This is a genomic window from Sphingomonas sp. BE138, from assembly GCF_031456125.1.
GTDB lineage: Bacteria > Pseudomonadota > Alphaproteobacteria > Sphingomonadales > Sphingomonadaceae > Sphingomonas.
The window spans coordinates 1-57,671 of record NZ_JAVDUC010000017.1 but is presented as its reverse complement, the minus strand read 5'-3'; the positions used below and the strand labels follow the sequence as shown (position 1 = coordinate 57,671).

Below are 57,671 nucleotides of genomic sequence, written 5' to 3'. Positions count from 1 at the left end.
GAACGAGCAGTTCCAGAACTTCGTCCGCGAGGTCACCCAGATCGCGCTCGCGACCGGCGGCGACGTCGATGCGATCAAGGGCGCCGCGATGCCGTCGGGCACGACCGTCGAGGAAGCGCTGACCAACAACATCGCGACGATCGGCGAGAACCAGTCGATCCGCCGTGCCCGGCAACTGAGCGTCGAGCAGGGAGCGGTCGTCGCCTATGTCCACAACCAGCAGGCGCCGGGCCTGGGCAAGATCGGCGTGCTGGTCGCGCTGGAATCCGCGGCGTCGGACGAGGCGTTGCAGGGGCTGGGCAAGCAACTGGCGATGCACATCGCCGCCGCCTTCCCGAAGGCGCTGAACGAGGGTGACCTGGACGAGGCCGAGATCGAGCGCGAGCGCGCGATCGCGACCGAGAAGGCGGCCGAATCGGGCAAGCCGGCCGATATCATCGCCAAGATGGTCGAGGGTTCGATCGCCAAGTACCGCAAGGAGCACGCGCTGGTCAGCCAGCTGTTCGTCATGGACGGCAAGACCAAGATCAGCGACGTCGTCGCCAAGGCCGGCAAGGACGCCGGTGCCGAGATCGTGCTGAAGGACTATGTCCGCTTCCAGCTCGGCGAAGGCATCGAGAAGGAAGTGTCGGACTTCGCCGCCGAGGTCGCCGCCGCATCGGGCGTGCCGCAGGGCTGATCCTGCCGGCCGCCTGTCGGTGACGTGCAACCGCCGCTCCGGCACGCGCCGGGGCGGCGGTTCGCTTATGGGCGCACCCCGCTTGCCAGCGTGTGTCAACCCATTGCCAGCCGCGCACCCGCCGCTTAGGGTCCGCGCCGCTTAGCCTCCCCACAACAACGGAAATCGTGTGACCGAGCCTCGCTACAAACGCATTCTGCTGAAGCTGTCGGGCGAGGTCCTGATGGGCCAGGGCGGCCTTGCGATCGACACCGCGGTGACCGCGCGCGTCGCCGAGGAGATCGCGGACGTGCGCGCGCAGGGATACGAGCTGTGCGTCGTCGTGGGCGGTGGCAATATCTTCCGCGGCATTTCCGGTGCGGCCAACGGCATGGAGCGTGCGACCGCCGATTACATGGGGATGCTGGCGACCGTGATGAACGCGCTGGCGGTGCAGAATGCGCTGGAAACGATCGGCGTCGACACGCGCGTGCAGTCCGCGATCCCGATGCAGTCGGTGTGCGAGCCGTTCATCCGGCGCCGTGCCGAGCGGCATCTGGAGAAGGGCCGGGTGGTGATCTTCGCCGCGGGCGTCGGCTCGCCGTTCTTCACCACCGACAGTGGCGCGGCGCTGCGCGCGGCGGAGATGAATTGCGACGCCCTGTTCAAGGGCACCTCCGTCGATGGCGTGTACGACGCCGATCCGAAGAAAGTGGCCGGCGCGACGCGTTATGAGACAGTCAGTTATGACATGGTGCTGGCGCAGAACCTGAAGGTCATGGATGCCAGCGCCGTGGCGCTGTGCCGTGATTCGGACATTCCGATCGTCGTGTTCAACATCCGCGAGCACGGCAATTTCGCCGCCGTGCTGGCGGGTAAGGGCGTCTCGACGGTCGTGCAGAAGCAAGTGGAGACTATCGATGCCCGCGTATGACAAGGCCGATCTCGAGCGCCGGATGAACGGCGCGGTCGAATCGCTGAAGGGCGATCTGGCCGGGCTGCGCACCGGTCGCGCGTCGACCTCGCTGCTCGATCCGGTGACGGTCGAGGTGTACGGCGCGCACATGCCGCTGAACCAGGTCGCGACCGTATCGGCGCCCGAACCGCGGATGCTGTCGGTGCAGGTATGGGACAAGTCGAACGTCGGACCGGTCGAGAAAGCGATCCGTTCGGCGGGGCTCGGCCTCAACCCGATCAACGACGGCCAAACGCTGCGGCTCCCGATCCCCGACCTCACCGAGGAGCGCCGCAAGGAACTCGCCAAGCTGGCCGGGCAATATTCTGAGAAGGCGAAGGTGGCGGTGCGCAACGTGCGTCGCGACGGCATGGACGCGCTGAAGACCGATGAGAAGAAGGGCGTCTTCTCCGAGGACGAGCGCAAGCGCCACGAGACCGAGGTGCAGAAGCTGACCGACGCGACGATCGCCGACATCGACACGGTATCCGCCGCGAAGGAAAAGGAAATCCTCAACAAGTGACGTCGGTCACGTCCCGGAGCATAGGCTGATGGCGACCGCGGCGATCCCGCAGGCCGCCCCCGTCGTCCTGCCGCGCCATGTGGCGATCATCATGGACGGGAACGGGCGCTGGGCGGCGGCGCGGCGGCTGCCGCGTGCGATGGGGCACCGCGCCGGCGTGGAGTCGGTGCGCGCGGTGACGCGTGCGGCGCGGACGCTGGGGATCGAGGCGCTGACGCTCTACGCCTTTTCCTCGGAGAACTGGCGTCGCCCGGCCGAGGAGATCGGCGGGTTGATGAAGCTGCTGAAGCTGTTCATCCGCAACGATCTGGCCGAGCTGGTGCGCGAAGGCGTGCAGTTGCGGGTGCTGGGCGATTACCGGCGCTTTCCCGCCGACGTGGTCGAGCTGATCGACGACGCGCTGGCGCAGACCGGGGGCAATCGCGGGCCGATTCTGGCGATCGCCTTGAACTACGGGGCGCAATCGGAACTCGTGGAGGCGGCGCGGGCGCTGGCGGCGCGGGCGGCGACGGGGGCGCTTGATCCGGCGGCGATCGATGCCGACGCGATCGAGGCACAGCTGGAGACGCGCGAGCTGCCGCCGCTCGACCTGCTGATCCGCACTTCCGGCGAGCAACGGCTGTCGAATTTTCTATTGTGGCAAGCGGCTTACGCCGAATTGCTGTTCGTCGATACGCTCTGGCCGGACTTCGGTGCCGACGATCTGGCGGCGGCGGTCGAGGCGTTTGCGCGGCGGCAGCGCCGCTACGGCGGGTTGTGACGCGGCCCGCATGAGCGACGACGTTCCGCTTCCGCCCACCCCCGATGCCAAGCTGCGCACGCCGTCGAACCTGCGACTGCGGATGATCGCCAGCGTCGGGATGATCGCAGTCGCCTCCATTGCGTTGATTTTGGGCGATATCGCCTTCTGGCTGCTGGCCGTCGTCATTGCATTGTTCATGATGGCGGAATGGTCCGACCTGCATCATGTCGACGCCAAGACCAAGCGGCTGGCGCAAATGGCGCTGAGCGTGCCGCTGGCGACGATGGCGCCGGCATGGCTGGTGATCGAACCGCACGACTTCTTCACGCTCGGGTTGATCGGCGGTGCCGCGTTCTTCGTCGTAATAACGACCAAGGTACCGCAACTGGCGCTCGGGGTGGTGTATTGCGGCGTCCCGGTGCTCGCTTTGGTCGTGTTGCGGCGGCACGACGACAACGGCCTGCTCTATGCCTTCTGGACGATGGCGCTGGTGTGGGCGTGCGACATCGGCGCGTTCTTCGCCGGGCGGTCGATCGGCGGGCCGAAGCTGGCGCCGCGGCTGTCGCCCAACAAGACCTGGGCAGGGCTGATCGGCGGGACGATCGCGGCGCTGGTGCTGGGGCTGGCGCTGCACGGTGCGGCGGGGCTGCCGCTACCGCTGGCGCTGTGTTCGCCGGTGCTGGCGATCATGTCGCAGCTGGGCGATCTCTACGAAAGCTGGCTGAAGCGGCGCGCGGGAGTGAAGGACTCGGGCAATATCCTGCCCGGCCACGGCGGCGTGCTCGACCGGCTCGACGGGCTGGTGCCGGTCGCGCCGGTCGCGGCGGTGCTGGTGCTGGCGCTCCCGAGCCTCTGGGCATGAAGACCGTCAATATTCTGGGGGCGACCGGCTCGGTCGGCACCTCGACGCTCGACCTGGTGGAGCGCGCGCCGGAGGCGTTCCGCGTCCGCGCGTTGACGGCCAATTGCGACGTTACGGGCCTGGCCGCGGCGGCGATCCGCACCCGGGCCGAACTGGCGGTGGTCGCGGACGAGGGGTGCCTGCCCGACCTGCGCGCGGCGCTGTCGGGGAGCGGCATCGAAGCGGCCGGCGGCGCGCAGGCGGTGTGCGACGCGGCGGCGAACGGCGCCGACTGGACGATGGGGGCGATCGTCGGGTGCGCAGGGTTGCGCCCGACGCTGGCGGCGATCGAGCGCGGCGGGACGGTGGTGCTCGCCAACAAGGAGCCGCTGGTTTCCGCGGGCGCGATCATCACCGCCGCCGCGGAGCGGCACGGCGCCACGCTGCTGCCCGCCGACAGCGAGCATAATGCGATCTTCCAATGTCTGGACCCTGCGCAGGTCGAGCGCGTGCGGCGGATCATCCTGACCGCGAGCGGCGGGCCGTTCCGCACGTGGACGGTGCGGGAGATGGCGACCGTGACCCCGGCGCAGGCAGTGGCGCATCCGAACTGGTCGATGGGCGCCAAGATCTCGGTCGACAGCGCGACGATGATGAACAAGGGGCTGGAACTGATCGAGGCGGCGGCGCTGTTCCCGATCGCGCCCGACCGGATCGAGATCGTGATCCATCCGCAGTCGGTGATCCACAGCCTGGTCGATTATGTCGACGGATCGATGCTGGCGCAGCTGGGGCCGAGCGACATGCGCGTACCGATCGCGCATTGTCTGGCGTGGCCGGACCGGATCGCGACGCCGATGACGCCGCTCGACCTCGTGGCGCTCGGGCGGCTCGACTTCGAGGCGCCGGACGAGGAGCGGTTCCGCTCGCTGGCGCTCGCACGCGCGGCGGTCGACGTGGGCGGGGCGCGGCCGGCGATCCTGAACGCGGCGAACGAAGTCGCGGTCGCGGCCTTCCTGCGCGGCGCGATCGGCTTTCTTGAAATCGCCGCAATCGTCGACGATACCCTGCAACGCTACGACCCGGCCGCGCCGGAGACGCTCGACGCGGTGCTCCACGTCGATGCGCAAGCGCGACGATTGGCGGGCGAGCGCGTGAAGGATGGCGTGGCTTGATCCAGACCCCCGGACTATTGCTGACGGTCCTCGCCTTCGTCCTGGTGATCGGTCCGCTCGTGTTCATCCATGAGATGGGGCATTACCTCGCCGGGCGCTGGTTCGGGGTGAAGGCGGAGGCGTTCTCGATCGGGTTCGGGCGCGAGGTCGCCGGGTGGACCGACAAACGCGGTACGCGCTGGAAGCTCGCCTGGCTGCCGTTGGGCGGATACGTCAAGTTCGCCGGCGACATGAACCCGGCGAGCCAGCCGACCGCCGACTGGCTGGCGCTGCCCGCCGAGGAGCGGCAGCAGACGTTCCAGGCAAAGCCGGTGTGGCAGCGTGCGATCATCGTCGCGGCGGGGCCGTTCGTGAACTTCGTTCTGGCGATCCTGATCCTCGCCGGCTTCGCGCTGGCCTATGGCGACGCGCGCACCCCGAGCGTGGTGGGGCAGGCGATCCCCGGCACCGCAGCGGCGGCGGCGGGGCTGCGCACGGGCGACCGCGTCACCGCGCTGGACGGTCGCGCGGTCGATACGTTCGAGGACATGGTCCGGTTCGTGAAGATCCGCGCCGGTGCGCGCGTGCGGGTCGATTATATCCGCGCCGACGCGCCGGCGAGCGTGACGACGGTGATCGGCACGCAGGAACAGCGCGACCGGTTCGGCAACAGCTACAAGGTCGGGCTGCTCGGCATCGCCCCGCCGGCACCGGTAATCGCACCGGTCGGCGTGCTGGAGGCGCCGGTCGTCGCGGTGCGGCGCACCGGGCAGATCGTGCAGATGATGGTCGAGACGATCGGGCAGATCATTTCCGGCCGGCGATCGGTCAAGGAACTCGGCGGGCCGCTGTCGATCGCGAAGGTTTCCGGCGAGCAGATCACGCTGGGGCCGGACGCGTTCGTTTTCCTGATCGCGCTCGTGTCGATCAATCTGGGGTTCATCAACCTGCTGCCAGTGCCGATGCTGGATGGCGGGCATTTGCTCTTCTATGCGATCGAGGCGGTGCGGCGTCGTCCGGTGGCGCCGGAAGCGGTGGAATGGGCCTATCGCGGCGGGCTGGTGGCGGTGCTCGCGCTGATGTTGCTGGTGACGTTCAACGATCTCGGCAACTTCGGGTTGTGGCGGCACCTGGCCGGGTTGATCGGGTGAGCAAGGTGGGGCAGGGCGGCGCATGTGTCGCCGGCCGTGACCGGGCCGATCGGCCTTTGACGGACGGCGTTTACTCTCGGGTGGGATTGCAGTGACGGTGTTGAACACTTCGACTTCGCGGGCGCGTGCCTCGGCGACCTTGCTGGGCTGCACCATGCTGGCCGGTGTGCCGCTGGTCGCGAGCGCCCAGACGGCGCCGGCCGCGCGACCCGCCCCGCGTTCCGCGACCACTGCGCCCGCGCAGACCACGGCGCCCACCGCGCCGACACCGACGATCGCACAGCCCGCGGCGCGCACGATCACCTCGCTGCGCGTCGAGGGGACGCAGCGGATCGAGCCGGAGACGGCGCTGAGCTATACCAAGCTGCGCCAGGGCGATCCGTACACCAACGAGACGCTGGATCAGGCGATCAAGGACCTGTACGCCAGCGACCTGTTCGCCGACGTGCAGATCGACGGCGCGTCGACCGGCAACATCGTGATCCGCGTCCGCGAGAACCCGATCATCAACCGCGTGATCTTCGAGGGCAACAAGCGCCTGAAGGAAGACAAGATCGGCAAGGAGGTCCGCCTGAAGCCGCGGCAGATCTTCACGCGCTCGGCGGTGCGCGCCGACGTGGCGCGGATCATCGAGCTGTACCGCCGCCAGGGCCGTTTCGCCGCGACCGTGCAGCCGAAGATGGTCAGCCTGGACCAGAACCGCGTCGACGTGATCTTCGAGGTGAGCGAGGGGCCGAAGTCGAAGGTCCGCCAGATCAACATCATCGGCAACAAGGTGTTCGACGCCGGCAAGCTGCGCGCGCAGATGGCGACGAAGGAAGCGCGCTTCTATCGCCTGCTGTCGTCGGGGACGTCGTACGACCAGGACCGGCTGGCCTACGACCAGCAGAAGCTGCGGCAATTCTACCTGACGGAGGGCTATGCCGACTTCCGCGTGACCTCGGCGGTGGCCGAGCTGACGCCGGACCGCAAGGACTTCATCATCACCTACGTGGTCGAGGAGGGCCCGCGCTACAAGTTCGGCGACGTGACGGTCGACAGCGACATCCGCGACTTCGACGGCAAGAAGCTGGCCGCCGGGCTGCCGATCAAGAAGGGCGACTGGTACAACGCCAAGCTGGTCGAGGACACGGTCGACAATCTGAGCGAGACGGCCGGGCTGTTCGGCTATGCGTTCAGCGACGTGTCGCCGGAATTCCAGCGCGACCGCGACGCGTTGACCATGTCGATCAACTTCCACATCGGCCAGGCGCAGCGCACCTATGTCGAGCGGGTCGACATCACCGGCAACACGCAGACGCAGGACAAGGTGATCCGGCGCGAGGTGCGGCTGGGCGAGGGCGATGCGTTCAACAGCTTCCAGGTGAAGCGCTCGCAGGACCGCATCAACTCGCTGGGCTTCTTCCAGGACAAGTTCGAGATCAAGCAGACGCCCGGATCGGCCGCCGACCGCGTCGTGCTGGAGGCGAACGTCGAGGAGCGATCGACCGGGCAGCTCCAGCTGTCGGCAGGTTTCTCGAGCCTCGAGCGGTTCATCATCCAGGCGAACATCACGCAGAACAACTTCCGCGGCAAGGGCCAGACGCTGAGCGCGGGCGTGAACTATTCGACCTATTCCAAGTCGTTGCAGCTCGGCTTTACCGAGCCGTATATCTTCGACAAAAACATCGCGTTGGGCGTCGACCTGTTCCGGCGCGACTATAACGCGTTCAACTTCATCGGCACCAACCGCAACACGACCTACAGCCAGGTGTCGACCGGCTTCCAGATCCGCACCGGCGTGCCGCTGACCGAATATTGGCAGCTGGCCGGGCGCTACCAGTTCTCGTACGACGAGGTCGGGCTGGACGAGAACAGCTTCTACACCAACGGGCGCTGCGATCCGTTGAAAGCCGGGCGCTATCTCTGCGACTCGCTCGGCAATCGCCTGACCTCGGCGGTCGGTTACTCGCTGATCTTCGACAGCCTCAACAGCCGCCTGCGCCCGACCGCGGGGCAGCGGTTTGTGTTCAGCCAGGACTTCGCCGGGCTGGGCGGCGACGTGAAGTACATCCGCAGCAAGATCGACTTTTCGAAGTTCGTGAACATCGGCGGCGGGTTCATCGGCTCCTTCGTCGGCGAGGGCGGCTATATCAAGTCGCTGGAGAAGTCGCGGGTCGAGGGCGTCGACCGGATCCGCATCAACGACCGCTTCTATCTGGGCGAACCGCAGTTCCGCGGGTTCGACATCCGCGGCGTCGGTCCGCGCGTGCAGCGGCGTTACTACACGACCGACGGCACGACCGGCCAGCAGGTGCTGATCACCGATCGCGACCAGCTGGTCGACGACGCCTTGGGCGGCACCGCTTATTATCTCGGCCGGTTCGAGGTGGAGATCCCGCTGGGCTCGGGCGCGCGCGAGCTGGGGCTGCGACCGTCGATCTATGCGCAGTTCGGGAGCCTGTTCAACATCACCCGGCCGCTGCCGACCGCGACCTTCCCGACCACCACCGATGCCGCGGGCAATAGGGTGGTGCTGCCGCTGCCGGTCCAGGACACCGCGGGCAATCCGCTGTATACCTATGTCAACGCCGCCGGTGCGCTGGTGCCGACGACGTGCGCGGCGGGCATCCCCAACGGCAACGGTGGCTGTAACGGCATCGTGCCCAACTCGCCGCAGATCGCGTCGCAGCCGTTCGAGGAGCGCTTCCTCGGCAATTCGGCGCGGCCGCGCGTGTCGGTGGGCGTCGGCGTCAACTGGAATTCGCCGTTCGGCCCGCTGCGCATCGACCTCGCCAAGGCGCTGGTGTCGCAGCCCGGCGACGATCGCAAGCTCATCACCTTCAACGTAGGGACTCAGTTCTGATGACCAACTTCAAGCACCTCCTGCTCGCCGCGGCGCTGGCCGCGCCGGGCGCGTTCGTCGCCACGACCGCCACCGCGCAGGTCGCAGGGATCGCGGTCGCCGATCCGGAAGCGGCGGTCGCCAATTCGAAGGCGTGGGCCGCCGCGCGCGGGCAGATCCAGACGACCTACAAGGCGCAGATCGACCAGGCGAACACGCGTCGCCAGGCGATCACCTCCGAGCTGCAGCCGCTGGTCGCCGCCTACCAGAAGGCCGCCGCCGCGCCGGGCGCGACCGAGGCCTCGCTGCGTACCCAGGCGCAGGCGATCCAGACCCGCGAGCAGAGCGCCAACGCCGAGCTGCAGCGCCTGACCGCGCCGGCCAGCCGTGCGCAGGCCTATGCGCTGGAGCAGATCTCCGCCAAGCTGCCTGACGCGGTGAACGCGGCGGTGCGTGCCAAGAACGTCAGCCTGCTGTTGCGCCCGAACGCGGCGCTGTTCGCGCAGCCGACCACCGACATCACCTCGGCGATCACCGCCGAGCTCGACCGCGTCGTGCCGACCGTCGGGATCACCCCGCCGGCCAACTGGCAGCCGGGTCAGCAGGGTGAGGCCGCGGCGGCCACTCCGGCAGCCGCTCCCGCCGCCACCCGCGCGCCCACCGGCCGGTGAGCGAGTCGCCCTTGAGCGACGGGGGCGCTGACGCGACGGGCGGGCCGATCGGCCCGCTCGATATCGCGGCGGTGATGGCGGCGTTGCCGCATCGCTATCCGATGCTGCTGGTCGACCGGGTCGAGGAGATCGTGCGCGATCGCTCGATCCGCGCGATCAAGGCGGTGACGATCAACGAAGGCTTCTTCCAGGGGCATTTCCCCGGTCGGCCGATCATGCCCGGCGTGCTGATCGTCGAGGCGCTGGCGCAGGCCGCGGGCGTGCTGGCGGTCGAGAGCCTGGGGCTGCGCGGATCGGGCAAGCTCGTCTATTTCATGGCGATCGAGGGCGCGAAGTTCCGCAAGCCGGTGGAGCCGGGCGTGCTGCTGTCGCTGGAGGTCGAGTTCGTTCAGAAGCGTTCGTCGGTGTGCAAGTTCGCCGGCGTCGCCAAGATCGACGGGCAGGTCGCCGCCGAGGCCAATTTCACCGCAATGATCGCCGACCCGCCCAAGGCGGCGTAACGCACGATCCGCTTTGACTTCGGCGCGCGTTTGCCGTACGCGCGCGCCTTCCTTTCAGGCTGGTCGGAACCAGCCGCACCCGGAGCATTCGACCATGAAGAAAGACACGCACCCCGACTATCACATGATCAAGGTCCAGATGACCGACGGCACCGTGTACGAGACCCGCTCCACCTGGGGCAAGGAAGGCGACACGATGACGCTGGAAATCGACCCGCTGGCGCACCCGGCGTGGACCGGCGGCCGTGGTCAGGTGCTGGATGCCGGCGGCCAGGTCGCACGCTTCAACAAGCGTTTTGGCGGCGGGCTGACGCTGCGCAAGTAAGCGCGGATCGTCCTTAACGCTTGATTAGGCATGGCGGCGTAGGATCGCCGCCATGTTCGCAGCCGAATACGCCCCCGCCGCTCGACCCTTCCGCCGCAGCAAACGTGCCAAGGTCGAGCTCGACGCCCCCACCGAACAGAGCGGGATGGCGCGCACCCTGTGCAAGGTGGTCGACCTGTCGATCCACGGTTGCCGGCTTCTCACCTTCTCGCACATCGACCGTGACCAGCCGATCTGGCTGAACCTGCCGGGTCTAGGCATGATCGCGGCGATGGTGGTGTGGGCCGACGACCTCGTCGCCGGCTGCGTCTTCCACGCGCCGCTGTCGAGCGACGCCTTCAACGCTTTGGTCAGCCGTCATGGGTTGCTGCACTGACCGGCGACGGGGGAGGTAGCGCCAGGGGTCGGGCGGAGGCTTAACCGACATTGTCACGCCGAGTTCGTCGAAGCATAGGCCGGAACACGCCCCGTGCGATCGCCTGTCGAAGCTGCCGCTCACGACGCCCTTTAACGCGCCGAGGGCGTATGGAATATCGCTACTCGACGCGTTCGGCAGCCGTCGGTGTCTCCAGCTGTGGCACGAGCAGGTGGACCAGCAGCAGCGCGACCAGATAGGCGCTGCCCGCCCACAGGAACACGGGCACGTAGCTGCCGACCGTCTCCAGCACCTGTCCGACGTAGCGCGCCATAATCATCCCGCCGATCGCGCCGGCCGCGCCGCCGATCCCCATGACCGACGCGATCGAGGTGCGCGGGAAGGTGTCCGAGACCATCGTATAGAGGTTTGACGACCAGCCCTGATGCGCGGCAGCGGCAAGGCCGATGATCGCGACTGCCGAGACCAGGCTGGACACGCTGCTGGCGAAGACGATCGGCGTGACCAGGACCGCGGAGGCGAGCAGCGCCAGCTTGCGCCCGACGTTGACGCTGTAGCCGCGCTTGATCAGCGCCGACGACAGCCAGCCGCCGCCGATGCTGCCGATGTCGGCGAGCAGATAGACCGCGATCAGCGGTGGGCCGAACGTCCTGAGGTCAAGCCCGTGACGCTTGGCGAAGAAGTCGGGCAGCCAGAAGAGGAAGAGGTACCAGACCGGGTCGGTGAGGAACTTGGCGGCGACGAACGCCCAGGTGGCGCGGCGGCGGAACAGCTGCGCCCAGGCGATCGGCGCGGTCCCGGCGTCATTGTCCTGATCGGCGGTGATATACGCGAGTTCCTGCGCGCCGACGCGCTTGTGGCGGGCGGGCGCGCGGTAGAAGGCGAGCCATGCCGCAAGCCAGAGAAAGCCGAGCAGGCCGGTGATGAGGAACGCCGCCTGCCAGCCGTAGCTGAGCGCGATCAACGGCACGACGATCGGCGTCGCGATCGCGCCAACGTTCGCGCCGGCGTTGAGGATGCCGGCGGCGAGCGCGCGTTCCTTCTTCGGGAACCATTCGGCGACGGACTTGATCGCGGCGGGGAAGTTCGCCGCCTCGCCCAGGCCAAGCGCGAAGCGTGCCATCGCGAAGCCGCCCGGGCTGCGCACCAGGGCGTGGGCCATCGCGGCGAGGCTCCACAAGGTGATCGCCGCGGCGTAGCCGAGCTTCGAGCCGACCTTGTCGATGATCGGCCCACAGGCGAGCAGCCCGATCGCATAGGCGGCCTGGAACCAGAAGACGATCATCCCGTAGTCGACCTCGGACCAGCCGAGATCGGCCTGCAGCGTGGGCTTCAGGATGCCGATCACCTGCCGGTCGATGTAGTTGATCGTCGTCGCGAAGAACAGCAGCGCGCAGATCACCCAGCGGATGTTGCCGCCCGGCCGGGTAGCGGTGGATGCGTCGCGCACGTCAGAACTGGAAGTTGACGGCGAGTGCATAGGTGCGGCCGAAATAGGCGGTGTAGAGCGGATCCTGCCGCACGGTATCCACGGTCAGGCGGTTGGTTTCGTTCGTGATGTTCGTAACCTCCGCGATCAGCTTGATGTTATCGGTCAGCGCATAGGATGCCGAGGCGTCGACGAAGATCGAGCTGGCGTTCGAGGTCGAATCCGCATCGACCGAGCCGCTGGGCACCGCGGTCAGGAACGACGCGCGGTAGTTGACGGTCGAGCGGATGCTGAAGCGATTGTCCTCGTAGTAGAGCGTGCCGCTGGCGGTCTCCGGCGACAGGCCGACCAGCGGTGCGGTGCGCGAGAGTGTCGGCGAAATGATATAGTTGATGTCCGAGCGGACGCGCGTGAAGTTGGCGAGCGCGCCGAAGTTGCTGAGCGCGCCGGGCAGGAAGCGGAACGGCAGCTGGACGTTCACCTCGAACCCGCGCAGCGGCCCCCCGGGGGTGTTGTTGCTGCGCTGGACGGTGAACAGGTCGCTCGGGCTGAGCTGCGTGCCGGTGAGCAGGCTGAGCGGCAGGCCGATGTCCTGGAAGGCGACCTGCTGGCTGGTGGTCTGGATATAGGTCTCGATGTTTTTATAGAAGTACGCCAGCGAGATCAGCGAACCCGGCGCGAAATACCATTCGAGCGCCGCGTCGAAGGTGTTGGCGCGGATCGGGTCGAGGAACGGGTTGCTGAACGAGGCGGTCTGGATCACCAGATTCGCGGAACCCGCGGGGATCAGCTGGCCGTAGGAGGGGCGGGACATGACCCGCGACGCGGAGAAGCGCGCGATCAGGTCCGGGGTGATGTCGAGCGCGAGGTTCACCGACGGCAGCCAGTCGTCGTAGGAGCGGCTGACCTCGGAAATGACGAACCGCGACGAATAGGTCGAGCCGGCCGGCGCCGCGGTCGTGATCGGGCCATAGGTGTCGAGCCGGGTGTGGACGTAGCGGACACCAGCATCGCCGCGCAGCGCGAACGGCAGCGTGTTTTCGGTGTTGAACTTCACCATCAGGTAGCCGGACGAGTATTTTTCGTCCACGCCGCCATAGGTGCCGCGGGCGCATTCGATGCTGCAATAGGCGTAGCTGTCGAGCCCGACCGCGGAGCGGAACCGGCCGGGATCGACCGTCACGAAATCCTGCAACTGGCCGCCCAGGTTCTTGCCCACGCCCTTGGTGACGGTAGTGAAGCTGCTGAGCGATACCCCGGTCGGCAACGCCAGCGGGGTGGTGGTGCCCAGCTGCCGCTCGCGCGCGACATATTCGTTGGTGCGATACTGCCCGCCGGCCTGCACGGTGAACCCGGGTGCTGCCTCCCACTCGCCGTTCAGCTCGGCGGTCTTGCTGGTGATCGTGTTGCGGCGGATGAAGTTCGACAATTGGCCGCGCTGATCGGCGGTGGCGAGCGGTGGGCCGTATTGGAAAAGCGCCGGATCGGTGATGTCGATGCCGTAGCCGATCTTGGGAATGTCCGGATTGTCGCGGAAGTCGATCGACCAGTCGCGGGTGTCGTTCGAATCGATCGCTACCTGAAGCCGGTTCACGTCGAGTTGCGAGCGGTTGATCCCGACGAGACCGTAGAACCGGAGCGTGTCGGAGAAGCGATGGTCGATGTTGAGATTGGCCTGCTTGAACTCGGAGGTGAAGCGCTCGTCCTGCATTTCCGAGCGCAGGTCTACGCCGTCGAACAGGCCGTGGATCAGCGAGCCGTTGTCGTCGACCTCGATCTCTCGCACCGAGGTCAGCGGCTGGCCGTTGTTCGAAATCGCGCGCCCGAACGACCGCGCATCGAACATCGTGTCGAGGCGATTGACCTTGAAACGCGAGTACAGGCCGTCGATCGAGATGTCGGTGCGGTCGTCGGGCTTCCACTGCACGGTCAGCGAGCCGGCGAGCCGTTGCTGGTCCTGACTGCTCTTCACCGGGCGCGGCAGACGCGGCAGGAAGACGCCGCCGCCGGGCCGTCCGTTCGCGCCGACGCGGCTCATGATATAGTCATACGCCGCCGCGGTGCCGGTGCGCGGGTTGTTGGTGCTGCAATTGTTGGCGTCGGCGCCGATCGCGGTGCCGTTGGGCTGCCGATAGCCGATCGCCGGGCTGTTCACCGCCACGCCGCGGTAGGTGTAACCGACCGGCGTGCAGAAGGGCAGGATCAGCGAACGGTTGGGTCCGCTCCCGATCAGCGGGTCGGTCGCCACGCGCGGGACGCTGGCCGGCGCTTCCTGCCCGTAGACATAGGTCGGCACGACATCGACCGCCGAATAGGCATATTCGTCGATGTGGCGGCGCGAATAGGCGATGCTGCCGAGGATGCCGAAGGTATCGCCGAACTTCTTGGAGACGAGCGCGGACAGGCGTGGGTCGACGTCCTTCCGGATGTCGTTGTAGATGCCGCGCGTGGTACCGGAAAAGACGAAGTCCTTGTCGCTCTTCTGGTCGAACGGGCGCGGCGCGCGCAGGTCGACGGTGGCGCCAAGCGAGCCTTCCTCTACGTCCGCCGACAAGGTCTTGCGCACCGACAGCGCAGAAAAGATCTCGGTCGGGAAGGTCACGAAGTCGAACGAGCGGCCGGTGGCGACGCCGCCGCGGATGTCGGTGCCGCTGACCTGCGACACGCCTTCCATGCCGTTGATACGGACGCGGGTGAATTGCGCGCCGAGGCCGCGGACGGAAATGTTGCGACCTTCGCCGCCGTCGCCGCGCGACAGGGCCACGCCGGGAATGCGTTGCATCGACTCGGCGAGATTCGAATCGGGGAACTTGCCGATGTCCTCGGCGACGATGCTGTCGACCGCGGCGGTTTCGCTGCGTTTCTGGTTGAGCGCGCTGTTCAGCGCGGCGCGGAAGCCGGTGACGACGATATCGGCGACCTGTCCGTCGTCGATCTGCTGATCGGCCGCGGCGGCGGCCGCCGGAGGTGCCTGGGCCGTGGGGCGCTCGGGCACGGTCTGCGCGGTGAGCGGCGTAGCGGCGGCGAGGCTCGCCAGGCTGATGGAGACGTAAAGGTGACGCTTGTAGCGATGCTGGCTGGTCAAATACCCTCTCCCTGACGGCCGCCGCGCTGCATTATGCCCGTCCCGTCGCCTCTGCGGCGATCAGGCGGATGCGCATCCGACCTTGTTGTCAGGTAGCATTGTCAGTCCATGGTGACAACGCCTGTGGTAACGATCTCAGACGGCGCGGCGGGCGAGCGCGTGGCGGCGCTGCGTCGCCTCGGCGCGTGCACGTTCCACCGCCTCGGTCTCGGTGACGTCGAGCAGATGGTCGATCACGCGCGAGAGGTGGTCGCGCATCGCGGTGCGCGCGTCGACCGGCGAGCGCGCCTCGAGCGCGGCGAGGATGCGTCCGTGTTCGGCCATGCGGCTTTCGACCCCCAGGCTGCCGGCCTTGGTCAGCACCTCGCGCGCCAATGGCGACCGGAACCGCATGTCCCAGAAATCGGTGACGGCCGCGATGATGACCGCATTGCCGGTCGCCTCGGCAATCGCGATGTGGAAGCGGCGGTCGGCATCCTCGGCGGCGGCGACGTCGTTCTGCTGCATCTGCGCCAGCAGGCTGCGGAGTTCGGCCAGTTGCGCCGAGTCGATCTCGGTGGCGGCGACGGCGGCAACTTCGCCTTCCAGCAGTCGTCGCGCCTCGGTGATCTCGAACGCGCCGATGTCGAGTTCGCGGCCGGCATCGACCGCGCCGGTCGCGAGCACGAACACGCCCGAGCCTTTGCGAGCCTCGACAATGCCCTGCATTTCCAGCGCGATCATCGCCTCGCGCACGGTCGGGCGACTGACCTTGAACCGCTCGGTCAAGTCGCGTTCCGCGGGCAGGCGCGCGCCGACCGGATAGAGGCCGGCGCCAATGTCGGCCATGATCGCGTCCACGATCCCGCGGTACAACTTGCCGCCACTTTCTGTCTTGCGCATCCGCCGTCTCTATTCGTCAGCGCGCCCCCGCCCTACGCGGCGATTGGAAAGGGACGGTAGCCGAAGCATCGCGCCGCGCCAAGAATGTCTGACATCTCTATTGCAAGTGGTCCGGCCGCGACATAGGCTCCGCGACAGGAGAGGTGCAGCAGCACTGACATAACGACGATAATCGGGGCGGGGCGCGTGATGGCACAGCGAAATCGGGCGGCATGGGCGTTGGCGGCGGCGTCGCTAGCGATGATCGGCATCGCGACCATGCCGGCACCGGCGCCCGCCGCAAACGAGCAAAGCGGGCCGTGGCGCGACGTGACGCCGCGCGCGGGTCTCGCCGGCTGGCACAAGGTCGGCGGGAACGCGACCTACGCGATCGAGGGCGGCGAGCTGGTCGGGCGCGCCGAGCCGGGCAAGACGAACAGCTGGCTGGTGTCCGACGCGCAAGTGGGTGATTTCATCGTCGAATTCGATGCGAAGACCGACCCGCTGCTCAATTCGGGCATGATGATCCGCGGGCAGAGCCGCCCGGATTACCGCAACGGCGTGGTGTTCGGGTATCAGGCGGAGATCGACCCGACCAGGCGCGCGTGGAGCGGCGGCTTGTACGACGAACAGCGTCGGCAGTGGCTCTACACGCTCGGGCGCAACGAGGCGGCACGGCGCACCTTCAGGTCGGGCGACTGGAACCACTATCGCGTCGAGGCGATCGGCAATCGGCTGCGCACGTGGATCAACGGCGTCCCGGCGGCCGACGTGGCCGACGACATGGACGCGCGCGGCTTCATCGCTTTCCAGGTCCATGCCATTCCCGATGCCGATGCGGCGCGCCATCCCGAAGTGCGCTTCCGTAACGTGCGGATGATCACCGATCGTCCGGCGCGCTTCGCGCTGCCGGAAACCGGGATCGCGCAGCAGGGCTGGCTGTCGAACCGGCTGTCGAGCGGTGAGCGGCAGGCGGGGTGGAAGCTGCTGTGGGACGGGCGCACCAGCGCCGGCTGGACGAGCGCGAAGGGTGCGGCGTTCCCGGCGAAGGGCTGGGGGATGCGCGAGGGGCTTTTGACGGTCGAGGGGACCGACGGCGCCGAATCCGCCAACGGCGGCGACATCGTGACGACGCGCGATTACAAGAATTTCGAACTGTCGGTCGACTTCCGGCTGACCGAAGGTGCGAACAGCGGGATCAAATATTTCGTGGATCCGCAGCTGTCGAAGGGCGCCGGGTCGGCGATCGGGCCGGAATATCAGCTGCTCGACGATGCGCGCCATCCCGACGCCAAGCGGGGGCGCGACGGCAACCGCACGCTCGGCTCCCTCTACGACCTGATCGCGGCGCGCAACCTGTCCGACCCGGACAGCCCGGGCAAGCGCATCAACCCGCCGGGCGAGTGGAACCGCGCGGTGATCGTGTCGCGCGGCCGGCATGTCGAGCATTGGCTGAACGGCTTCAAGGTGGTCGAATACGAGCGCGGCTCGCCCGCGTTCCGCGCGCTGGTGGCGCAGAGCAAGTTCGCTCAATGGCCGACCTTCGGCGAGCGCGAGCGCGGGCCGATCCTGCTCCAGGATCACGGCAATCGCGTCGATTTCCGCTCGATCAAGATTCGTGAATTCTGACAAGGGGGCTGCACCGATGATCGACCGTCGTACGATGATGACCGGCGCGGGCGCCGCGCTGGGGGTCGCGATCAGCGCGCGCAGCTATGCGCAGATCAAGGGGGCCAACGACCGGCTGCGCGTCGCGGTGGTCGGCGTCAACGGGCGCGGGCAGGCGCATCTGAGCGCCTTCAGCAAGCAGCCGAACGTCGCGATCACGCACATCGCCGACGTCGATTCGGATGTGCTCGCCAAGCGTGCCGGCGAGTTCGCGGCGAGAGGCAACGCGCCGGTGAAGACCGAGCGCGACTATCGCCGGCTGTTCGACAACAAGGCCGTCGACATCGTGACCGTGGCGACGCCGGATCACTGGCACGCCAAGCTGGGCGTCGATGCGCTGGATGCCGGCAAGCATTGCTATCTCGAAAAGCCGATCGGCATCGCCCCTGCCGAGGGTGAGGCGTTGATCGCCGCGCAGAAACGCACCCGCCGCCAGTTGCAGGTCGGCAACCAGCAGCGGTCGAGCCCGGAGACGCAGCAACTGCTCGCACTGGTTCGCGCCGGCGAACTGGGCGACGTGTACGAAGCGCAGACATGGTATGCGAACAACCGCAAGTCGATCGGGAACGGGACGGAGATCGCGCCGCCGCCGAACCTCGACTGGGACATGTGGCAGGGACCGCGTCCGCGGGGCAATTACCGGTCCAATCTGGTCCACTATAACTGGCACTGGTTCTGGAAGTACGGCACCGGCGAGATCTGCAACAATGCGATGCACGAGCTGGACGTCGCGCGCTGGCTGATGGGACTGACCTATCCGAAGACGGTGTCGGCGCGCGGCGCGCGGCATTTCTACAAGGGCGACGACTGGGAAATGTACGACTCGCTCGCGCTCAATCTCGAATATGAGGGCGATCGTGCGATCCGCTGGAACGGGCAGAGTTGCAACGGGCAGCTGACCTACGGCCGCGGGCGCGGGGTGCTGCTGCTCGGGACCAAGGGTTCGGCGGTGGTCGATCGCAACGGGTTCGAGCTATACGATCTGGCCGGCAAGCCGATCCGCGAGGTGAAGGCGGCGGCAACGTCGGAGACGACCGGCACGGTCGGCGAGGGCGTGCTGGACGTGTATCATGCGCGCAACTTCGTCGACGTGATCCGTGGGCAGGCCTCGGCGCTCGCGTCACCGATCGCAGAGGGACATGTCAGCACGACGCTGTGCCACCTGGGCAACATGGCCTATCGGACGAACAGCGTGCTCACCGTCGATCCTGCGACCGGCAAGCCTGCCAGCGCCGAGGCGATGAAGCTGTGGTCGGTTGCGTATCAGCCCGGCTGGGAGGTGCGCGCCTGACGCACGCGGCGGCCCTGATGCGGCAAGCGGCGCCGGTACGCGAGGCGAGCGGGATCGAACGGTTCGCGGCGATGGGGACGCGCGTCGAACTGCATCGCTTCGGCCCCGGCGACGCCGATGCTCTGAGGCTGGCGCGGCGCGCGATCGAGGCGGTCGACGATGCGCTGACGATCCATCGTCCCTCCGCCGCGACCGCGCTGAACGAGGCGCTGCGCGCGGGCGGGACGGCGAGCGTCGATGATCCGATCCTGTTCGACGCGCTCACGGCGATCGACGCCGCACAGGCGGCGACCGAAGGGTTGTTCGATCCGGCGGCGCAGGTCGGGCGGGCGGGCGCGGGCTGGCGCGCGTTGCGATTTGACACACGTGCCGCGACGATCGCGAGCGACGCGCCCGTCGCGCTCGACTTCGGCGGGTTCGGGAAGGGCTATGCGCTGGACCGTGCGACGGCGGCCCTGCGTGACGCGGGTGTCGTGTGTGCGCTGCTGTCCGCCGGCGAAAGCTCGATCGCTGTCGTGGGCGAGCATCCGCTGGGTGGTGCCTGGCCGTTCGCGGTGCCGCATCCGTGTACGGCGGATCGCACGCTGATCGAGGTCGAACTGGTCGACGAGGCGCTGTCGATCTCCGCGACGGTCGGTGCAGGCGCCCTGGCGCTCGACCGCGCGGCGAGCGTCCGGCCGGGTGATGGCACGGCGGTGATCGCGCCGCGCACGGCGGTGGTGGTGGACCGCAGCGGCGCCACGGCGGAGATGCTCAGTACCGCGCTGATCGTGGCCGACGCCGGACAGGCGCGGCGGTTGCAGATAGGTGGGCGACGCATGCTGTTCGAGCTTGCGGACGGCGCACTCCACAGGATGGCATGGTGATGACGGACAGCGAATTCGATCTGTCGCGGCGCTCGTTTCTGGACCGCGTGCTGATGGCGACCGCCGGCAGCGTGATGGCGACGGCGACGCCGTGGGTTGCGCTTGCCGCGGGAGCGCAGACCGCCGGGGCGGGGCGCGTCCGGCTGGGGGTGATCGGTACGGGCGACCGCGGGCGCGCACTGCTCCAGAACATCGCCAAGACACGCAACTGCGTGGTGGCGGCGATATGCGACAGCTATGCGCCCAATCTCGTCAAGGCGCGCGAGTGGGTGGCGACCGGCACGCCCGAGTTCGCCGACCATCGCGCGATGCTGGATGCGCGCGGGCTGGACGCGGTGGTGATCGCGACGCCGCTGAACATGCATGCGCGCCATACGCTCGACGCGCTCGACGCCGGGCTGCACGTGTGGTGCGAGAAGGCGATGGCGCGGACGATCGCCGATTGCGGTGCGATGGTGAAGGCGTCGCAGGATCGCGGCAAGGTGCTACAGATCGGGCACCAGCGCATGTTCCATCCGACCTATCTCAACGCGCTGCGGCGCGTGAAGGCGGGCGAGATCGGCCCGGTAACGCAGATCCGCGCGAGCTGGCACCGCAACAACAGCTGGCGGCGCAAGGTGCCGGCGGACAGCACCGACCGGCGAGTCAACTGGCGGCTGTATCGCGAAAGCTCGGCGGGGCTGATGACCGAACTGGCGACGCACCAGCTACAGGTCGGCAACTGGTTCCTTGATGCGGCACCGACGCGCGTGATCGGATCGGGCAGTATCTGCTATTGGAAGGACGGGCGCGAGGTCTATGACCATGTCGCGCTGATCTACGAATATGCCGGCGGGCGGAAGCTGATCTACACCTCGCTGCTCAACAATGCGCGATACGGCTGCGAGGAGCAGATCCAGGGGAGCAAGGGCACGATCGAGCCGGAGCTGGGGCGCATCTACCAGGAAGTGCCGCCGCGGGCGCTGTCGCTGCAACGGATGCAGGCCGATGTGGAGCGCGGGCACAAGCGCACGATTCCGATCGGCGGGGCGACATGGTTCCCCGAGCTGCCGGTCACCACACCCGGCGAGTCGCTCGGCTGGAGCGAGTTCGACGAGACGATGCTGCAGTTCGAGGGCTTCGGCGAGGCGGTGCGCAGCGGCAAACCCCTGCCGGGATTGTTGCGACAGGCATATCTGGCCAGCGTGGCCTCGTTGCTGGGCGAACAGGCGATGGACAGCGGGCAGGCGATGAACTGGCCGACGTCGCTGGTGACCATCTGAAGGGGGGAGCAGACCGTGACCGAATCCAATCGCCGTGCGATCCTGGGGCTGGGGCTGACGGCCGGGCTGGTCGGACTGGCCGGCGACGCGCTGGCGCAATCCGCGACCCGCGGGGATGCGCCGACCGAAGGTGCGGTCGCCAAGCCGGCGCCGGAGGCCAAGTACCGGGTGCCGTTCGCGGTGATCGGGATGGACCACAATCACATCTACGGCATCACCGACGCGATGATCCGCGGCGGCGGGGTGCTGACCAGCTTCTACTCGGCGGATCCCAAGCAGGTCGCGGCGTTTCAGAAGCGCTATCCTGGCGCAAGGCTGGCGCGGGGCGAGGACGAGATCCTGAACGATCGCGCGATCAAGCTGGTGTGCAGTGCCGCGATCCCCAGCCTGCGCGCACCGCTCGGCATCCGCGTGATGCGCGCCGGCAAGGACTATCTGAGCGACAAGGCGGCGGTCACGACCTTGCAGCAGCTGGCCGAGGTGCGGCGCGCGATCAAGGAGACCGGGCGCAAGTACGGGATCATGTATTCGGAGCGGCTGGAAGTGCCCGCGGCGGTGATGGCCGGGCAGCTGGTGCATGACGGTGCGATCGGGCGCGTGATCCAGACCGTCAACCTCGCACCGCACCGTTTGTCGGCGGCCAACCGCCCCGACTGGTTCTGGGACCCCGCGCGCAACGGCGGCATCCTGACCGACGTCGGCAGCCATCAGGCCGACCAGTTCGTCTACCTGACCGGCAGCAAGCGCGCGCAGGTCGTGGCCGCGCAGACCGGCAATTTCGCGCATCCCGAGCACCCCGAGTTCGAGGATTTCGGCGACATGATGCTGCACGGCGACGGCGGTGCAGGCTATGTCCGCGTCGACTGGTTCACGCCCGACGGCCTGCCGACCTGGGGTGACGGGCGGCTCTTCATCCTGGGAACGGAGGGCTATATCGAACTGCGCAAATACGTCGATGTCGCCGGCCGGCCGGGAGGCAACCACCTGTTCATCGCCGACCGCAAGGGCACCCGCTATCTCGACTGTTCCAAGGTGCCGCTGCCGTTCGGACCGCAGTTCATCGCCGACCTGGTCGAGGGGACGTCGGTGGCGCAGGATCAGGACGGCGCCCTCCTCGCCGCCGAACTGGTCCTGACTGCCGAAGCGAAGGCGGCGCGCGCCACTCCCAGCTGAAGGTCCGCGCGGCCGAACCGACGGCATCGGGTTCCGGCGGAGGCGCGGGGATATGATCCAGAGCAGGATCGTTCTTTGCCGACAGCGACCTGTGTCGCATGTCCGGCAAAGGAACCGTCGTCCTGTCTACTCCGTCGCCCCGCCAGCCTTTCGCATGCAATATCGTATCGGTTGACCGTGCATGAGCGGTCTTCTCGACGCGTTGCGTGAGAAGCTGACCGTCAACACGCCGGCCGGAATGCGCAGCGACGGCTATCTCGCACTCGAGGATTACGGCGCGCTGGGCGACGGTCGCTCGGTGGCGCTGTCGGGGGCGGACGGGTCGATCGACTGGTGGTGCGTGCCCAATCTCGACTCGCCGCCGCTGTTCGACCGACTGCTCGATCCGGAGGAGGGCGGGCGCTTCGTCGTCGCGCCGGCCGATCCGTTCCGGGTCGAACGCCGCTATCTGCCCGAGAGCAACGTGCTGGAGACGATCTTCATCACCGCGGACGGTCGGGCGCGGATGACCGAGTCGATGAACAGCGGCACCGCCGGACGGCTGCCATGGGCGGAACTGGCGCGGCGAATCGACGGCGTCGACGGCACGGTGCGCTTCCATGTCGAGATGCGGCCTGGGCGGCGGGCGAACGGCGCGAGTCCGTATCAGTCCACCATCGGTCGCCATGCGGTCTTCCATGTCGGGTCGGTGCTCGGGCTGCTGCTCCACAGCGATGGCGTGACGGTCGAGCGCACCGATGCGGCGGTGACCGGCGCGTTTGCCGTTGCCGCGGGCGGACGCGAGGTGGTGGCGATCGTGGCGGGCGAGGATGAGCCGCTGGTGGTGCCGACGATCGCGGCGATCGACGAGCGGATCGACACGTCGGACGCGGAGTGGCGCGACTGGTCCCGGTGCGTCCAGCATGACGGCGCACACCGCCCGGCGTTCATCCGCAGCGTGTTGGCGCTCAAGCTGCTGCTGTTCTCGCCCTCCGGCGCGATCGCGGCGGCGGCGACCACGTCGCTGCCCGAGGGCGTCGGGGGGAAGAAGAATTACGACTATCGCTATGCCTGGGTGCGCGACGCGGGGTACACGATCAAGGCGTTCCTCGCCGCGGGCGCGCAGGCCGAGGCCAAGGCGGCGTTCAACTGGCTGCTGAAGCGGCTGGCCGAACATGGCGCAGCGGTGTGCTACACGCTGGACGGCGAGCGGGTGCCGGGGCTGCGCGAGATCGAGGTGCCCGGCTATCGCCGCTCGGCACCGGTCGTGGTCGGCAATGTCGCGACCGGCCAGCATCAGCACGGCATCTACGGCGATATCTTCGAGACCGCGTCGCGCTTCGTGGAGTGTGGCAACATCCTCGACGCGTCCAGCGCGGAGTTGCTGTCGCATCTGGCCGACCAGTGCGCCGATGCGTGGCGCAAGAAGGATGCCGGCATCTGGGAACTGGAAGAGCCGCAGCATTACACGATGTCGAAGATCAGCTGCTGGCAGGCGCTGGCGCGCGCGGTGGAACTGGCGGACGAGGGACAGTTGCCGACGACGTGTCGCGACCGCTGGGCGCGCGAGCGCGACCGGATCGAGGCATGGATCGGCGAGCATTGCTGGTCGGAGCGGCGGCAGGCCTATGTCTTCTATCCCGGTTGCGAGCGGCTCGACGCCTCGTTGGCGCTGGCGGTGCGTTTCCGCTTCGACGGGCGTGACCGGCTGGAGAAGACGCTGGATGCGATCGACGCCGAACTGGGACGCGGCCCGTATCATTATCGCTATAGCGGGGTCGAGGCGGAGGAAGGGTGCTTCCTGGCGTGCAGCTATTGGATGTTCGAGGCGCGCGCCTTGCTGGGTCAGCGGGACCGTGCGGCGCATGCCCTCGCCGCGCTTGGTTCGGCCCTGGATCGCGGGGTCGGGATCATGGCGGAGATGGCCGATCCCCGCACCGGCGCGTTCCTGGGCAATCTGCCGCAGGGCCTTTCGCACTTGGCACATGTCATGGCGATCGATGTGCTCGACCGGGAGGACGATTGCTGACGGCGCCTCAGTCCGCGATGCCGGCGAGATCGCGCGCGGCGCTTTGCAGCAATTCCTCGATCGTCGGATGATACCACGGCTGATCGGCGAAGTCGGCGACGGCGATCCCGCGATCGATGCCGAGCGCGACGAGATGGCCGAGATGCTCGCCGCCGGTCACGACGATCGTGGCGCCGATCAGCTTGCCGTCGGCATCGCCGTATAGCCGTACCAGGCCGGCATCCTCGCCGTCGATCGTTGCGCGGCCGTTGTCGGCGACTTGCGCGGTGCCGATCCGTACATCGTCGGGAAGTGCGTCGAAGGACGCGCCGACCTGCACCAGATTGGGTTCGGTGAAGGTGACGCTGAACGCCGGCAATCGCCGGGCGGACTCGCCGCCCGCAGCCACGTCGCCCGCGATGCGGCCGCCGCGGGCTGCCTCGTGGAGGACCGGCCGCCAGTCATTGGCGTCGCCGGCGACGAAGACGCGACTGTCGCCACAGCGTCGCGTGGTCTCCTCGAACAGCGGCACGCCCTTGTCGTCGAGCGCGATGCCGGCGGCGGGCAGGTTCAGCGCGTCCAGGGCGGGTTTGCGGCCGGTCGCCGCGAGGATCAACTCGACGGCGAGCTGTCCGCCATCCCACGTGATCGTCGCCCTGCCGTCGTCCAGTCTCGCCGTCGCCTCGACGCCGAGGCGGAGCGATACCTCGGCCCCGAGCGCGCCGACGACAGCGGCGTTGCTCTCCGGGTCGATCAGGCCGCCAATCGTCTCGCCGGGGTCGAAGACGGTGACCTCCACCCCCAGCCGCGCAAAGGCCTGCGCCAGTTCCAGCCCGATCGGACCCGCCCCGAACACCGCCATGGAGCGCGGCAGATGGTCGAGTTCGAAGATCGTCTCGTGCGTATGGACGAGCGTCCGGACATCCGACAGCGCGTCGGGCACGACCGGGATCGCGCCGGTTGCGATGACGATGCCGCGCGTCGCCACGATCCGCTGCCCGTCGACCGCGATCGTATCGGGACCGTCAAAGCGGGCGGTGCCGTGGATGACGCGATCCGCAGGGATGGCGCGATACTCCTCCAGGACGGATCCGACGAAGCGGTCGCGCTCACGCCGGACCCTGTCCCACATAGCCGCGGCGTCGATGTTCACCGCGCCGGTGTCGATCCCGAAACGGGCGGCGTGGCGGGCCTGATGCGCGGTCCGACCTGCCGCGATCAGCAACTTGGAGGGCATGCAGCCGATACGGGTGCAGGTCGAACCGCCCGCACCGCGCTCGACGATCAGCGTGTCGGCACCGCGCGCCGTCGCGGCCTTATATGCCTTCAACCCGGCGGTACCCGCGCCGATCACCACCACATCGCAACGCCGGTCGGCCACGTTCGCTCCCCCGCGGACCCCGTGTCCGATCTATCCTGCATCAAGCGATTGAAAGCGGGCGCGGTTCCGGCCGGGATCATGGTTTGGCGGCAGCGGCGCGGTCGATGTCCGCGCCCCACGGATCACCCCCGACGACGGTGGTACCGGCGGCGGTGAAGTCCGCCAGCGTGTCGTTCGCGCGAGTATAGCGCGGCCAGCGGGGCAGTCCTGCGCCGTTAGGGTCGCCGGTCTTCACGAAGTTGGCGAGATAGCCGCTCATCGCCCGCCCGGTCGCATTGTCGCGTGCGGTGGTCTCTGCTCCGTATTTGATCGCCTGGTTGTCGAAGAAATACGGGATGTCGGTGGCATGGCCGGCGCCCGGCTTGCCGATCGAAGATGCGACGTAGGAGAAGCGATACTCCCACACCGGCACGCCCTTGTCGGACAGCATCGCCGCGACCTGTCGCGCGCCGCCGACCATGTAGCCGGTCTTGCCGCCAATGTCGGCATCGGTCGCACCGACCAGCATCGGCACGCGCGCGAAGCGATCGCCGTCGTAGGCCTGCCGGATGTCGACCACGACCTTTCCGTCGGTGAACGGGCCGGAGAAGGTCGGCGCATCGCCGCCGCCGCGGAACATCTGCGCCAGGTTCAGCCCGTCGACCACCTCCGCGGCGGGAAGCGCGCGCAGCTTCGCCAGCGCATCTGGCGCGGTCGGATCGATGCCCTTCGTGCGCGCAAAGTTCGCGCCGATCGCCTCGACCTGCGGCAACGTGCGCGCGGGGGTGCCGCCACCATCGCCGCCCGACATTGCGAAGGCCCTGACGAACAGGCCGCGCGCCGCGGGCGAGGTGACGAGGTGATGGACCGACATGCCGCCCGCGCTCTCGCCGACGATCGTGACGTTCGCGGGATCGCCCCCGAAAGCCGCGATGTTGCGCCGGACCCATTGCAGCGCCGCGATCTGGTCCATCGTGCCGTAATTGCCGAGCCGGCCACCATCGGCATTCTCGCGCGTCAGCTGCGGGAGCGCAAAGGTGCCGAAGCGGCCGAGCCGGTAGTTAAAGCTGACGAACATCAACCCCTTGCGGGCCATGTTCGCACCGGCATAGGTCGGCGGCGACGCCCCGCCGTTCACGAAGCCGCCGCCGTAGATCCACACCAGGACCGGCAGCTTGCGCTTCGCGTCAGCGGGTTTCCAGACGTTGGCGTAGAGGCAATCCTCTGCGGGCGTGGTGCCGAGCGGAGCGGCGTCGCTGGGGAACGGCTCCTGCATGCAATCCGCGGCATAGCGGGTGGCGTCGCGGACGCCCTGCCACGCCGCTGCCGGCTGCGGCGCGCGCCAGCGAAGCGGGCCGACCGGGGCGGCGGCGAAGGGCACGCCCTTCCAGCTCGCGACCCCGTCCGTCACCGACCCACGCACCGAACCGGTGTCGATCCGCACCACCTCCGCGTCGCGTTGAGCCGCCGCCGGCGTCGCGGCCAGTAGCGGCGCGACGATTGCCATGGTGATGATCCGGTGCATCCTGCTATCCCTTTTTCTTTTGCAGGAGGAAGTTACGCGTCGGCGGCGCGAGGTCCAGCCCCCTCGTCGTCGCTGTCGGTCGATGCGGGTTTGGCGGCGCTCCACAAGATCAGATAGCCGAGCAGTCCCGACAGCAGCGATGCCGCCAGGATCGCGAGCGCCGCCACCTCTGTCCCTTCGCCGCCGGCGAAGGCGAGCTCGGCGATGAACAGCGAGATGGTGAAGCCGATTCCCGCCACACCGCCTACCCCCAGGATCATTCGCCAGGTCACCCCGTCCGGCAGCGTCGCGGCGCCGAATGCGGTCGATAGTCGCGCGGCGGCGAAGAAGCCCACGGGCTTGCCCACCACCAGCCCCGCGACGATCCCGAGCGCGAGCGGCGCGTGCAGCGCTTCGGTGATCAGCGCGCCGGACAGATGAATGCGGACGTTCGACAGCGCGAACAGCGGCAATACGAGATACGACACCCACGGCGTCAGGATGCGGACCAGCCGCTCGGCCGGCTCGTCGGTCGCCGCGGCCATTTCGTGGATGTAGCCGAGCTGGCTTTGCGCCTCCTCGCGCCCGCGTGCCGCCTGGCTTTCGTCCTCCGCCTCGCTCGCGGCCTCGTGCGCGGCGCGGAGCCGCTCGACCGGTTGCTGCACACGCTCGACGAACCGCTTCTCCGACAAGCGCGAGGTGGTCGGCAGCAGCAGCCCGATCGCCACGCCGGCGATCGTCGGATGCACGCCCGAGCCGAGCACGCCGACCCAGATCGCGCAGCCGAGCAGCACATAGGCAATAGACGACACCCAGCCGAGCCGCAGCAGCAGCACGATGCCGGCATAGGCGGCCGCAGCCACCAGCAGCCACGTCCAGTCAAGCGCGGCGGTATAGGCGATCGCGATGACCAGCAGTCCGAAGACGTCATCGATCGCGGCGAAGGCGAGGAGCACGGCGCGCACCGCCGGGGGCAGGCGCGTCGTGAACATCGCGACGATCGCCAGGCTGAACGCGGTGTCCATCGCCGCGACCACGCCCCAGCCGTGGGCGGTAGGGGTGCCGTGGTTGAAGGCGACGTAGATCGCGATCGGCACCACCAGCCCGCCGATCGCGCCCGCCAGCGGGAGGACGGCGGTGCGCAGCGTCGACAGCGAACCCTTGCTGAACTCGCGCTTCACCTCGGTGCCGATAATGAGGAAAAACAACGGCATCAGCGCGTCGTTCACCCACTCCGCCAGCGGCCGGGCGATCGCGAGGCTGCCGTAGCTGAAGCGCAGCTCCGTATCCCACAGCCGTTCGTAGCCGTGGCCGAGCGGCGAATTGACCAGCAGCAGCGCCACCATCGCGGCAATAAACAGTGGTCCGCCAGACACTTCCGCGATGGCGAAGAAGGGAGCGGCGCGTTGGAGGACGCGGGCGGCCCGCGAATGATGCGCGCGGGCGGCGACCTGCCCGGAAAGGCGCGGCGTTAGCGCCATGAAGATCCTCGAAAAGTCGTGAGGCTCCTATACGGCCGGCACCCCCGAACCGTTCCGGATCAGCCCGCCGGTTCGCGCAGGACGGGATAGCGCCGGTGACCGAAATCGTCCGTCCGGGCGCGTTCCAACAGCCAAAATAACCGCGTGTTTCCATCCGCGGCGAACGCCGGGTCGCTGCGCAGCCGTTTTTCGAACGCCGATTTCACCGCGGGGTCGCTTTCGAGGATCTTATCGCCGAGCGCCGCCAGGACGAAGGCGTCGGTGCCGGACGCCGTGTGAAGCATTTCAGGGAAGAAGCCCCAGGCCAGGAACGAGTCCTGGCTTTCGGGCTCGAGCAGCGCGGCGGCGAGCAGCCCGGCGGGCTGGTCGGCGGGCACGCGCACCATGCCCGCGGGAAGCGTCCGCTCGACGGACTGGTGGCGGAAGGTGGCGGCGATCGGGTAGCGACCCTCCAGCGGCGGCGACTGCCTGGCGTCGACCAACTCGACCTCATCGAGCGTCAGCGTGCGCGGCGCCGACAGCGTGTCGTAGCGGATGCCGTGGAGCCGCAGGCGATCCAGCACCTCGGCCTGCGCGGCGGGCACCCACCAGGCGGCGGGCAGCGTCACCGTCTCGGTCGCGCGCTGGCCGATGATCGGCATCCGGAAGGTGATCGGGCGACCGGTCCAGCGCTGCTCCAGCCGGCCCGAGGCGGGCGAGCGGTAGGTGTCGAAGGCGACGCCCCTGAATTGCTCGATCCAGCCGATCGGCTGTTCCTGCGGCGTCCAGCGCGTGAGCAGGGTGCGCGGGCGGCTGGCGCGGTCCTGCGCCTTGGCGGCGGCGATCCGGCCCGCATCGGCGGCGGCGACCGTCAGCGCGGCCTCCAGCAGGACATAGGTGCCGAGCACGCGCTGCCGATACGGCTTGAGCATGTGATTCTCGACCAGTACCGTCGGGATGCCGACGAAATCGCCATAGCCGGTCGAGTAGCGCGGACCTTCGGGGCTGTAGCGGATGCCCTTGTCGGGCCGGCGCGTGTCGATCGGGGAGGGGTAGATGATCGGCATGTGCCCCGCCTTCGTCAACGCGGCGTGCACCGCCGGGCCGAAGCGCCCCTCCAGCCAGCCGGCGGTGGCGCGGTGCCGCGCATAGGTGCCCCAGCCGGCATAGGTGAAGGTGACGTCATACTGCATGTCGAAGCCCTCGCTGACGTGGCAGTCGACGTAGAGGATCGGGTCGAGCGCGCGCAGCAGCGCGATCATCGCACGCGTCTCCGGCGCGTCGGCCTTGGCATAATCGCGGTTGAGGTCGATGTCGCGCGCATTGGCCTCGCGGCCCTTTTCGGCGGGGCCGCGCAGATGGACGAAGTTCCATTCGCTCAGCCGTTCGTGGCCGTCGATGTTGTAGACCGGCACGAAGACCAGATCGACATGGTCGAGCAGGTCGTCGCGGCCGCGCAGCGCGATGTCGCGCAGCAGCATCAGCCCGGCGTCCTTGCCGTCGATCTCGCCCGAATGGATGCCGGCCTGCACCAGCACCACCGGCTTGCCCGCGCGCCCCTTGTGCGCGCGCACCAGCAGCATGTCGCGTCCTTCGCCGGTCGTGCCGAAGCGCTGGAGCGCGATCAGCGGCGAGGCGGCGTCGAGCCGTTCGAGCCAAGCGCGCACTGCGGCATAGCGCGGGGTGGTGCGGAAGCCGGCGGCCTCGGCGGGGGTGATCCACGGATCGCCGGGCGCGGCGACCAGCCGCTCGCTGGCGCCCGTCCACGGCAGCGGCGGGGGAAGGTGGGACTGCGCGGTCGCCGGCGCGGCAAGGAACGACAGCGCCGCGGCAGCGCGGCGGAGGGAGAAGGTCACGGCGGTAGCTCGCGTAGCGGGGCGGGGCGCCCCTGGATGACGACCCTGGTAGGCGATGATATGTTGTATCTCAAGTGGGTAAGGCAAGCTGGGTCTATGCTTCATTGATCGGAAGATGACCGTTCGCGGGCCCAGTGTGCCCAGACCCGATGACACACCCGTTTCGATGTTCGTGGGTCCGCTGACCAAGACCCTCCTTTCCCGAACGCCGTGTTCAGCGGTCGATTTTGGGAAACTGCATTCGGGAACAGGTTTCGGGGAATCTTCCGCGACGGGGCGTTGCTGACGCGACCGGCGATCCCCTTGCCTCTTTGCGGGTTCATTTCTGGGAAGATAGCGCCATGCCTGCGCCAGGAATGAAGCGGGGCAGATCGTCCTTGCGACCCGACTTTGATCCGTCCACCTTGTTCCAGACGGCATTGGGGGGAAGGTCATGAAGTCTGTTGCAGGCGTGCTACTGTGCGTCGCTATCGCATCGGTTTCGACGTCGGTTCCGGTTCGAGCACAAGAGGCCGACCCGGAGCGGGTCTACAAGGCGGCCGGCGCGAAGGCGTCGAGGCCGATGGCGACGGTGGCTTATGGCTCGAGCGAACTGCAAGTGGCTGACTTGCGCTTGCCGACGGGAAAGGGCCCGTTCCCGGTTGCCGTGGTTATCCATGGCGGTTGCTTCATGTCCAGTGTCGACAAGCGGTCGGGCATCGCTGCGTTCGCCGATGCACTGACCGAGCGGGGATATGCGACGTGGAACATCGAATATCGCCGCGTCGGCGACCCGAGCGGGGGATGGCCGGGGACGTTTGAAGATGTCGCGGCCGCTATCGACAAGCTTGCCGACGTTGCGCCGCGCTACAAGCTCGACATGAAGCGCGTGGCCTTCGTGGGCCATTCGGCAGGCGCCTATTTCGCTTTGTGGGCAGCGTCGCGTCCCCGGCTGATGAAGCCCTGGAGCAATGCCAGGGTGCGCCCGATCGCGGTCGCCGCGATCGATGGGCCCGGAACGCTGGCATCCTTCGTCGGCCTCGACGCCCAGGTCTGCGGACGACCGGTCATCGTGCCCCTGATGGGAGGAACGCCATCGCAGAAGCCGGCAGAATATCGGCTTGCCTCACCACAGGACCATCTTCCGCTCGGCATGCCCCAGCTTCTCGTGCTGAGCGACCTTGCGGACCTGATGCGCCCCTATGTGGCGGCTGCCAAAGCGGGCGGCGACACGGTACAAACACTGACGCCCCCGAATGCCAACCACTTCGATGTCGTCACGCCAAAGACGCCGAATGGTCAGGCAGTCGTAAGGTTCGTTGCCGACAACCTTATGCCGCGACGCCCGTAGGCCCGCGCTCCTTTCCCGTTTCCTGATCGGCTGCGGTAAAGACGTTTGCGTCCGCCGGCCCGTAAAGACGAGACACCAGCAACTTGAGGGCGCTTCAGGGCGGCCGACGCAGCCGCCCCTTCATCGCCGCCATCAGTTCAACGTCATCAGGCTCGCATTGCCCCCGGCGGCGGTGGTGTTGATCGAGGTCGATACTTCCTCGACCAGCCAGTCGAGCCGGTAGCCCGCCGACGCCGCCTGCGGCAGCACGATCGGGCCGGGGAGGTCGGCGAGCGCGGACAGCGCCGCGGCGACCCGCGCGGGGTCGCCCTCGATCAGCGCGCCGGCGAAGGCGGGTTCGCGCCGCCAGTCGTCGGTCGCCCGCACGCGCGCCGCGGCGGTAGGGGGCAGGATCGCCAGCGTGTCGTGCAGCGCGGGGGCGTCGGCGACCACTACCTCGTTGCCCGCCGCCAGCGCGACGCCGAGCTGCTCCAGCAGGCCGTCGCGCGTCTGCGGCAGCGCCAGGACGCGGCCGCGCGGATGGAGCGCGTAGAGGTTGCGCTCGCCGACCGGGCCGGCAAGCTCGGCCTCGGCGCCGAGCATCGACGCCGCAATCGCCGCGCGCACGCGGGTCGCCGCGGCCTGCTCGCCGCGCGCCTCCAGCGCGATCGCCAGGTCGCGCGCGGCGGCGTCGGCGTGGTCGCAGACCAGCGGCGGCGGGAGGTCGGCGCCGGTGACCAGGCGGCCGAGATAGAGCGGTCCGCCCGCCTTCGGCCCGGTGCCCGACAGCCCGCGCCCTCCGAACGGCTGCACGCCGACGACCGCGCCGATGACGTTGCGGTTGATGTAGAGGTTGCCGGCCTTCACGCGCGCGGTGACGTGCGCGATCGTCTCGTCGAGGCGGGTGTGCAGCCCGAAGGTGAGGCCGTAGCCGGTGGCGTTGATGCGGTCGATCAGCCGGTCGAGGTCGGCGCGGCGGAAGCGCACGACGTGCAGGACGGGGCCGAACACCTCGCGCTCCAGCTCGGCGATGTCGCTCAGTTCGACGATCGTCGGCGGCACGAAGGTGCCGTGGGCGGTGTCGCCGGACAGCGCGACCTGCTCGACGCGGTGGCCGGCGGCCTTCATTTTGGCGATGTGGCGTTCGATGTTCGCCTGCGCCTCGGCGGTGATGACCGGGCCGATGTCGGTCGCCAGCGTATCGGTGCGACCGATCGACAATTCGTGCAGCGCGCCGCGGATCATCGCCAGCGTGCGGTCGGCGACCTCCTCCTGCAGGCACAGGACGCGCAAGGCCGAGCAGCGCTGCCCGGCGCTGTCGAAGGCGGAGGCGATCACGTCCGCCACCACCTGTTCGGCGAGCGCAGAGGAGTCGACGATCATCGCGTTCTGTCCGCCGGTTTCGGCGATGAACGGGATCGGCGCGCCGCCGGGGAGCAGGCGTCCCGCGAGTTCCTTCTGGATCAGCCGTGCGACCTCGGTCGAGCCGGTGAACATCACCGCCATCGTCTCCGGCGCGGCGACCAGCGCGGCGCCGATCGCGCCGTCGCCGGGGACGAGGTGGAGGACGTCGGCGGGGACGCCGGCCTCGTGCAGGATCGCGATCCCCTGCGCGGCGATCAGCGGCGTTTCCTCGGCCGGCTTGGCGAGGACGGCGTTGCCCGCGACCAGCGCGGCGGCGACCTGCCCGGTGAAGATCGCCAGCGGGAAGTTCCACGGGCTGATGCAGGTGACGACGCCGAGCGGGCGGTGCGCGGGCGCGAGCGTGGAGCGTGCCTGCTCGGCATAATAGCGCAGGAAGTCGATGGCTTCGCGCACCTCGGCGATGGCGTTGGGGATCGACTTGCCCGCCTCGCGCACGATCAGCGCGAGCAGCTGCGGCATCCGCGCCTGCATCGCATCGGCGGCGCGGTTGAGGATCGCGGCACGCTCGGCGACGGAGGTTGCGGCCCAGCGACCGGCGGCGGCATGCGCGGTGCGGGCGGCGGCGGCGGCGTCGCCGGGTGTCATCTCGCGCACGGTGCCGACCTGGTCGCGGTGGTCGGCGGGGTTGCGGACCGCGCGCTCGGTGCCGGTCGTGCCGGCGCGCCACGGGCCCTGCGCGGCCATCGTCTCGCCCAGCGACGCGAGCACCGTCTCGTCGCTGAGATCGAGGCCGGCGGAGTTGCGGCGCAGGCCGTACAGCTCGTGCGGCAGCGCGATCTGCGAGTTCTTCTGGCCGGGCGCGGCCATGCGGCGCACGACCTCGACCGGATCGGCGACGAGGTCGGCGATCGCGACATCGGGATCGGCGATGCGGTTGACGAACGACGAATTGGCGCCGTTCTCCAGCAGGCGGCGGACGAGATAGGCCAGCAGCGTCTCGTGCGTGCCGACGGGCGCATAGATGCGGCACGGGCGGTTCAGCCTGTCGGCGCCGACGACCTCGTCGTACAGCGGCTCGCCCATGCCGTGCAGGCACTGGAATTCGTAATCGCCGACCGCGAAGTCGGGGCCGGCGAGCTGATAGATCGCGCCGAGCGTCTGCGCATTGTGGGTCGCGAATTGCGGGAACACCGCATCGCGCGCCGCCAGCAGCTTGCGCGCGCAGGCGATGTACGCGACGTCGGTGTGGATCTTGCGGGTGTAGACGGGAAAGTCGGCGAGGCCGTCGACCTGCGCGCGCTTGATCTCGGCATCCCAATAGGCGCCCTTGACCAGCCGCACCATGATCCGCCGCCCGGCGCGCCGCGCGAGGTCGACGATCCAGTCGATGACGAACGGGCAGCGCTTGCCATAGGCCTGCACGACGAAGCCGAGCCCGTCCCAGCCGGCGAGATCGGGGTCGGTGGCGAGGGTTTCGAGCAGGTCGAGCGACAGTTCGAGCCGGTCGGCTTCCTCCGCGTCGATGTTCAGGCCGATGTCGAAGCCCTTGGCGAGCAGCGCCAGCGCCTTCACGCGCGGGAGCAGCTCGTCCATGACGCGCGCGGCCTGCGCGCGGACGTAGCGCGGATGGAGCGCCGACAGCTTGATCGAGATGCCCGGCCCCTCGTAGATGCCGCGCCCCGCCGACGCGGCGCCGATCGCGCGCACCGCTTCCTCGTAATCGCGATAATAGCGGTCGGCATCGGCGGCGGTCGTCGCGGCCTCGCCGAGCATGTCGTAGCTGTAGCGGAAGCCGCGTGCCTCCAGCGGGCGCGAACGCCTGAGCGCCTCCGTGATCGTCTCGCCGGTGACGAACTGCTCGCCCATCATCCGCATCGCCATGTCGACGCCGCGGCGGATCACCGGCTCACCGGCGCGCGCGATCAGCCGCGTCAATGCCGCGCCCAGACCGCTGTCGTTGACGCTACCGGTCAGCTTGCCGGTGACGACCAGCCCCCAGGTGGCGGCGTTGACGAACAGCGAGCGGCCGTCGCCGACATGCGCGCGCCAGTCGCCGCCCGCGATCTTGTCGCGGATCAGCGCGTCGCGGGTGGCGGTGTCGGGGATGCGCAGCAGCGCCTCGGCGAGGCACATGAGCGCGACGCCCTCCTGGCTGGACAGCGCATATTCCTGCACCAGCCCCTCGACCCCGGTGCCCTTGTGCTTGGCGCGCAGCGCGGTGACCAGCGCGGTGGCGGTCTGCGCCGCGGCGGCGCGCACGGCGTCCGGAAGCGTCGCCGCGTCGAGCAGCGGTGCGAGGCAGTCGGGCTCGCTGCGGCGGTAGGCGGCGGTGATCGCCTGGCGCAGCGCGCTTTGCGGCTGGATCGGCGGGGCGAAGCGGGCGAACGGGGGCAGGGGAGCGGTCATCGCGGGCGGATCCTTGTTCGAGCCGTCAGCATAGTTGATCCCGCGCTGGCGATCCGCCCGCTTTTGCGGCAGTATCGCGCCGATCGAACCTATTTGAGGGCGTATGACGGACCGAACGGATGCGAAAGTCGCCACAGGCGGTTCGATCGACGCGTTCGACCGGCGCATCATCGAGGTGCTGCGCGCCGAAGGGCGGCTGTCGGTGACCGAACTGGCGCGGCGGGTCGGCCTGTCGAAGACGCCGTGCCAGGTGCGGCTGCGGCGATTGATCGACGGCGGCTATATCCTGGGCTTCCGTGCGATCGTCGACCCGGCGCGGCTGGGGCTCGACCATGTCGCGTTCACCGAAGTGAAGCTGTCCGACACGCGCGAGGCTGCGCTCGACGAGTTCCGGCGCGCGGTGCTGCGCATCCCGGAGGTCGAGGAATGCCACATGATCGCCAGCAGCTTCGACTATCTGCTGAAGGTGCGCACCGCCGACATCCGCCGCTACCGCGAGGTGCTGGGCGAGCGAATCTCGTCACTGCCGCACGTCGCGAACACGTCGACCTTCGTGGCGATGGAGACGATCCGCGACGCCGGGGTGTAGCCGATCAGTGCGACTTGAGCGCGATGAGGCACAGACCCGCGCTCACCACCGCGATCAGGAGCAGGGCGAGGGTGAAGGCGAGCACCTTGGCATGACGCCGGAAGTGCTGGCGGTGGCGATAACGGCTGCTGATACGACGACCCCGTTTTTCGTTCGTTTTCTTGTTTCCACGATAGCGACGCCGCCTTGCTCCGCGATGAAGCGCGCCGCCGCCGCTACCGCCCGCAACCGCCGTCCGTAGCGATCGCGTCGTGTGCTGCCTGTTGCAAGGCGACCGTCTCCTCGTTCGAGAAGCCGAGGTCGGCCGCCGCCCCCTCCGCCGCGCCGAGCGTCAGCGGGTCGGTGCCCGTGACTCGCGCGAAGATTACCAGCGCTTCCAGATAGTAACCGTAGCTGCTGGCATGGTAGTTATCGTACGACCATAACGGCACGCGCGTATAGTCGGTTCCGTCATACGGGTTTGCGTCGGCCGCGCCGCTGCGGATCGCGCAGGTGAAGGCTTGCCCGACCGGCGCGACATCGGCGCGCGTGCGCGCGGCGGCACGGTCGATCGCGCGACGCAGGTCGTTGGCCATCACCGCCACGGGCGCGCCGGACCAGCGCTTGCCCGGCAGGAAGGTCAGGTCGGGGCGCGTCCAGGTCGACACGAGCGTGATCGCGACCGACCGGTTGCGGGCGCGGAACAGATCGGCGAGACGCTGCGCATTCGTGACGGTCGCGTTGCCGTCGCCGGGGCGCTCGGGGTCGAGCGTGCTATATTCCTGCAGCACGACATGGTCCCAGCCGCGGTCGATGAGCGCGCGGCGCTCCGCGAGATGCCAGCCGAGCGTCTTGCCCGGCGAAGTCTCCAGCGACACCTGCCAGTCGAGCCCGGCAGCGTCGGCGAAGCGCTTGAACAGCCCCGGCACGCCGCCGATCCGCTCACCGTTCAGGTCGGTGACGCGATCGGCGTTGAGCACCCGCACCGGGGCGTTCGCGCCGAAGGTGAAGCTGTTGCCGACGAACAGGATCGTCTCGGCGGCTGCGGGCGCGGCGGCGGCGGCGAGCAGGGTGGCGGCAACAAGGGTGGGGGCGGCGGACAGCAGGAAGCGCATGGCCGCAGGCTGTAGCGCCGCGGCCGGGACGGGTGAACCGGACGCTGCGCAACCTGCGTTATGCACCTTCCCTTACCAGGTCAGGTTCAGCCGCCCATAGACCTGCCGCCCGTTGAACCCGAACGGCGAGTAATAGGGGAAGGCGGTGACGCCGTTGTTGTTCAGCGTTCCGGGCGTGCGATCGGGATAGACGTCGAACAGGTTCTCCGCCCCCAGCGCCAGCGTGACATTGTCGGTGAAGCGGTAGCGCCCCTCCAGGTCGATCAACGTCTTGCGCCCGACATAATAGTCGTTGGCGACGACCGTCCCCGGCTGGAGCACGTTGCCGTAATGGACCGCACGGATCGTCGCGCCCAGCGCGTCGCGGCGCCAGTCGACCGCGCCGACGATCTTGGTACGCGGCGTGCCTTGCTCGATCGTCAGGACGCGGTTGCGCCCGAACAGGCTGGGAGCGGGGTTCAGCGCCGCGGTGGAGGTGGGAACGCGATCGACCGAGATGTCGTTGAGGTTCGCCGCGGCGCTGAGGTTGAAATTGCCCAGGCTCTCGCTGCGCAGCGTATAGGCCGCGACGATATCGAGCCCCTTGGTCGTGGTCTGGATGCCGTTAATGAAGAAGCGCGCCGCCTGCACATTGAAGGGCGCCAGCAACGCGCCGACCTGCTGGCTGGCGCTGGCGAGGATATTTTCCGACAGCGCGATCTGGTCGCGGATGCGGATATGGTAGCCGTCGACCGTCAGGCTGAACCCGCCGAAGCGCACCACCGTGCCGACCGAATAGTTGCGCGACTTCTCCGGATCGAGCGGAAGCGCGCCCAATGCCTGAGCGATGCCGCTCGACACCGGGTACAGCCCGGTTTCCTGCGGCGGCAGATTGCCGATCACCTGCGTCTGCGTCGAGGTATAATATTGCTGCTGGAGCGAGGGGGCGCGGAAGCCGGTGGATACCGAGCCGCGGAACGCCAGCCACGGCGCGACGTCGTAGCGCGCCGACAGCTTGGCCGTGGCGGTCTCGCCGAAGTCCGAGTAGCTCTCGCCGCGCGCCGCCGCGCCGAGCGTCAGGCGGTCCCACAGCCGCGCCTCGACATCGAGATAGAGGCTGCCGTTGCTGCGGTGGACGTCGACCTCGTTGGCCGGCTGGAACCCGACGAAGCCCTGCGCGCCCGATTGCAGCGCGGCGCGGGCGCCGGGTGCGCGATTGTAGCTTTCGGGCTGACCCGCGCCGATCTCGAACCCCTCGCGGCGGTATTCCGCACCGGCGGCGACGTTGATGACCGCGGCGCCCAGCGTATATTCGCGCGCCAGGTCGAGCCCGGCGACGAGCTGGTCGTAGCTCAGCGAGCCGCTGTCGAAGTTGCGCAGCGAGGCGTTGCCGTAGGTGGTGTTGGCGGAGTCGCGGGTCGCGAAGTCGATCGTGTTGCGCCCGTAGCTGACCGTCAGGTCGGCGTTCCACGCGCCCAGCGTGCCGCGCACGCCACCGGTGGCGGTATAATCCTTCGACCGCGTGCCGATCAGCGGCAGGAAGCCGTCCGGGTAGAGGCCGCTCACCTCGTCGGCGTTGGTGTTGCCGATGCCGGCCAGGCGCGGGAAGGCGGCGCTTTCCGCGTCGCGCTGCTGGAAGCCGCCGTTGGCGTAAGCGGTCCAGTCGCCGTCGCCGAGCGGCACCGCGGCGTTGACGTACACCGTGCCTTGCTCAAGTTCGGGATCGCCGAACCGCGCGCGGATGCGCGGCGCGGACCCTCGCGGATCGATATCGGCGCGGTTGGTCGGTTGCCGCGCGACATATTCGCCCGAGACGGTCAGGAAGCCGTCGCTGCCCAGGCCGAAGCCCTTCCAGCCGGCGAACGTCACCGTTTCACCGTCGCGCACGCTGCGCGAGATGCGCGCGGCGTCGTATTTGGTCGCATAGGTGCCGAAGGTGACGTTGGCGCCGCCGCCCGAGCGTTCCTCACGCAGCCGCAGGTTGATGACGCCTGCGATCGCATCGGAGCCGTATTGTGCCGAAGCGCCCTCGCGCAGCACCTCGACGCGATCGAGCGCGACGGTGGGGATCGTGTTGAGGTCGACCGCGGCCGAGCCGCGCCCGATCGACCCGTTGATGTTGAGCAGCGCCGAGGCATGCGCGCGCGTGCCGTTGACGAGCACCAGCGTCTGGTCCGGCGACAGGCCGCGCAGCGTCGCGGGGCGAATCGCATCGGTGCCGTCGACCGCCGCCTGGCGCGGGAAGTCGATCGAGGGCGCGACCGTCGACAGCGCATCGGCAAGCTCGGTGGTGCCCTGCGCCCGCAAGGCGTCGCCGGTCAGCACGTCGACCGGCGACACGGTGTCGAGCCGGCTGCGCCCCGGCGCGCGCGTGCCGGTGACCACGACCTCGTTGTCGGCCGGCGCCTCGGCAGCCGGTTCCGCATCGCCGGTCGCGGGCGCGGTCTGTGCCGCGGCCGGCATGGCGAGCAGCAGCGCGGCACTGGCGAGCAGCGTGGCCTGACAGGTACGCATGCGATTCCCCTTCGTCTTCTTCGCGTTAAGTACGTCGGGGCAATCTCTACGTCCCTGATGGTGATTAGGCGGCAAGGCTTTGCTTGGCGGGACGTAAGCCGGGCTTGTGCGCTGCGGCATGCGCCGCCGCATCTCGGTCAGTGTTGCGTCATCAGCCGCTCGGCCTCGCGCGCCAGGTGGCTGAGGTCGTAGATGTCGAACAGCTCGACGCGCGGTTCGGTGTCGGCGACGCACAGCGCACCCAGTGCGAAGCCGGCGCGATCGACCAGCGGGATGCCCGCGTAGAAGCGCACGTGCGGGCTGCCGACGACCGCCGGATTGTGGGCGAAGCGCGGATCGTTCACCGCATCGGTGACGATCAGCGGCTCGCCCGGGCGCAGGATGGTGAAGGCGCAGAACGATTCGGAGCGTGGCGTCTCGGCGACCGCGATCCCAATCCGCGCCGCCAGCCATTGCCGGCTTCGGTCGACCACCGAGACCGCGGCGATCGGCGCGGCGGCGAGCGACGCGGCCTGCTCGACGATCCGCTGCAAGGCGTGGTTCGGGGGGCGGCGGGTGATGCCGCAGGCATCGACCGCGCGCTGCCGCGCGGCCTCGTCAGGGGGCAGGGGTGGAAACATCGGGCGATCAGATCGACACGGTGAAGGTCGTGCTCGTGCGGTGCCGCATCTGATCCTCCAGTTCGCGGACGTAGCGCCGCAGGTCGCGCGCGGTCTGCGCATCCGTCGTGGTGCCGGCCAGTCGCGTGGCCACCTGCAATTCCGCCAGCAATTTCTCGGGGCTTGTCATGGCGAGGCCTCCAATTCTGGCAGCAAGTCTGTCGCAATTGTCTTAACAAGTCGTTAAAACGTCGCGAGTGCAGGCACTTACAGCTTGCCTTGTCGCCGGCGCACGGCCGGCCGGCGCTGCGACCGACCGTGCGCGGGGACGTCAGACGTCGAGGTTGGCGACGCTGAGCGCATTCTCCTGGATGAACTCGCGGCGCGGCTCGACCACGTCGCCCATCAGGCGGGTGAAGATCTCGTCGGCGACATCGGCCTGTTCGATCGCGACCTTCAGCATCGAGCGGTTCGACGGGTCGAGCGTGGTTTCCCACAATTGCTCGGCGTTCATCTCGCCCAGCCCCTTGTAGCGCTGGATCGACAGGCCCTTGCGGCCCGATGCCAGGATCGCCTCCAGCAATTGTGACGGACGCGCGACCAGCGACTCGCCGCGGCCGACCGTGACGGTGTCCTCGCCCTCCTCGTCGGTGGCCACGGCGTCCACCGGTGCCTCGACCGCAGCACCCTTCACCGGGACCAGCTTGGCGGCGTGCGCAAAGGTCTCGGCCTGTTCGCTGGCCAGCGTGTGGAGCTTGCGCGCCTCGGCGGAGGCGAGGAACGCCGCCTCGACGATATGGTGGTCGGTCACGCCGCGCCACAGCCGCTCGAAGTGGATGCCGCCCTCGTCGGTGACGCGTGCGCTCCATGTCGCCTCGTGATCGCCCTGGTCGAGGCGGCGGACGACCTCGGTCACCGCGGCGGCGCGGGTGTCGCGCGTCGCTTCCGGATCGAGCGCGCCGCCGAGCGCCAGCGCCTCGATGATGACGGGATCGTAGCGGCGCGGCACGTAGCGCATCAGCGTGCGCATCCGCCGTGCATGCTCGACCAGCGGGCGAAGGTGGGCGCCGGTCAGCTTCTCGTCGCCGCGCTCCAGCGCCATCGCGCCAAGCCCGGCATCGACAAGATAATCGTCGAGCGCGTGATCGTCCTTGAGGTAGACCTCCGAGCGGCCCTTCGTCGCCTTGTAGAGCGGCGGCTGCGCGATGTAGAGGTGCCCCGCCTCGATGATCTCGGGCATCTGGCGGTAGAAGAACGTCAGCAGCAGCGTGCGGATATGCGCGCCGTCGACGTCGGCGTCGGTCATGATGACGATCTTGTGGTAGCGCAGCTTGTCGAGCTTGAAGTCGTCGCGGCCGATGCCGGTGCCCATCGCCTGGATCAGCGTGCCGATCTCCTTCGACCCGAGCATCCGGTCGAAGCGCGCGCGCTCGACGTTCAGGATCTTGCCGCGCAGGGGCAGGATCGCCTGGAAATGGCGGTCACGGCCCTGCTTGGCCGAGCCGCCCGCCGAGTCGCCCTCGACCAGGAACAGCTCGGACTTGGCGGGATCGCGCTCCTGGCAGTCGGCGAGCTTGCCCGGCAGGCTGGCGATGTCCATGACGCCCTTGCGCCGGGTCAGTTCGCGCGCGCGCTTGGCGGCCTCGCGCGCCGCGGCGGCGTCGATGATCTTCCCGACGATCGCGCGGGCGTGCTGCGGGTTCTCCTCCAGCCATTCCGCCATCTTGTCGGCCATCAGGCTTTCGAGCGGCTGGCGGACCTCCGACGAGACGAGCTTGTCCTTGGTCTGGCTGCTGAACTTGGGGTCGGGCAGCTTGACCGAGACGATCGCGGTCAGCCCCTCGCGCATGTCGTCGCCGGTCAGCGACACCTTCTCCTTCTTCAGGAGCCCCGATTTTTCCGCGTAATTGTTGAGCGTGCGGGTCAGCGCGGCGCGGAAGGCGGCGATGTGGGTACCGCCGTCGCGTTGCGGGATGTTGTTGGTGAAGGCCAGCACGTTCTCGTAATAGCTGTCGTTCCATTCCAGCGCGACGTCGATGCCGATCTGGTCGCGCATCCCCGAGACGGAGATGGGATCGGGGAACAGCGGCTGCTTGTTGCGGTCCAGCCACTTCACGAACGCGGCGATCCCGCCTTCGTAGAACAGTTCCACCGACTTCGGCTCTTCGTGGCGCGCATCGGTGAGGAACAGGCGGACGCCGGAGTTGAGGAACGCCAGCTCGCGATAGCGGTGTTCGAGCTTGTCGAAATCGAACTCGGTGATCTTGAAGGTGGCGGGCGAGGGGAGGAATGTGACGCGCGTGCCCTTCTTGCCCTCCGCCGGGCCGACGACCTTCAGCGGTGCGACCGCGTCGCCGTGCGCGAAGCGCATGTAATGCTCCTCGCCGTCGCGCCAGATCGTCAGGTCGAGGAATTCGGAGAGCGCGTTGACGACCGAGACGCCGACGCCGTGCAGGCCGCCCGAGACCTTGTAGGCGTTGTCGTCGCTGGTGTTCTCGAACTTGCCGCCGGCGTGCAGCTGGGTCATGATGACCTCCGCCGCCGACACGCCCTCCTCGGGGTGGATGCCGGTAGGAATGCCGCGGCCGTTGTCGGTGACGCTGACCGAGCCGTCGGGATTCAGCGTGATGTCGATGCGGTCGCAGTGCCCGGCCAGGGCCTCGTCGATCGCGTTGTCGCTCACCTCGAACACCATATGGTGGAGGCCCGAGCCGTCGTCGGTGTCGCCGATGTACATGCCGGGACGCTTGCGGACCGCGTCCAGCCCCTTCAGGACCTTGATCGAAGAGGCGCCGTATTCGCTGGTATTCTGCTGTTCTGCCATGCCGATCCTATAGGCATCGCGGGGCTGTAGCGAAAGGGAAACCTAAGATGCGGCGGCGGCCGGCGGGGGCAGTGCGCGGTCGCGCAGGCCGGCGTAGAGCAGCCCGGCGATCGCCAGCGCGGCGGCGGCGAGCGCCAGCGCCAGCGCATCGCCGCCGGTCGCGTCGTGGAGCGCGCCGAAGCCGACGATGCCCGCGCCGCTGCCGGCCAGCGCGATGACGATCAGCGTGCCGTAGATCTCGCCATAGGCGCGCAACCCGAACAGCCGCGCGGCGAAGAACGGGTAGAGGTCGTTCTCGGCACCGTTCATCACCCCGGCCAGGAACACGCCGGCCGCCAGCGCGGGCAGCGCGAGGCCGGGCACTTGGAGGAAGACGAAGCCGGCCGCGGAAACCAGGGCGACCGCGGCGGCGATGCGTTGCGGGCGGTAGCGGTCGATCAGCGCGCCGAATACCACGCGGGCCGCGATCTGCGACGCGCCGAACGCGGTCAACAGCAGCGCGGCGTCGACGGGGGTCAGCCCGCGATCGATGCCGAACGGCACCAGTTGCGTGACGAAGCCGACGGTGCCCAGGTTGGTGAAAAAACCGGTGAGCCCGAGCCGCCAGAAGCGCGGATCGCGGCGTGCCTCCGCGGCGGTGACGCCCTGCACCGGCGTGCGCGCGGCGGCGCTGGCCGGATCGGGCCGGGTGGTCAGGTCGGCGCCGCGGATCGCCAGCAGCGCGATCGGCATCGCGATCAGCGTGGTGTGGATCGCCAACGCCACGAAGCCGCCGCGCCAGCCCCAGGTGGCGATCACCGCCTCCAGCGCGATCGGCAGCAGCAGGGTCGCGACCGGCAGCCCCGAGGTTGCGATTCCCAGCGCCAGCCCGCGATGGAGCGTGAAGCGCGCCGCGATCAGCTTGCCGTAAGCGAGCGCGCTGGTGCCCGGCACCGTCATCGCGAGGCACAGGACGAGCAGGTGGTATTGCCACAGCGCCCCCGTCTGCACCGCCATGCCGAGATAGGCGGCGCCGAGCAGCGTCATGCACCCCACGATCGCGGGGCGCACGCCGATGCGATCGACGAGGCGGCCGAGCAGCGGCACCGCGAGGCTGCCCGCGAAGCCCAGCCCGCTGGCGGTGGCGATGGCACCGCGGCTCCACCCGAACTCGGCGCCGAGCCCGGGGACGAACAGGCTGGACAGGTTCTGGAACAGCGCCGGCCCGGCTCCGCTGCCGATCACCGCGCCCAGCACGACCGGCCAGCCGCGCTGCCATTCGTGGCGATTCGGCGAGGACGGCGCGGCGGGCATCGCCGTCCGCTACCCGCTGGGCGCCGCCTCGTCATCCCGCGCGCGATCGGGCAGGATCAGAAAGCAGGTCGCGGCGAGCAGCAGCGCGCCGCACCCGAGCGTCAGGGCGGTGCTGTAGCCGCCGGTCAGGTCATGGAGCCGGCCGAAGCCGATGATCCCGAGCGCAGTGCCCGACAGCGCGATCGGCATCGCGGTGCCGTAGATCTCCGCATAGGCCCGCAGACCGAAGAGCCGCGCCGCGAAGAACGGCAGCAGATCGTTCTCCGCGCCGTTCATCAGGCCGGCGAGGAAGACGAGCACCAGCGCCGCCGCCAGCCCGCCGGGCGCGAACGCCAGCGCGACGAAGGCGGCGGCCGAGGCGATCGCGAAGGCGGCGGCGACCGGTTGCGGACGGAGCCGGTCGATCAGCCAGCCGACCGCGAGCCGCCCGGCGATCGCGCTGGCGGCGAAGCTGGCGAGGAGCAGCGCCGCCTGGGCGGGGCGAAGGCCGAGCTCAAGCCCGATCGGCACCAATTGCGTGACGAAGCCGGTGGTCGCGGCGTTGATGAGCCAGGCGGAGGCAACCATGATCCAGAAGCGCCGGTCGCGTCGTGCGGCCGCCGCGCTGCTGCCGGTGGCGGCTGCGGCGGCCACCGGGGCGGGCGGAGGTGCGGCCCGGAGGCACAGCAGGATGGCGGGCAAGGCGAGCAGCACCGAGCCGGCGGCGAGCGCCACGAACCCGCCGCGCCAGCCGTGTTGCGCGATTACCGCGCCGAGCAGCGGCGCGGCGACGATCGTCACCGCCGCGAGCCCGGAGGTGCCGAGCGCGAGCGCCAGCCCGCGCCCGCGCACGAAGCGTGCCGCGATCAGCTTGCCATAGGCCAGGCTGCTGGTGCCCGGCAGCGTCAGCACCAGCAGGACGACGCCCAATTGGTAGCGCCAGATCGCGCGGCCGCCGTGCAGGCCCATCGCCGCCAGCCACAGATAGGCGGCGCCGAGCACCAGCATCGACACGAAGATAACCGGGCGCACCCCGATGCGGTCGGCGATGCGCCCGATCAGCGGCGCGAACACCGCGGCGCCGAACGCCAGCCCGGCGCCGGTGGCGATATCGCCGCGCGACCAGCCGAACGTCGCCTCCAGCCCCGGCGTGAACAGGCTCGACAAATTCTGGTACAGGCCTGGCCCCAGCCCGGCGCCCAGCATCGCCGCGGCCACCACCGGCCAGCCGTTCCGCCACTCGGTCAGCGTGCGCGGGCGGTCCGGGGGGGCGGCGGTGTCGGTCAGCGGTCGGGATCCCGGTGATGAGGAGGCGTGACCGCCCAACGCGGCGCGCGCCGGTTGGTTGTGGGCACGACGGTACCGCTTACAAGGAAATACGGCGCCTACAAGGAAATGCGGGTCGCATCGCCGATCGCGGCGAACAGGCCGGGCTCGGTGCCGGTCATCCACACCTGCCCGAGCGGTTCAAGCCGCGCGAACAAGGCGGCGCGGCGTACCGGATCGAGGTGGGCGGCGACCTCGTCGAGGAGCAGCACCGGCGCGCGCCCGCCCAGTCGCGCGACCAGTTCGGCATGGGCGAGCACGATCGCGAGCAGCAGCGCCTTCTGCTCGCCGGTCGAGGCGGTGGCGGCGGGGCGCGCCTTGTCGACATGCGTGACGATCAGGTCGGCGCGGTGCGGGCCGGCGAGCGTGCGCCCGGCGGCGGCGTCGCGGGCGCGACCGTGGCGGAGTGCGTCGGCGAGCGCGGCTTCGTCGCCCGTCCATCCGTCGAGCGCGATCGCGGCGCGCGCGATCTCGCCCGGCGGCTGCGCGGCGAGTGCGTCGCCGAGCGCGGCGACGGTGCGGCGGCGCGCCGCGTCGAGCGCGGCACCGTGCTGCGCCATCTGCGCCTCCAGCGCGGCGAGCCAGTCCGTGTCGGGCACCGGCTGTGCCAGCAGGCGGTTGCGGTCGCGCATCGCCGCCTCGTAGCGCGCGCCGTCGCGGGCATGGCCGGGTTCGAGCGCGAGCGTCAGCCGGTCGAGGAAGCGGCGGCGGCCGGCCGCGGCTTCGGTGAAGAGCCGGTCCATCGCCGGGGTGAGCCACAGCACCGCGACGCGCTCCGCCAGCGCGGTCGCGGGGGCGGGGGCGCCGTTGATGCGGACGACCCGCCGCTCGGGCGCGGCGGCGAGGGCGCCGGTCGACAGCGTCACGTCGTCGGCGAGCGTTGCGGCAATGCCGAACCCGCCGGGTCCGTCGCTGCGCGCGACCTCCCCCAGCGCGGCGCGCCGCAAGCCGCGGCCGGGGGCGAGCAGCGACACCGCCTCCAGCACGTTGGTCTTGCCCGCGCCGTTGGAGCCGGTCAGCACCACGAACCCCGGCCCCGGCGCGATCGTCAGCGCGGGATGGTTGCGGACATCGGTGAGGACGAGGCGGGACAGCATGGCGGCGCGGACGCTGGTAGGGGCAAAGTGCCGGGAGAGCGACCTGTTTCCGGCGCGGCGGCGCTTATCCCTTCACACGCGACGGCGACCGCGTTTACGTTCCGAGGAAGACCTGACCGGCGCCAGCTGCGTCAGCCCTGACGAGGCTTTTCCGGGAATGGCGAAGGATTTGGCGGCGCGGTCGAGAAAATGGGCTGCGCTCGGCGGCCCGTCGCTGACGTATCTGGTCGAGCAGGTGACCGGCGAGATCGTGCCGTTCTTTCTGGCAAACGGCTTCCGGCGCGTCTCGCGCTACATGGACGATCCGGGCGACGCCATTTCGGCGCGCCAGATCAGGCTCGAGCGCCGCAGGGACGGGAAAATCGAGGGGGTTTCGATCACCTTCGACAAATATCACCGGCCTGCCTTCCAGATCCAGGTCGAGCGCCGGGTGGCGACCGGAACCCAGGACTGGGTGCGGGCCGCGAACGTCGTGAAGCGGCCGGGGCAATATCTTTGCTTCTGGGGCGCGCCGTGGTGGCTGCCGGCGCGGCTCTGGCCCCGCGCCGCGTCGCGCCACGTGGCGGCGCGCGTGCGCGTGCTGTCGCCGGCCACGCTCGCCTTTCTCGATGACGGCCGCGCGAACAGGCACTTGCGGTCGACTGCCGCCGGAACGCTTTGACAGGCGCGGGCTTGCATCGCCGTCGCGCAGCCGCGACAGGGCGGGCATGACGACAGCTGCGACGCGTAACGGCCTGATCCTCGGCGTGAGTGCCTATGTGCTGTGGGGGTTGCTGCCGCTGTACCTGCACCTGTTGCAGGGCGTGCCGGCGTTGCAGGTGCTGGCGCATCGCGTGCTGTGGTCGGTGCTGCTGCTGGCCGTGATCGTGCTGGTCATGCGGCGCGGGGGAGCGATCCTCGCCGCCGCGCGCGGGCGGACGTTGTTGCTGCTATGCGGGTCGGCGGCGCTGATCGCGGTCAATTGGCTCGTCTATATCTGGGCGGTGCAGAACGGGCACGTGCTGGAGGCGAGCCTCGGCTATTTCATCAACCCGCTGGTCAATGTCGCGCTGGGGATGGTGGTGCTCGGCGAGCGGATCGGCACGATCCAGAAGGCGGCGGTGGCGGTGGCGGCCGCCGGGGTGGCGGTGCTGGCCGTCGCGGGCGGCGGGGCGCTGTGGATCCCGCTGACGCTGGCGTTCAGTTTCGGGCTGTACGGGCTGATCCGCAAGGTGGCGGCGATCGATGCGCTGGGCGGGTTGACGGTGGAGACGGCGTTGCTGGCGGCACCGGCGCTGGCGGTGCTGTTGCTCGGCGCCGAGCCGGTGTTCGGGCGCGGGGTGCAGACGGACACGTTGCTGGTGCTGGCGGGGGCGGTGACCGCCGCGCCGCTGCTGATGTTCGCCGCGGCGGCGCGGCGGTTGCGCTATGCGACGATGGGGCTGCTGCAATATATCGCGCCGACGCTGCAGTTCCTGGAGGCGGTGGTGCTGTTCCGCGAGCCGCTGCGCACGGTGCATGTCGTCACCTTCGCGCTGATCTGGACGGGATGCGCGCTCTACGCGCTGGGCAGCCGGCCGCGGCGCGTCATTCGCTAGGATCGCGCCGGCCGAGCCAGGCGGTGGTCGCCAGGTCCATGGTGACATTGCCGACGGTGCGGATGATGTCGGGGATCGTCTCGACCGCCACCAACAGCCCGAGCGGCGCGACCGGCGCGCCGATCGTCCCGGCGATCGGGGCGATCGCGCTGACGTAGCTGACCGTGCCGGGGAGGCTGACCGACCCCAGCGAGGTGAGCGTCGCGACCACCACCGCCACCGCCAGCGTGGCGGGCGGCAGCGATACGCCGAACCACGCCGCGACATAGATGGCGACCGCGAGGTTCATTGCCGGTCCGGTCGCGCGGAAGATCGCCACCGCCAGCGGCAGCGTGACGCCGGCGGTGCGGACCGACACGCCCAGGTCGCGCGCGCCCTCCAGCATGGCGGGCACCGAGGCGAGCGACGATTGCGTGCTGATCGCCACCGCCTGCGCCGGGAGCGCCGCGCGCGCGAAGCGGGTCACCGGGAGCCGCGCGCCGACGAGCGCGACCGGATAGGCGAGGGCGGTGACGATCACCCCGACACTGGAGACGACCAGGATATAGTGCACCAGCGCGCCGAACGCGCCCGAGCCGGCGCGCGCGCCGACCACCAGCGTCAGCGCGAAGACGCCGATCGGGGCGATCCAGAGCACCCAGTCGATGACGACCAGCATCGTGTCGCGCAGCGCGGTGAAGAAGCGCACCAGCAGCGCGCGGTCGTCCGCCGCGATCCGCGCGATCGCAAAGGCGAAGACGAGCGTGAAGATGATGAGCGACAGGAAGGCGTCGCTGGCGGCGGCATGGACGACGTTGGTCGGCACGATCCCGGCGAAGAACTCGCCGAGCGGCGGCACCGCCGGCACCTTCGCGGCACCGACCAGCGCGCCACGCAGCGCCTGCGCCGAGGCGGCGGGAAGCGGCGCGATCGCGAGGATCAGCGGGGTGACCAGCGCCGCGATCGTCGCGGAGGCGAAGAGGAAGGTGACGTAGAGGACGATGGCGCGCCCCGCCAGCCGCCCTGCCTTCGCCGCCTCGGCGGTGGCGGCGACGCCGGTCACCAGCAGCGACACGACCAGCGGCACGATCGTCATCTGCAGCCCGTGGAGCCAGGCGCTGCCGATCGGCTCGGCGATCGCGATCGTGCCGGGCACCGCTGCCGGCGCGACCGCCGCCAGCGCGACCCCCGCCGACAGGCCGATCAGCAGGGACAGGAGGATGCGGGTGGCTTGCGACATACGGGGGATTTCGCCCTTCGACGGCTTGTGGCTATGGAACGGACAAGCGCAAGCGGACGGAAGGTACGATGGCAAGAAAATATTTCGGAACCGACGGAATTCGCGGACTGACCAACGCCGGCGCGATGACCGCCGAGATGGCGATGAAGGTCGGGATGGCGGCCGGACGCCATTTCCTGCGCGGCGATCATCGCCACCGCGTCGTGATCGGCAAGGATACGCGGCTGTCCGGCTATATGCTCGAAAGCGCGCTGCAGGCGGGCTTCACCAGCGTCGGCATGGACGTGACGCTGGTGGGGCCGATGCCGACCCCGGCGGTGGCGATGCTGACCAAGTCGATGCGCGCCGACATGGGCGTGATGATCTCCGCCAGCCACAATCCATTCTTCGACAACGGCATCAAGCTGTTCGGACCGGACGGCTACAAGCTGTCGGACGAGGACGAGCTGGCGATCGAGGCGGCGATCGACGGCGAGGTCGCGCTGGCGCCGGCCGGCGAGATCGGGCGCGCCAAGCGGATCGACGATGCGCGTGGGCGCTATATCCATTTCGCCAAGTCGACCTTTCCCAGCGACCTGCGGCTCGACGGGATGAAGGTGGTCGTCGATTGCGCGAACGGCGCCGCCTATCAGGTCGCGCCCGAGGCGTTGTGGGAGCTGGGCGCGGATCTGGTGCAGATCGGCGTCAATCCCAACGGCCTGAACATCAACGACCAGATCGGATCGACCCACCCGCAAGCGCTGTCGAAGGCGGTGGTCGAGCACGGTGCCGACATCGGCATCGCGCTGGACGGTGACGCCGACCGGCTGATCGTGGTCGACGAGAAAGGCCGGGTGATCGACGGCGACCAGTTGATGGCGACGATCGCGGCGGGCTGGGCGCGCGCCGGGCGGCTGGCGGGCGGCGGGCTGGTCGCGACCGTGATGTCGAACCTGGGGCTGGAGCGGCATCTGAAGGCGCAGGGACTGGGGCTGATCCGGACCGCGGTGGGCGACCGCCACGTGCTGGAGGCGATGCGGCGGCGCGGGTACAATGTCGGCGGCGAGCAGTCGGGGCATATCATCCTGAGCGACTATGCGACCACCGGCGACGGGCTGGTCGCCGCGCTGCAGGTGCTGGCCGAGGTGTGCCGCGCGGGCGCGTCGGCCAGCGAGGTGCTGCACCGGTTCGAGCCGTTGCCGCAATTGCTGAAGAACGTGCGCTTCGCCGGCGGCAAGCCGCTCGACACGGCGGCGGTGAAGGCCGTGATCGCCGATGCCGAGGCCGAACTGTCGGGCCGGGGGAGACTGGTGATCCGGCCATCGGGAACCGAGCCGGTGATCCGGGTGATGGCGGAAGGCGACGATCCCGCACAGGTCGAGCAGGTCGTCGACCGCATCTGCGACGCGGTGCGGGCGGCGGCTTAGCCCGCTGAACCGTCACCCCGGCACCGCCGATGCCGGGGTGACGGTCGCCGTCAGTGCGCCGGGGCGGCGACGCGGCCGGTGCGCTCCAGCTTGCCCCAGCCCACGACCATCCCGCGCACCGCCGAGGAGATCGCACGGATGACGACCCCGTACATGATCTGGCGATAGACCAGCCGCTGCGCGATGAGCAGCAGGGCGGGGTAGCGGGCCTTGTTGCCGTCCAGCCGATAGGCGATCCAGCCGCACACGACCTCGACCGCGGTGAAGGCCAGCCAGTAGAGACCCATCTTGCTGACGTCGCCGCTGGTCTGCGCCCAGCCGTGCTGGTGGATGCGCAAGGCGGTGCCGACGATCGACATCACCAGCGTCAGGTCGATCAGCGGCGAGATGGCGGCGAACAGGATCTGGAACAGCCACGCCTGCGGCAGGCCGACCAGCGCGAGGCCGGAGGGCTTGCGCGTGCGCAGGATCGCGCGGTGCTTCCACAGGCATTGCAGCGTGCCGAAGGCCCAGCGGTAACGCTGCTTGGCGAGCGCGCGGAACGTCTCGGGCGCCTCGGTCCATGCCACCGCGCGGGGATCGTAGGTGACGCGCCAGCCAGCGCGCTGGATCGCGATCGTGAGATCCTGATCCTCGGCCAGCGTATCCTCGGGATAGCCGCCCACCGCATCGAGCGCGGCGCGCCGCCATGCGCCGACCGCGCCGGGGACGACCGTCATCGCATCGAACCCGGCAAGCGCGCGGCGCTCCAGATTCTGCGCGGTGATATATTCGATCGCCTGCCAGCGGGTGACGAGGTTCACGCGGTTGCCGACCCGCGCATCGCCCGCCACCGCGCCCAGTCGCGGGTCGGCGAACCAGCGGACGAGGCGCGCGATGGTCTCGGGCTCGAACTGCGTATCTGCGTCGAGCGCGATGACGACCTCACCGGTGGCCTGGAGAAGCGCGCGATTGAGCGCCGCGGCCTTGCCGCCGTTCTCCAGCGTCAGCAGCGTGACGCGCGGATCGTCGGCGAAGGCGGCGCGTACCGCGGCGCTGGTGCCGTCCTTCGACCCGTCGTCGGCGACGATCACCTGCAGGTCCGGATAGTCGCTGGACAGCACGCGCGCGACCGAGCTGGCGATCACCCGCTCCTCGTTATAGGCCGGGATGATGACCGAGACGGTCGGCGTGTAATGCGGCGGCTCGCCGCGCCGCCGGCGGCTCTGGATCCAGGCGAGCACCGCCATCAGCACCGCGCGCGCCATGCCGAGCCCGATCGCGAGATAGGACAGCCAGCCGATCAGCGCGACGACGCCGGCGAGCACCACGAACATGGCGACATCGGCGCGCACCGCCAGCAGGTCGCGGCCCTCGACCTTCGGCATCGCCTGCGCCTGATCGAGGCCCGCCAGCTGCGACACGGTGACGAACCGATAGCCCTCCGCTTTCAGCGCCGCGATGATCCGCGGCAGCGCCGCGACCGTCTCCGAGCGGTCGCCGCCGCCGTCGTGCAGCAGGATGATGTTGCCCGAGTTCGTCGGGGTGGCGTTACGGACCTGATCGAGCACCTGGTTCACGACGTGATCGGTACCGGGACGCGCCCAGTCGTCGGGATCGACGTGCAGGCCGGTGACCGTGTAGCCCAGGTTCTGCGCGATCAGCGCCGGCCCGAGTTCGTCGGTGGTGGTCGGTTCCGCATCGCCGAAGTAGGGCGCGCGGAACAGCGTCATGCGCCGACCGGTATAGGCCTCCACCAGCCGCTGGGTCGTGTTGATCTCCAGTCGGGCCTGCCGGTCGGACACCGCGGCGAGATTGGGGTGGCTGTAGGTGTGATTGCCGATTTCGCCGCCATCGGCGACGATACGGTTGAGCAGGCCGGGTTCCTCCAGCGCGTTCTGCCCGATGACGAAGAAGGTGCCGGGCACGTGCGCCTGTTCCAGTTCGCGCAGGATCTTCGGCGTCCAGGTCGCATCGGGGCCGTCGTCGAAGGTGAGCGCCAGCAGCTTGGGGTTCTGCGCGCCGGTGCGCTGGACGACGTACGGCGTCGGCAGCACGGGGTACTTCTCATCGACGAGTATCCCCTGCGGGTTGCGCGTCACGCGCCGCACGCCGGGTGTCGGCGTGGCGGTGATGCGCAGGATCTCCCCCGATCCCTCGACATCGGCGTTCAGCAGCGCACGCGGGGTCGACAGGTCGGGGGTGCCGCCGGTCCGCCACGCGGTCAGGTCCGCCCAGAAGCCGGGATCCTCGCTGCCGAGCCGCCACAAAGCGATATCGTCGATGCCGAGTTGCTTGAGCGCGACCATCTCGTTCCAGCTGCTGGCCGCGTCGAGCATCCAGATCGTGTGGCGCTGCCCGTCCTCGTCATAGGCGAAGCCGGCGTTGCCCGAGTTCCGGTCGAAGGTCACCGTCGCCTGGCTGTCGTGCGCGGCGAGCCAGGCGTCCTCGATCGACAGCGCGTCGGTGTCGTCGCCGTGCCAGTCGTAGCCGTAGCTGCCGAGCGCCACGACCAGCTTGTCGCGGCCGATGGTGCGCATCGCCCTGGCGACCTGATCGACGAACCACGACTGGCCGGCGATCGGACCGGGGGTGCCGCCCTCCCAATGCTGGTCATAGGCCATGAAGATCAGCTTGTCCGACACGCGCGCGAACGCGGCGAGCGGCCAGGCGTCGTCCTCCGCCGGCACGGTCACCGCCAGCGGCGCGCCCTTGGGCAGCGCGGCGCGCAGCGTGCGCAGGAAGCGCAGATAGTCGGGCATCGCCCTGGCGGGCAGCGTCTCGAAATCCATGACCAGCCCGGCGCGGTGCGTCGCGGCGACATAGCGGCCGAGCTTGCCCGCGAAGGCGGATGCCGCGCGCGGATCGTGGAGCAACGCGGCAGCGCCGGCGCCGTCCCAGTCGCTGTCGCCGAAGTTCTGCACCATCGGCAGCACCTTGGGCGCGTGCTTCATCGCGGCGATCATGCGGTCGAACTGCGGATCGGGCTGCACCTGCACCCGGTGTCCGGCACCAAAGACGCTGATCGTCGCCGGCACCACCCAGTCGAGGCTCGCACTGTGGCGGCGCAGCGATGCGATGCTGGCGTCGTCGCCCGGTACGTAGAAGCCGACCGACAGCGGCGTGTGCGGATCGACGGCGGCGCGGTGGTGCGGCAGCCAGCCGGCCAGCCCGCGGCCCAGCGACGCCTCGGTCCGCAAGGCCGCCGCGCGCGGTTGCGGCAGCGGGAGCGCGAGATCGCGCCCGCGCGGCACGCGCACCAGCGTCAGCGCGAAGACCGCGGCACTGACCATGATGACGACCAGCAGGACCGCGAGCACGCGCTTCGACATCCGGCTGCGCCGGCCGGTGGGATCGAAGAAAATGGGGCGGGTCATGGCTCAGCAAGCCTCCCCGATTGCCGCGGCGGCGGTCGTCACGATCACGTCTCAAGCTCCCGGCGGGCATCGTGCCCGATGCCTGCCCGTCTAGGCGCGCGTCGATGGCGGCGGCGTGATGGCAATGTTACGGTTCGGTCATCCGCCAACATGACGGATCGGTCATCTGCGGAACACCTTGCGTGGAGGAACAGCGCGTTAGGCACGATGCAGGAGGTTCCTGCCATGACGACCGTGCCGACCCGACGCCGTCCCGGGCGCAGCGACCCCGATCTGCGCGCGATCGGGCTGCTCGCGCTGGCGATGATGCTGGCTGCGGCGATCGTCGCGGCAGTGTGGACGCGCACGCTGGGCGCGCACGGGCCGAGCGCGCGCGGCGGCGAGACCATCGGTGCGACCTTCGCGTCGGTCGCCGACGACGCGGTGGTGGTCGACAGCGTGCGCGCCGACGGCGCTGCACGGCGCGGCGGGATGCTGGTGGGGGACGTGATCGAAGCGGTCGACGGCGCTCCGATGGCGACCGTCGAGGCGGTCGACCACGCGTTGCAGGGCGAGAGGCTCGACATTCGCGTCCGGCGCGGCAAGAGGGAGATCGATCTTCACCTGAATGCGAGCGGAGGGGGCGCGCATGGCCAACAAGATCCTGTTGATCGAGGATGACGCGGCGACCGCCGATTTCGTCGCGCGCGGGCTGAGCGAGGAAGGCTTCGTCGTCGATCGCGCCGACAACGGGCGCGACGGGCTGTTCCACGCCACCGACGGCAGCTACGATTGCATCGTGCTCGACCGGATGCTGCCGGGGATCGACGGCATGGGGGTGCTGGGCGCGGTGCGCGCGGCGGGGATCGAGACGCCGGTGATCGTGCTGTCGGCGCTGGGCGCGGCGGAGGACCGCATCCACGGGCTCACCAACGGCGCCGACGATTACCTGACCAAGCCGTTCGCCTTCGTCGAGTTGCTGGCACGCATCCGATTGCTGATCCGGCGCGGGGGGGGCGAGCAAGCCCGTCGAGACCGTCCTGCGCTGCGGCGAGCTGGAGATGGACCTGCTGGCGCGACGCACCAAGCGCGCGGGCAAGCAGATCGACCTGCAACCGCGCGAGTTCCGGCTGTTGGAGTTCATGCTGCGCCACGTCGACCAGGTCGTGACGCGCACCATGCTGCTGGAGGGCGTGTGGGACTATCACTTCGATCCCGGCACCAACGTGATCGACGTCCATCTCAGCCGGCTGCGCAAGAAGGTGGACGAAGGCTTCGACCGCCCGCTGCTGCATACCGTGCGCGGCGCGGGCTATCGGCTCGGGCTGGAGCCCTAGGGCGGGGCGATGTTCCGCTCGGCCACCTTTCGCTTCGCGGCGCTCGTCTTTCTCTTGCAGGTGGTGAGCGCGGCGGCGCTGATCGTGACGATCGGCGCGGCGGTGCGGCAGCAGCTGGGGGCCGAGACAAGGCGGACGGTGCGCGTCTTGCGCGACGACCTGCGCGCCGCGCACGCCGCCGGCGGGCTGGCGGGGCTGACCCGCGAGGTGACCCTGCGGACCGGGCGGCTGGTGACCCCGGGGACGGTGCTGTTGCTCGCCGACGCCGCCGGCGTGCGGATCGCTGGCAATCTCGACGCCTGGCCGCCGAGTGTCGTGCCGGGGACGGGAACGCGCGAGGTGACGCTCTACCGCAGCGGTCAGGTCGCCGCCGAGCCGATGCATGTCGAGGCGGTCGGGCTGCCGCACGGATCGCGGCTGCTGGTCGGGACGACGGTCGCGGGGGAGTTGCGCGCGGTGCGGCTGCTGGAGCGGGTGAGCGGGATCGCGTTGTCGCTGGCGCTGATGTTCGCAGCGCTGGCGGCGTGGATCACCGCGCGGATGATCGTCGCGCGGCTGGAGGAACCGCTGGCGGCCTTGAACGCCGTGGCGGCGGGCGATCTGCGCGCGCGGGTGCCCGACGACGGCACGCGCGACGCGTTGGCGGCCCTGGGGACCGCGATCAACGGCGCGCTGGAGCGCGTCGAGACGCTGATGACCGAGCTGCGCGTGGCAACCGACGGGCTGGCGCACGACCTGAAATCGCCATTGACCCGGATGCGCGTCGTACTGGAGCGGGCGGCGGCGGAGGTGCGCGAGCCGGCGGCGCTCGACTCGATCGATCGCGCGCTGGCGGAGGCCGACCGGCTGTTCGCGATGGTACAGACCGCGCTCAGCATCTCGCGCGCCGAGGCGGGGATCGGGCGCGAGATGTTCGTCGGCGTCGATCTGGCGGCGGAACTGGCCGGCGTCGCCGAAATGTATGCGCCAGTGGTCGAGGACGCCGGGCGGTCGCTGGCACTGGACGTCCCCGGGTCCGTGCCCGCGACGGTGCACCGCGAGCTGCTGGCGCAGGCGATCGGCAATCTCATCGACAATTCGCTCAAATATGGCGCGGGGCCGATCACCTTGACGCTGGCCGGAGAGGGGGCGCTGACCGGCATGGGTGAGCAGGTGCGCGTGACGGTCGCGGATCGCGGGCCGGGCATCCCGGCGGCGCGGCATGACGACGCGTTGCGCCGCTTCGGGCGCCTCGACGAGGCGCGCAGCGGCACCGGCGCCGGGCTCGGCCTGTCGCTGGCCGCGGCAGTGGCGCGGCTGCATGGCGGAACCCTGTCGCTGGGCGATGCCGCGCCGGGGCTTGCGGTGACGCTGAACCTCCGACGGTAGTCCGCGTTGGAGGCGAGATCAGTCGGAGGAGATCTGCGATGCCCGCTAAGTCAGCCGCACAGCAAAAGGCGGCCGGTGCCGCGCTCAGCGCCAAGCGGGGCGATCAGCCGACGTCGAAGCTGACGGGCGCATCGAAGGAGATGGCGTCGTCGATGACCGAGGCGCAGCTGGAGGAGTTGGCATCCACGAAGCGGAAGGGGAAGCCTGAGCACAAAAGAGGCGATTGAGGGCGCCACAACGGCCCTCACAGGCCCTCGATCCACTTTTTTGCAAGAAAAGCGAAAAAAGGGCTTTACGTCCCGAAACGCCGCCCCTAGATGGGTGTCACCGCAGCGGCGGACCGGATCTTTCCGGTTCTGGATCGCCGCCGTGATCGCAAGAACGGGCACTGGCCTCATCCACCGCAGGGTGGGATCGAGGATGGTGCCGGTTTTTGCCGCTCTTTGACATTGTAGGTTAAGATGAAGGGACATGTGGGCGGCGGCTCTGCGGGTCTTGTGCATTCAAGGTGCATGGGGGTCGATAGAAGCTAT

The 57,671-nt window shown here is 69.2% G+C and carries 44 protein-coding genes and 1 pseudogene (1 of these 45 running past the window's edge); 27 read left to right on the top strand and 18 right to left on the bottom strand.

From position 1 onward, the window contains the following. From tsf to J2Y58_RS16805, 12 genes are all read left to right on the top strand, one after another. Positions 1 to 679, top strand: partial view of a translation elongation factor Ts gene (gene tsf / locus J2Y58_RS16860; protein ID WP_310105617.1) — the 3' portion only. 254 nt of this gene lie to the left of the window's left edge; 679 of the gene's 933 nt are visible here — the last part of the coding sequence; its start codon lies off the left edge, out of view; the stop codon is at positions 677 to 679. Between the two features lie 169 nt (positions 680 to 848). Next, complete coding sequence (gene pyrH, locus J2Y58_RS16855) at positions 849 to 1,592, top strand: UMP kinase (RefSeq protein ID WP_310105614.1); 744 nt, start codon at positions 849 to 851, stop codon at positions 1,590 to 1,592. Next, on the top strand, positions 1,579 to 2,136 hold the full coding sequence (gene frr / locus J2Y58_RS16850) for a ribosome recycling factor (protein ID WP_310105611.1): 558 nt from the start codon (positions 1,579 to 1,581) through the stop codon (positions 2,134 to 2,136). The genes pyrH and frr overlap by 14 nt, the downstream gene beginning before the upstream one ends. 28 nt (positions 2,137 to 2,164) lie before the next feature. Then, positions 2,165 to 2,896, top strand: a complete 732-nt coding sequence (locus tag J2Y58_RS16845) for an isoprenyl transferase (protein WP_310105608.1) — start codon at positions 2,165 to 2,167, stop codon at positions 2,894 to 2,896. Positions 2,897 to 2,906: 10 nt separating this feature from the next. Then, positions 2,907 to 3,740, top strand: coding sequence for a phosphatidate cytidylyltransferase (locus J2Y58_RS16840; protein WP_310105605.1), 834 nt, complete (start codon positions 2,907 to 2,909; stop codon positions 3,738 to 3,740). Beyond that, complete coding sequence (locus J2Y58_RS16835; protein ID WP_310105601.1) at positions 3,737 to 4,894, top strand: 1-deoxy-D-xylulose-5-phosphate reductoisomerase; 1,158 nt, start codon at positions 3,737 to 3,739, stop codon at positions 4,892 to 4,894. Before J2Y58_RS16840 ends, J2Y58_RS16835 begins: the two co-directional genes overlap by 4 nt. Next, complete coding sequence (locus J2Y58_RS16830; protein ID WP_310105599.1) at positions 4,891 to 6,024, top strand: M50 family metallopeptidase; 1,134 nt, start codon at positions 4,891 to 4,893, stop codon at positions 6,022 to 6,024. Before J2Y58_RS16835 ends, J2Y58_RS16830 begins: the two co-directional genes overlap by 4 nt. A 91-nt stretch (positions 6,025 to 6,115) precedes the next feature. After that, on the top strand, positions 6,116 to 8,869 hold the full coding sequence (gene bamA, locus J2Y58_RS16825) for an outer membrane protein assembly factor BamA (RefSeq protein WP_405053120.1): 2,754 nt from the start codon (positions 6,116 to 6,118) through the stop codon (positions 8,867 to 8,869). Beyond that, complete coding sequence (locus tag J2Y58_RS16820) at positions 8,869 to 9,519, top strand: OmpH family outer membrane protein (RefSeq protein ID WP_310105596.1); 651 nt, start codon at positions 8,869 to 8,871, stop codon at positions 9,517 to 9,519. The genes bamA and J2Y58_RS16820 overlap by 1 nt, the downstream gene beginning before the upstream one ends. An 11-nt stretch (positions 9,520 to 9,530) precedes the next feature. After that, positions 9,531 to 10,019 (top strand): 3-hydroxyacyl-ACP dehydratase FabZ, encoded by a 489-nt coding sequence (fabZ, locus tag J2Y58_RS16815; RefSeq protein WP_310105593.1) that lies wholly within the window; start codon positions 9,531 to 9,533, stop codon positions 10,017 to 10,019. A 94-nt stretch (positions 10,020 to 10,113) separates the two neighbouring features. Further along, positions 10,114 to 10,344 (top strand): 50S ribosomal protein L31, encoded by a 231-nt coding sequence (gene rpmE, locus J2Y58_RS16810; protein WP_028965840.1) that lies wholly within the window; start codon positions 10,114 to 10,116, stop codon positions 10,342 to 10,344. Between the two features lie 52 nt (positions 10,345 to 10,396). Beyond that, a complete protein-coding gene (locus J2Y58_RS16805) occupies positions 10,397 to 10,720 on the top strand; it encodes a PilZ domain-containing protein (protein ID WP_310105589.1) in 324 nt (107 codons plus the stop codon). Between the two features lie 160 nt (positions 10,721 to 10,880). Here J2Y58_RS16805 and J2Y58_RS16800 read toward each other — a convergent pair whose 3' ends face one another. The 3 genes from J2Y58_RS16800 to J2Y58_RS16790 all read right to left on the bottom strand — a co-directional run bounded on the left by J2Y58_RS16800 (position 10,881) and on the right by J2Y58_RS16790 (position 16,116). Continuing rightward, on the bottom strand, positions 10,881 to 12,200 hold the full coding sequence (locus J2Y58_RS16800; protein ID WP_405053119.1) for an MFS transporter: 1,320 nt from the start codon (positions 12,198 to 12,200) through the stop codon (positions 10,881 to 10,883). Next, positions 12,172 to 15,234 (bottom strand): TonB-dependent receptor, encoded by a 3,063-nt coding sequence (locus J2Y58_RS16795; protein WP_310105583.1) that lies wholly within the window; start codon positions 15,232 to 15,234, stop codon positions 12,172 to 12,174. Before J2Y58_RS16795 ends, J2Y58_RS16800 begins: the two co-directional genes overlap by 29 nt. A 135-nt stretch (positions 15,235 to 15,369) precedes the next feature. Continuing rightward, positions 15,370 to 16,116 (bottom strand): FadR/GntR family transcriptional regulator, encoded by a 747-nt coding sequence (locus tag J2Y58_RS16790; RefSeq protein WP_310105581.1) that lies wholly within the window; start codon positions 16,114 to 16,116, stop codon positions 15,370 to 15,372. A gap of 189 nt (positions 16,117 to 16,305) precedes the next feature. Here J2Y58_RS16790 and J2Y58_RS16785 point away from each other — a divergent pair, with 189 nt between their 5' ends. From J2Y58_RS16785 to J2Y58_RS16760, 6 genes are all read left to right on the top strand, one after another. After that, positions 16,306 to 17,724: a DUF1080 domain-containing protein gene (locus J2Y58_RS16785; protein ID WP_310105578.1), complete on the top strand. Its 1,419-nt coding sequence runs from the start codon at positions 16,306 to 16,308 to the stop codon at positions 17,722 to 17,724. Positions 17,725 to 17,740: 16 nt separating this feature from the next. Continuing rightward, on the top strand, positions 17,741 to 19,054 hold the full coding sequence (locus J2Y58_RS16780; protein WP_310105575.1) for a Gfo/Idh/MocA family oxidoreductase: 1,314 nt from the start codon (positions 17,741 to 17,743) through the stop codon (positions 19,052 to 19,054). A gap of 17 nt (positions 19,055 to 19,071) precedes the next feature. Next, positions 19,072 to 19,920, top strand: coding sequence for an FAD:protein FMN transferase (locus J2Y58_RS16775; RefSeq protein ID WP_310105573.1), 849 nt, complete (start codon positions 19,072 to 19,074; stop codon positions 19,918 to 19,920). Next, positions 19,920 to 21,182 carry a Gfo/Idh/MocA family oxidoreductase gene (locus J2Y58_RS16770; protein ID WP_310105570.1) on the top strand — a complete coding sequence of 421 codons (1,263 nt, stop codon included), beginning with the start codon at positions 19,920 to 19,922 and terminating at the stop codon, positions 21,180 to 21,182. Before J2Y58_RS16775 ends, J2Y58_RS16770 begins: the two co-directional genes overlap by 1 nt. Before the next feature lie 15 nt (positions 21,183 to 21,197). Further along, a complete protein-coding gene (locus tag J2Y58_RS16765; RefSeq protein WP_310105568.1) occupies positions 21,198 to 22,355 on the top strand; it encodes a Gfo/Idh/MocA family oxidoreductase in 1,158 nt (385 codons plus the stop codon). Between the two features lie 181 nt (positions 22,356 to 22,536). Further along, positions 22,537 to 24,363 carry a glycoside hydrolase family 15 protein gene (locus tag J2Y58_RS16760; protein WP_405053117.1) on the top strand — a complete coding sequence of 609 codons (1,827 nt, stop codon included), beginning with the start codon at positions 22,537 to 22,539 and terminating at the stop codon, positions 24,361 to 24,363. Between the two features lie 7 nt (positions 24,364 to 24,370). Here J2Y58_RS16760 and J2Y58_RS16755 read toward each other — a convergent pair whose 3' ends face one another. The 4 genes from J2Y58_RS16755 to J2Y58_RS16740 form a co-directional block, all read right to left on the bottom strand. Continuing rightward, the gene (locus J2Y58_RS16755) at positions 24,371 to 25,723 is read right to left on the bottom strand and encodes a dihydrolipoyl dehydrogenase (RefSeq protein ID WP_310105564.1); all 1,353 of its coding nucleotides are present in this window, start codon (positions 25,721 to 25,723) and stop codon (positions 24,371 to 24,373) included. 76 nt (positions 25,724 to 25,799) lie between these two features. Next, positions 25,800 to 27,227: a carboxylesterase family protein gene (locus J2Y58_RS16750; protein WP_310105562.1), complete on the bottom strand. Its 1,428-nt coding sequence runs from the start codon at positions 27,225 to 27,227 to the stop codon at positions 25,800 to 25,802. 32 nt (positions 27,228 to 27,259) lie between these two features. Beyond that, positions 27,260 to 28,687 (bottom strand): Na+/H+ antiporter NhaA, encoded by a 1,428-nt coding sequence (gene nhaA, locus J2Y58_RS16745; RefSeq protein WP_310105559.1) that lies wholly within the window; start codon positions 28,685 to 28,687, stop codon positions 27,260 to 27,262. Positions 28,688 to 28,746: 59 nt separating this feature from the next. Next, positions 28,747 to 30,489, bottom strand: a complete 1,743-nt coding sequence (locus J2Y58_RS16740) for a M14 family metallopeptidase (protein ID WP_310105640.1) — start codon at positions 30,487 to 30,489, stop codon at positions 28,747 to 28,749. Positions 30,490 to 30,955: 466 nt separating this feature from the next. Between J2Y58_RS16740 and J2Y58_RS16735 the strand changes: the two genes are divergently transcribed. Continuing rightward, the gene (locus tag J2Y58_RS16735; RefSeq protein WP_310105556.1) at positions 30,956 to 31,852 is read left to right on the top strand and encodes an alpha/beta hydrolase; all 897 of its coding nucleotides are present in this window, start codon (positions 30,956 to 30,958) and stop codon (positions 31,850 to 31,852) included. A gap of 132 nt (positions 31,853 to 31,984) precedes the next feature. Here J2Y58_RS16735 and putA read toward each other — a convergent pair whose 3' ends face one another. After that, positions 31,985 to 35,770, bottom strand: a complete 3,786-nt coding sequence (gene putA, locus J2Y58_RS16730; RefSeq protein ID WP_405053116.1) for a trifunctional transcriptional regulator/proline dehydrogenase/L-glutamate gamma-semialdehyde dehydrogenase — start codon at positions 35,768 to 35,770, stop codon at positions 31,985 to 31,987. On the opposite strand from putA, the gene J2Y58_RS16725 reads away from it, so the two are divergent. Next, positions 35,706 to 36,191 (top strand): Lrp/AsnC ligand binding domain-containing protein, encoded by a 486-nt coding sequence (locus J2Y58_RS16725; RefSeq protein ID WP_310105552.1) that lies wholly within the window; start codon positions 35,706 to 35,708, stop codon positions 36,189 to 36,191. The two genes, putA and J2Y58_RS16725, sit on opposite strands and share 65 nt — an antisense overlap. 215 nt (positions 36,192 to 36,406) lie before the next feature. Here the strand turns inward: J2Y58_RS16725 and J2Y58_RS16720 are convergent, their stop codons facing one another. The 8 genes from J2Y58_RS16720 to recF form a co-directional block, all read right to left on the bottom strand. Continuing rightward, a complete protein-coding gene (locus J2Y58_RS16720) occupies positions 36,407 to 37,285 on the bottom strand; it encodes a PEP-CTERM sorting domain-containing protein (protein ID WP_310105549.1) in 879 nt (292 codons plus the stop codon). 72 nt (positions 37,286 to 37,357) lie between these two features. Then, a complete protein-coding gene (locus tag J2Y58_RS16715) occupies positions 37,358 to 39,778 on the bottom strand; it encodes a TonB-dependent receptor (RefSeq protein WP_310105546.1) in 2,421 nt (806 codons plus the stop codon). A gap of 137 nt (positions 39,779 to 39,915) precedes the next feature. Beyond that, complete coding sequence (locus J2Y58_RS16710; RefSeq protein WP_310105544.1) at positions 39,916 to 40,398, bottom strand: GAF domain-containing protein; 483 nt, start codon at positions 40,396 to 40,398, stop codon at positions 39,916 to 39,918. Positions 40,399 to 40,405: 7 nt separating this feature from the next. Continuing rightward, a complete protein-coding gene (locus J2Y58_RS16705) occupies positions 40,406 to 40,567 on the bottom strand; it encodes a hypothetical protein (protein WP_310105541.1) in 162 nt (53 codons plus the stop codon). A gap of 141 nt (positions 40,568 to 40,708) precedes the next feature. Next, on the bottom strand, positions 40,709 to 43,201 hold the full coding sequence (gene gyrB, locus J2Y58_RS16700; protein ID WP_310105538.1) for a DNA topoisomerase (ATP-hydrolyzing) subunit B: 2,493 nt from the start codon (positions 43,199 to 43,201) through the stop codon (positions 40,709 to 40,711). A gap of 42 nt (positions 43,202 to 43,243) precedes the next feature. Beyond that, the gene (locus J2Y58_RS16695; protein ID WP_310105535.1) at positions 43,244 to 44,494 is read right to left on the bottom strand and encodes an MFS transporter; all 1,251 of its coding nucleotides are present in this window, start codon (positions 44,492 to 44,494) and stop codon (positions 43,244 to 43,246) included. Between the two features lie 9 nt (positions 44,495 to 44,503). Further along, positions 44,504 to 45,799 carry an MFS transporter gene (locus J2Y58_RS16690; protein ID WP_310105532.1) on the bottom strand — a complete coding sequence of 432 codons (1,296 nt, stop codon included), beginning with the start codon at positions 45,797 to 45,799 and terminating at the stop codon, positions 44,504 to 44,506. Positions 45,800 to 45,858: 59 nt separating this feature from the next. Beyond that, positions 45,859 to 46,896, bottom strand: a complete 1,038-nt coding sequence (recF, locus tag J2Y58_RS16685; protein ID WP_310105530.1) for a DNA replication/repair protein RecF — start codon at positions 46,894 to 46,896, stop codon at positions 45,859 to 45,861. Here recF and J2Y58_RS16680 point away from each other — a divergent pair. Together J2Y58_RS16680 and rarD are read left to right on the top strand one after the other, a co-directional pair. Further along, on the top strand, positions 46,895 to 47,557 hold the full coding sequence (locus J2Y58_RS16680; protein WP_310105528.1) for a hypothetical protein: 663 nt from the start codon (positions 46,895 to 46,897) through the stop codon (positions 47,555 to 47,557). The two genes, recF and J2Y58_RS16680, sit on opposite strands and share 2 nt — an antisense overlap. A 46-nt stretch (positions 47,558 to 47,603) precedes the next feature. Continuing rightward, a complete protein-coding gene (gene rarD, locus J2Y58_RS16675; protein ID WP_310105525.1) occupies positions 47,604 to 48,473 on the top strand; it encodes an EamA family transporter RarD in 870 nt (289 codons plus the stop codon). Here rarD and J2Y58_RS16670 read toward each other — a convergent pair. Further along, complete coding sequence (locus tag J2Y58_RS16670; RefSeq protein ID WP_310105522.1) at positions 48,463 to 49,692, bottom strand: cation:dicarboxylate symporter family transporter; 1,230 nt, start codon at positions 49,690 to 49,692, stop codon at positions 48,463 to 48,465. The genes rarD and J2Y58_RS16670 overlap by 11 nt on opposite strands. A 68-nt stretch (positions 49,693 to 49,760) precedes the next feature. On the opposite strand from J2Y58_RS16670, the gene glmM reads away from it, so the two are divergent. After that, on the top strand, positions 49,761 to 51,098 hold the full coding sequence (gene glmM, locus J2Y58_RS16665) for a phosphoglucosamine mutase (protein ID WP_310105519.1): 1,338 nt from the start codon (positions 49,761 to 49,763) through the stop codon (positions 51,096 to 51,098). 50 nt (positions 51,099 to 51,148) lie between these two features. Here the strand turns inward: glmM and J2Y58_RS16660 are convergent, their stop codons facing one another. Further along, the gene (locus tag J2Y58_RS16660; RefSeq protein WP_310105512.1) at positions 51,149 to 54,454 is read right to left on the bottom strand and encodes a glycosyltransferase; all 3,306 of its coding nucleotides are present in this window, start codon (positions 54,452 to 54,454) and stop codon (positions 51,149 to 51,151) included. A gap of 225 nt (positions 54,455 to 54,679) precedes the next feature. Between J2Y58_RS16660 and J2Y58_RS16655 the strand changes: the two genes are divergently transcribed. The 4 genes and pseudogenes from J2Y58_RS16655 (at position 54,680) to J2Y58_RS16640 (ending at position 57,365) form a co-directional block, all read left to right on the top strand. Then, positions 54,680 to 55,114, top strand: coding sequence for a PDZ domain-containing protein (locus J2Y58_RS16655; RefSeq protein ID WP_310105510.1), 435 nt, complete (start codon positions 54,680 to 54,682; stop codon positions 55,112 to 55,114). Further along, positions 55,083 to 55,770 (top strand): annotated as a pseudogene (locus tag J2Y58_RS16650) (winged helix-turn-helix domain-containing protein). The gene J2Y58_RS16655 and the pseudogene J2Y58_RS16650 overlap by 32 nt, the downstream one beginning before the upstream one ends. A gap of 9 nt (positions 55,771 to 55,779) precedes the next feature. Next, positions 55,780 to 57,138, top strand: a complete 1,359-nt coding sequence (locus J2Y58_RS16645; RefSeq protein WP_310105508.1) for a HAMP domain-containing sensor histidine kinase — start codon at positions 55,780 to 55,782, stop codon at positions 57,136 to 57,138. Between the two features lie 38 nt (positions 57,139 to 57,176). Then, positions 57,177 to 57,365, top strand: coding sequence for a DUF3008 family protein (locus tag J2Y58_RS16640; RefSeq protein ID WP_310105505.1), 189 nt, complete (start codon positions 57,177 to 57,179; stop codon positions 57,363 to 57,365). The last annotated feature ends 306 nt before the right edge of the window (positions 57,366 to 57,671 follow it).

What these genes read in the sequence shown, in the direction of transcription:
- frr (WP_310105611.1), top strand. Translation starts at nt 1,579, where the DNA reads ATGCCCGCGTATGACAAGGCCGATCTCGAGCGCCGGATGAACGGCGCG.
- J2Y58_RS16845 (WP_310105608.1), top strand. Translation starts at nt 2,165, where the DNA reads ATGGCGACCGCGGCGATCCCGCAGGCCGCCCCCGTCGTCCTGCCGCGC.
- J2Y58_RS16840 (WP_310105605.1), top strand. Translation starts at nt 2,907, where the DNA reads ATGAGCGACGACGTTCCGCTTCCGCCCACCCCCGATGCCAAGCTGCGC.
- J2Y58_RS16835 (WP_310105601.1), top strand. Translation starts at nt 3,737, where the DNA reads ATGAAGACCGTCAATATTCTGGGGGCGACCGGCTCGGTCGGCACCTCG.
- J2Y58_RS16820 (WP_310105596.1), top strand. Translation starts at nt 8,869, where the DNA reads ATGACCAACTTCAAGCACCTCCTGCTCGCCGCGGCGCTGGCCGCGCCG.
- rpmE (WP_028965840.1), top strand. Translation starts at nt 10,114, where the DNA reads ATGAAGAAAGACACGCACCCCGACTATCACATGATCAAGGTCCAGATG.
- J2Y58_RS16805 (WP_310105589.1), top strand. Translation starts at nt 10,397, where the DNA reads ATGTTCGCAGCCGAATACGCCCCCGCCGCTCGACCCTTCCGCCGCAGC.
- J2Y58_RS16800 (WP_405053119.1), bottom strand. Translation starts at nt 12,200, where the DNA reads ATGCACTCGCCGTCAACTTCCAGTTCTGACGTGCGCGACGCATCCACC.
- J2Y58_RS16790 (WP_310105581.1), bottom strand. Translation starts at nt 16,116, where the DNA reads ATGCGCAAGACAGAAAGTGGCGGCAAGTTGTACCGCGGGATCGTGGAC.
- J2Y58_RS16785 (WP_310105578.1), top strand. Translation starts at nt 16,306, where the DNA reads ATGGCACAGCGAAATCGGGCGGCATGGGCGTTGGCGGCGGCGTCGCTA.
- J2Y58_RS16780 (WP_310105575.1), top strand. Translation starts at nt 17,741, where the DNA reads ATGATCGACCGTCGTACGATGATGACCGGCGCGGGCGCCGCGCTGGGG.
- J2Y58_RS16775 (WP_310105573.1), top strand. Translation starts at nt 19,072, where the DNA reads ATGCGGCAAGCGGCGCCGGTACGCGAGGCGAGCGGGATCGAACGGTTC.
- J2Y58_RS16770 (WP_310105570.1), top strand. Translation starts at nt 19,920, where the DNA reads ATGACGGACAGCGAATTCGATCTGTCGCGGCGCTCGTTTCTGGACCGC.
- J2Y58_RS16760 (WP_405053117.1), top strand. Translation starts at nt 22,537, where the DNA reads ATGAGCGGTCTTCTCGACGCGTTGCGTGAGAAGCTGACCGTCAACACG.
- J2Y58_RS16750 (WP_310105562.1), bottom strand. Translation starts at nt 27,227, where the DNA reads ATGCACCGGATCATCACCATGGCAATCGTCGCGCCGCTACTGGCCGCG.
- nhaA (WP_310105559.1), bottom strand. Translation starts at nt 28,687, where the DNA reads ATGGCGCTAACGCCGCGCCTTTCCGGGCAGGTCGCCGCCCGCGCGCAT.
- J2Y58_RS16735 (WP_310105556.1), top strand. Translation starts at nt 30,956, where the DNA reads ATGAAGTCTGTTGCAGGCGTGCTACTGTGCGTCGCTATCGCATCGGTT.
- J2Y58_RS16725 (WP_310105552.1), top strand. Translation starts at nt 35,706, where the DNA reads ATGACGGACCGAACGGATGCGAAAGTCGCCACAGGCGGTTCGATCGAC.
- putA (WP_405053116.1), bottom strand. Translation starts at nt 35,770, where the DNA reads ATGCGCCGGTCGAACGCGTCGATCGAACCGCCTGTGGCGACTTTCGCA.
- J2Y58_RS16720 (WP_310105549.1), bottom strand. Translation starts at nt 37,285, where the DNA reads ATGCGCTTCCTGCTGTCCGCCGCCCCCACCCTTGTTGCCGCCACCCTG.
- J2Y58_RS16715 (WP_310105546.1), bottom strand. Translation starts at nt 39,778, where the DNA reads ATGCGTACCTGTCAGGCCACGCTGCTCGCCAGTGCCGCGCTGCTGCTC.
- J2Y58_RS16710 (WP_310105544.1), bottom strand. Translation starts at nt 40,398, where the DNA reads ATGTTTCCACCCCTGCCCCCTGACGAGGCCGCGCGGCAGCGCGCGGTC.
- J2Y58_RS16705 (WP_310105541.1), bottom strand. Translation starts at nt 40,567, where the DNA reads ATGACAAGCCCCGAGAAATTGCTGGCGGAATTGCAGGTGGCCACGCGA.
- gyrB (WP_310105538.1), bottom strand. Translation starts at nt 43,201, where the DNA reads ATGGCAGAACAGCAGAATACCAGCGAATACGGCGCCTCTTCGATCAAG.
- J2Y58_RS16695 (WP_310105535.1), bottom strand. Translation starts at nt 44,494, where the DNA reads ATGCCCGCCGCGCCGTCCTCGCCGAATCGCCACGAATGGCAGCGCGGC.
- J2Y58_RS16680 (WP_310105528.1), top strand. Translation starts at nt 46,895, where the DNA reads ATGGCGGCGCGGACGCTGGTAGGGGCAAAGTGCCGGGAGAGCGACCTG.
- recF (WP_310105530.1), bottom strand. Translation starts at nt 46,896, where the DNA reads ATGCTGTCCCGCCTCGTCCTCACCGATGTCCGCAACCATCCCGCGCTG.
- rarD (WP_310105525.1), top strand. Translation starts at nt 47,604, where the DNA reads ATGACGACAGCTGCGACGCGTAACGGCCTGATCCTCGGCGTGAGTGCC.
- J2Y58_RS16670 (WP_310105522.1), bottom strand. Translation starts at nt 49,692, where the DNA reads ATGTCGCAAGCCACCCGCATCCTCCTGTCCCTGCTGATCGGCCTGTCG.
- glmM (WP_310105519.1), top strand. Translation starts at nt 49,761, where the DNA reads ATGGCAAGAAAATATTTCGGAACCGACGGAATTCGCGGACTGACCAAC.
- J2Y58_RS16660 (WP_310105512.1), bottom strand. Translation starts at nt 54,454, where the DNA reads ATGACCCGCCCCATTTTCTTCGATCCCACCGGCCGGCGCAGCCGGATG.
- J2Y58_RS16655 (WP_310105510.1), top strand. Translation starts at nt 54,680, where the DNA reads ATGACGACCGTGCCGACCCGACGCCGTCCCGGGCGCAGCGACCCCGAT.
- J2Y58_RS16645 (WP_310105508.1), top strand. Translation starts at nt 55,780, where the DNA reads ATGTTCCGCTCGGCCACCTTTCGCTTCGCGGCGCTCGTCTTTCTCTTG.
- J2Y58_RS16640 (WP_310105505.1), top strand. Translation starts at nt 57,177, where the DNA reads ATGCCCGCTAAGTCAGCCGCACAGCAAAAGGCGGCCGGTGCCGCGCTC.